The organism is Glutamicibacter sp. BW77, from assembly GCF_002332285.1.
Lineage (GTDB): Bacteria > Actinomycetota > Actinomycetes > Actinomycetales > Micrococcaceae > Glutamicibacter > Glutamicibacter bergerei.
Map to the genome: position 1 here is coordinate 1 of NZ_NRGT01000043.1, position 53,619 is coordinate 53,619.

Sequence of the window (53,619 nt, forward strand, 5' to 3'; positions counted from 1 at the left end):
AAATAGAGTCTTTTCTACTTTACGTAATCATAATTATCGGCTCAAAACTTACGGGAATAGAAGTAGCTGCAAGAACTCCCGTCCATCAGCGAATCCACCGTATCTGTATGTCAGGCGGACTTTGCATGCTTCGCCGCTCTTAGGATCGGCGACTGCTCTTGCCTCTGGAGCTCTTGCGGGCGTAGGGTTCCTGCATCTAATGCATGTTTCCATGGTTTAGGGGCCGTCGTGAGTGATGTCGTTCCTGGTTTCGTCCCGCGGATGCTGGTGGATCCGAACATTGGGCTGTTCCGGGCAGACGAACAGGTGTTCACTGCCATGCTGGATGGGTGGCAGGCACAGTTGCTGGCCCGCGGGCTCACCACGCAGACTATCAAGCAGCGTAACCACCATCGAACGCCACGCTGTGGACTCAGCCGTAGCCTACGCCCAATACATCGCAGCACGCCGAACCTGACGAACAACATTCCCAAACGGCCCGGAAAACCGCCTATTCCCGCTTCGCGAATAACCGCTCATGCCAGTTAACTCTGGGATAGAAAGTAGATGTGAGTACTCCCATGTCGGGATACTTCACAGACCAATAAAAATCAGTAATGGTATCTGGCCTGCAAAATTGTCACAGCGCGGTCATCAGCGACATAGACCAAGCGATTCGCTTCATCGATGCGGCGCGACCACGCGCCAGCCAAAACGTGCTTCAGGGGTTCAGGCTTGCCGATACCCTCAAAAGGATCATCGCGCAACACATCTTCAATGAGCGCATTAATGCGCTTGAGAGTCTTGCGGTCTTGAGTTTGCCAGTAGAGATAGTCTTCCCAGCCACCGGTAGTCCAGGTCAGTAGTCTTCCGCTCACGGATCAATGAGTCCATGTTCTGCAACTTGACCTTCTCTGGCAGCTTCAAGCGCGGAAAGTAGACGTACTGCGTTCTTCGGTGAGCGCAGAAGGTAGCTGGTTTCCACGAGTGAATCGTATTCGTCTTTTGACATAAGCACCGCGGATCCACGCTTGGACATGATTTCCACTTCGGTGTGATCGAGGTTCACGCGTTCAATGAGACCAAATAGGTCCCGCCGTGCTTCGCTGGTGGTGATTGCCATTTTACCTCCTAGTGGTACTAGATATGGTACCACTAAGAACCTTGCTACTCCAGCGCGTATTTACTTGACAGTTGGCTTCATCAGTTCCAGCTCTCCAACCTCCCACAGTCAATTGACGGAATAAGTTCAACTTATGGAAGCTTTATGATGACGAGCTCCTCGTTTTGCGGCAACGGAATTTTTCAAGGAGGCATTGTCAGAAAACCGCAATCCAGTTTGACGGTCGACTGCCTAGTTATTACGATGTGTTTTTCGTTGAGTATCTCTGATGAGGAGGAAAAATGTCATGGCCACAGATTATGATGAAGCACGACCGGACGTAGCCGAAGCGTCAGAAAAAACCCTCAAAGACGTCCAGAAGATGGATGCGCCCACCGCGAAGAGCGTCAACGCTGAACTCGATGAGGCTGATGTCTCTGACGGGCTGGAGCTTCCCGGCGCGATTGTTGACGAGGAGCTCTCCGTCGACGTGGTCCCTCAGGGCGAGGATGAATTTGTCTGCGTTGAATGCTTCACTATCCGGCATCGGAGCCAGGCCGAGGAAAAAACCAAGACCGGTGTGATCTGTCGGGATTGCGTACTGGAATACGCCTAACATTCCACGTAGCTACAGAATTCACGCAAGCTTCAGTCATAAGGATGTCTTTTACCTGAGGTATTCGGTGCGAATAGCGCCCGCTTATAAGAGGGCATGTCTTGGAACCGACGGAAAGCTAGGTCAGGCAAGTGGCAGTACGAGTTGCGGAGGCATACGCGTCCTTATCGGCTGCTTGCGTCACTTTGGCCGCGTGTTCGCATGACGTACCAAATGCCTGCCACCGCAGTGGCAGTCAATCCCACGGCCCACCAAGGGAAACCTACAGAATCTACATTTTTCCCTGCACTGGGCGGGGTTGGATTCACGCGTTCAGCTGTCACGATAATCCGGTGAGAGTTAACGCCTAAAGGAGTGCACGTCACCAACGAGATGAGATCCACCCCTGTTTGTGGTCTGAGCAGTGCAGTTTCGGTCGGAAGAACCACGGAACTATCCGTCACCCGATATACCAGTGTTTGCCCATAAACGTCGATCTCAATCATGTCTCCGGGCTCGACTTTGTCAAGGTCTGTGAACATTGCAGCTTGAGGCAATTCTCGGTGCCCGGTCATGACAGCATGTGTTCCCACGCCGCCTACTGGAAGCGCGGTTCCTTCTAGGTGCCCGGCGCCTTCTAAGAGAACGTCTTCTGCTGTTCCGTGATACACCGGGACTTTCACATCGATGGAGGGAATCCTGAGTCGGTCCATGAGTCCATCGTCGTTGGGGTCTAGCAAGTCCCAATAGGGGTTGTCAGTTTAAACTTCCAGCGTCCGGATGGAAACCATCGCCAACAAGCTGAATGCTCCCCGCAGCACTCCGGCGGCCTTGCCTTAGACAGCATCGAGGGCAGCCGAGGAGATGGATGCACAGAGCGCAGTCGCCTCATATGTTCATCTTGGGCCTCGGCAGGTGGTGGTTCCTTCGGCGAACGTCAGTTGACGTAAAGAATCGTCTGATACTGCGGCATGTAACCGATGTACTGCTCGCCCTTGCAATGGCGCTGGACACTGACTGTGTAGCCCTTATTCTGGAGGTGTTTCACCCGGGCCTTGGTCTCAGATTTGCACTCCTGCAGATTGTTGTACCACCGTGTCTGGGTGTCCGCTTGGGCGGCAGGAGCCAAGGCCACCATCCCGGCGGTCAGGCAGAGCGCTGTCGCGCCAGCAGCCAACGTCTTCTTGATCTTCAGCACAGTTCGATCTCCCTTGCTCGCATCATTTTCGCTTTTATTACACACTAACTCCCTGTTGAGTTCCGTCAACTATAAGTCGGTCATTAAAAGCGCCAAGAATAGGGCCACGTGGACTCGGTTTCCTGCCATGTTGGCATTTAGTCAAGTTCATCAGGACGTTTTTGACCCGATAGGGGCCACCACAGAACTGCAACAGCCGCCCGTGGTGGGGCGACGTGTGAAAAGTAAAATATCTGACGGTAGCGTGATTCTCCGCCATTAAATAGGAGTTCTCCCGACCTGTGCCCTTTCATTCACAGCAAACATCCGACGTACGCGGGCGCGGGGTATTGCATTGGTTCGTACGTGGCAACTGACAGGGAATCTCAGCTGGAGACTTCGGGGTTTGCGGAAGCTTCGCCACTGTTTTATGAACGGAATTTACAGGACATCGAGATCCATGGCGTCGCATGTTCGACGAATTCAATAACCTCCCCTAACAGGACCATGGCGGCGAAGCTTCGCCAGAAATTTGTGGCCAAATCGTGTCTTGACCCTTTGCTATATTTGGGCGAAGCGTATGCCGGTTCACGATAAGTTAGGACGAATGGGGAATCATAATCTGAGTTTTCCGCTCTTGCCTCGCACAGAGGCCTCGGCTCTAGCGAGTCGCGCGTGAAGCTCGGACGGTCTGAAGTTCAATCGTGGCTGGATGCGGTAGCGCCAGGCACTGGTTTGGTGCGCCTTGCCCAAATATCTGGCCTTCCACGTTTTGGCCTCTACCTGGCGATGGTGACGCTCGCAACGGGCTTGCCGGTACTGCTGGGATTTTTTGCCCCGTTATGGTTTTCCCAGTTCGGAAACCCGAAACCGGGAATTCTAATCTGGTCGCCTCTGTTGACCATTGTCTTCGTCCTGATAATTCTTGTTTTGGGTGAAATCAGCGATCGGATCGTTCTCAAGATCTTCAACAGCGCAAGCAAGATGGCGGTGCAAACTCTGCAGACGCTTTTGACCTTCGTCGTCATGCTTGGCTGCTACCGTCTCGTGATGACGTCCTATCAATCAGCTTTGATCGCAGCGGTCACCGCAACCCTAGGATATGTGGTTCTAACTCCGCTCATTAACCGACTGGAGAGGAACGCACCCCGCAGTCAGGGATAGAGCCGCTGGAAGATCGTCCGGTTGATTCACTATTTATCTGAAGACCGCTGACCACAGGCGTGGGGCCAGCGGTCTTTTCATATGGCTGAAATATGGACGTTGATCTTCGATACGCCATTATCCGGATATCTAGGCCCTGCTGTCCAATCGTTGAGGTGATCGCTCTTTCCTCAGTCCGAAGAGTGCCCCCGGATGCTGACCTGAGACAGGGCCTATGAGAATTTGTTTCATGTCAGATCGTCGTAGTTTCAGTGAAGAGTTCAAAGCCGACGCCGTTGAAATGGTTATTTCTTCGGGTAGTTCTCTGACAGATGTTTCCGCAGTGTTGGGCGTCAACGTCCAAATCGCATACAACTGGCTCTACTCCCAGAACACGAAGCCAAGGAAACCGCAGACCAAACGCAGCGAACAACAGCAGGTCCTGGAATCGCACCGAGAAAAGTTCCTGGCTGCAATAACCTATATATGGGAACATCGTCGACGCTGACAAAGCCGCCCTTTCAGATCGCCGGTAACGGATACCCCTTAGTGAATGCCCGAAGCGAAAGAAAATGGACTTCCACCGTAGTCCCTTCTGTGCATATCCAGTGATTGAGAACTTTTTTGGATGCTATGGTAAGCCGTTGCACCAATGCCTCATAAAACTAAATTTTTTTGAGACTGCACAGCTACAGAAGTGTCACCGTTGCGTTGAGACAAGACATACTTCAACGAGAAGGACCAGTTGCTACTGCTGAGTGCTATTCATGCTCCTGGCCAGCGCCCGGCGCATGACGTAGCCAACCAGCAGCGGAAGGCCTGCCATCAGTGTGTATTGCAACCACAGCGGGTTGATCAGCGCAGGCTCAACGAGGATGAATGCGGTGCAGACGGCCACGAAAAGCATCACGAGCGCCGTGAGCGCCATCGATTTCGCGCTCTCGTTGTCGGATTCTGGTCCGGTCTCGTGCAGACCAGCAATGAAAACCCAAACAGTAATGTGGAAACCACGAGCCCGATGGCTGCTAGAAAGGTCATGAACGCCATGGTTACCCAACTCTCCCGTTTAGGTGTGTGCTCGCCGTCATCAGATCGCTATCTTCGTTTTAGGAGATCACAACAGGGCCCCAGACCGCGGATTTGGAAAGCTGTCGACCCGAATATGGTGAAGAATACTTCGAGCTTTCTAATCTGCGCTTTTGTCAATGATGACTTTTCTTGACTTACTTCTTGAGCTTGTCAACGACCGATTTCACAGTACCGCCGAGCTTGTTATAAGACTTGATGACACTCTTCGTTGACTCGATGATCTTGCCGGTCTTGGCAAATGACTCCATGACCTTGGCGGCGCCCACCGCAAAGCTTCCAACTTCAGCAACGCACAGAGCCGAAGTTCCAATGGTCCACTAAATGCTCAGGCCGAAGAGGATCGGGGAGGCTGCCCTGTCGGTGTCTACTAGCTGGGTTATTGTTTTGTCATCGATGACGAACTCCATTGGCAGTTGCTTACCATTTGCATCGATGGCCCACGATGTTTCTGCTATTGCGAGCCCTTCATCAACTTTGCCCTTGAGCTCTAGGCTTCCATCCTTTTGGATTTTCCACTTTGAACCTGCTGGTATGTCAGTTTTTATCTGGAAACTGTGCTCGTCGGTTTCCTTTTCGACTCGATCACTTGAGCTGAACCGCTATTTGACGATTCAGGTGCCCAGTAAGCCGGTTGCCATACGGGACATCTGCGACTTTGACCCGGACAATTTAAGAAAGTCTGAGTTTTCGAACATTTCAGATTCCCATATACCCTGCCTGAAAAAAGCCCGGGGAATGGGCGGCGGGCCTTATGCGGGACACCGAAAACGATCGATTGAGAGGTGCGCGAAACGCCACTCGTCTGAGCCGTGTATGGATGTTTCTCGACGGGTGCATGGGTTCCGTTAGGATCGCTGATTTTGGGCGCGCGGGGTGCCACAGTAGTCGAAGGATCCGCTGTGGATCACCGGTCGAACCGCGGCCGGCGGCGTGTCCCAAGGAGAATCCCGTGCTCGATTTCGTTTACCTGGCCGTGTATGTCGCGGCTTTCGCGGCCTTCGCGCTGTTTGCCAAGGTGGTGGGCAAGCTATGACCTTCGTACTGATCACTACCTGCGCCCTAGGCAGCGCCTGCCTCCTCTATCTGTTGTATGTGCTGGCCCACCCGGAGGAGTTCTGATGGGCGCTTGGTCTGCCGTAGCGCAGTTCGCCGCGCTCGCCCTGGTGCTGGGGCTGCTGCACAAGCCGCTGGGCGACTACATGGCGCACGTGTACACCAGCGGGCGCCACCTGCGCGTGGAGCGTGCGGTCTACCGCGTGATCGGGGTCAACCCCGACTCGGTCCAGACCTGGCGCTCCTACCTGCGTGCGGTGCTTGGCTTCTCGCTGGTCGGGCTGCTGGTGCTCTACGCGCTGCTGCGGCTGCAGCAGTTCCTACCCGCCTCGCTGGGCATGGACCCGATGGACCCGGCGCTGTCTTTCAACACCGCCGCCTCCTTCGTCACCAACACCAACTGGCAGGCGTACTCCGGGGAAAGCACCCTGGGCTACTCGGCACAGATGGCAGGCCTGGCCGTGCAGAACTTCGTCTCCGCCGCGGTGGGCCTGTGCATCGTCGTCGCTCTGATCCGCGGGTTCACAGCCAAGGCGAGCGGCACCCTGGGCAACTTCTGGGTCGATCTGACCCGCAGCATCATCCGCCTGCTCCTTCCGCTGGCGGTGCTGGCCGCGCTGGCGCTGCTGGCGGGCGGTGTCATCCAGAATTTCAACGACCCGCTGGCGGTGCACACCCTGACCGGGCAGCTGCAGTCGATCCCGGGCGGGCCGGTAGCCTCCCAAGAAGCCATCAAGCTGCTGGGCACCAACGGCGGCGGGTTCTTCAACGCGAACTCCGCGCACCCCTTTGAGAACCCGAGCCCGATCACGAACCTCGCCGAAATCGTGCTGATGCTGCTGATCCCGTTCAGCCTGCTGCGCACGCTGGGCACGATGCTGGGCAGCGCCAAGCAGGGCTACGCGGTGCTGGCGGCCATGGGCGCGCTGTTCACCGTGAGCTTCGTGCTGCTGGCCCTGGCCGAGCACTCCACCGCCGGCAGCGCCACCGCCGCGGCCGGCGCGGCCATGGAGGGCAAGGAGGTGCGCTTCGGCATCCCGGGCACCGCCCTGTTCGCCACCACCTCCACGGGAACCTCCACCGGCGCGGTCAACGCCGCGCATGACTCGTTCACCGCGCTGGGCGGCATGCTGCCGATGCTGAACATGATGCTCGGCGAGATCGCCCCGGGCGGAGTGGGCTCCGGGCTCTACGGCATGCTGATCATCGCGATCCTCGCGGTGTTCATCGGCAGCCTACTGATCGGGCGCACCGCGCAGCTGTTCGGCAAGAAGATCGGGCCGACGCAGATCAAGCTGGTCGCCCTGTACATCCTGGTGACCCCGGCGCTGATCCTCGGCGGTCTGGCCGTCTCACTGGCCATTCCCGGCGCGCGCGAATCCGTGCTGGACTCGCGGGCGAACAGCGGGCCACACGGCCTCTCGGAGCTGATCTACGCGTTCACCTCCGCCGCGAACAACAACGGCTCGGCCTTCGCCGGACTGTCGGCCGACACCCCGTGGCTGAACACCGCGCTGGGCCTGGTCATGCTGATCGGCCGCTTCGCGCCGATCGTGCTGGTGCTGGCGCTGGCCGGATCGCTGGCCGCCAGCGCGCCGGTCACCGAGCACCGAGCACCGAGCATACTGCCCACGCACCGCCCGCAATTCGTCGGGCTGCTACTCGGCGCGGGCCTACTGACCACCGTCCTCACCTATTTCCCGGTCCTCGCACTGGGACCACTCGCCGAAGGGCTGGGCTAGAAAATGAGCATCCACCACTCAACTATCGACCGCGCGCCTCACATGCCCGAGCAGCCGCCACGCGAACCGACCCCGTCCGGCGCCTCGAGCTTCACCGCGCGCGCCACTGTGGCTGCGCTGAAGCTCGCGGTGCACAAGCTGGACCCGAGGCTGATGTGGCGCAACCCGGTGATGTTCATCGTGCTGCTCGGCGCGGTGCTGCTCACCGCCATCGCCGCCGCGAGCCCGTGGCTGGGCGCCGAGCAGGCGCTGTTGGAGCCGCTGACCTGGGCGCTGGCAGCCTGGCTGTGGGCCACGGTGATCTTCGCGAACTTCGCCGACGCGATGGCCGAGGGCCGCGGCAAGGCGCAGGCCGAATCCCTGAAGGCCACCCGTCGCGACACCCTGGCCGAGGTGGTGCAGGAATACGACGAAGCCGGAGACCCGGGCGCGGTGCATACGCGCGTGGAACGCTTGGGCAGCCAGCAGCTGGCCATCGGGCAGGTGGTGCGCGTGCGCGCCGGGGAACTGGTCCCGGGCGACGGCGAGATCATCCACGGCATCGCCACGGTGGACGAATCGGCCATCACCGGCGAATCCGCCCCGGTGCTGCGCGAGGCGGGCACCGACCACAGCGCTGTCACCGGGGGCACCCGGGTGCTCTCCGATGAGATCCTGGTGCGTATCACCACCCGGCCCGGGGCCAGCTTCGTCGACCGCATGATCGCGCTGGTCGAGGGCGCCAACCGGCAGAAGACCCCCAACGAGACCGCGCTGAACCTGCTGCTTACCGGCTTGAGCATCGTGTTCCTGCTGGTGGTGCTGACGCTGAACCCGATCGCCTCGGCCAACGGGCACACGGTGTCCATCCCGGTGCTCGTCGCGCTGCTGGTCTGCCTGATCCCGACCACCATCGGGGCGCTGCTCTCTGCGATCGGCATCGCGGGCATGGACCGGCTGGTGCAGCGCAACGTGCTGGCCACCTCCGGGCGCGCCGTGGAGGCCGCCGGGGACGTGAGCACGCTGCTGCTGGACAAGACCGGCACCATTACCTATGGAAACCGAATGGCCACGCGGGTCATCGCGCTGCCCGGCATCGCGGAGCAGGACGCGTTGCTGGCCGCGGTGCGCGCCTCGCAGGGCGACCCGACCCCGGAGGGCAAATCGGTGATCGATCTGGCCGCGCGCTCGGGCGTCTCAGCGCAGCCCGACGAGGGCGCGCTGGTGGTCCCGTTCACCGCGCAAACCCGTATGTCCGGCCTGGATTTGGCCGGCGGCGCGCAGATCCGCAAGGGCGCAGCCAGCGCCATCGAAGCCTGGGCGGTGGGCGAAGGCTGGGACCCGCAGGATCCGGACGCGCCATTCTGGCGCGACGCGGTGTCCTCCATCGCCTCGGCCGGGGCTACCCCGCTGTTGCTGGCCGATTCTCGTTCCGGGGAGCCTGCCCGAATGCTCGGGGTGATCGCGCTGGAGGACGTCATCAAGGACGGGCTGATTGAGCGCTTCGAGCAGCTGCGCGCCATGGGCATCCGCACCGTGATGGTCACCGGCGACAACCCGCTGACCGCGGCGGCGATCGCCCGCAAGGCCGGCGTCGACGACTTCCTGGCCGAGGCCACCCCGGAGGACAAGCTGACGCTGATCCGCCGCGAGCAGGACGGCGGCCACCTAGTCGCGATGACGGGCGACGGCACGAACGACGCGCCCGCGCTGGCGCAGGCCGACGTGGGGCTGGCGATGAACTCCGGCACCGCCGCAGCCAAGGAGGCCGGCAACATGGTGGATCTGGATTCGGATCCCACCAAGCTGATCGACGTGGTGCGCATCGGCAAGCAGCTGCTGATCACCCGCGGGGCGCTGACCACGTTCTCCATCGCCAACGATCTGGCCAAGTACTTCGCGATCATCCCGGCGATGTTCACGGTGTTCTACCCGGGGCTGGGGGCGCTGAACATCATGGGCCTGCACTCGGCTTCCTCGGCCATCCTCTCCGCGGTGATCTTCAACGCGCTGGTGATCATCGGGCTGATCCCGCTGGCCCTGCGCGGGGTGCGCTACCGGCCGATGAGCCCGTCGCGCATGCTATCGCGCAACCTGTGGATCTATGGCCTGGGCGGAGTGATCGCACCGTTCGTCGGGATCAAGCTGATCGACCTGCTGATCTCCTGGCTGCCAGGCCTCTAACACTAGAACGAAGGACAAAAAATGAAGCTATCAACCTCGATTCTGCGCCAGCTGTGGACCGCAGCCCGCGCCACGGCGCTGCTGGTGGCGGTGCTGGGCATCGCCTACCCGCTGCTGGTGACCGCCACCGGCCAGGTGCTGTTCCCGGCGCAGGCCAACGGCTCGCTGCTGAAGCACGACGGGCAAACGGTGGGCTCGGCCCTGATCGGCCAGGCATACCTGAAGTCCGACGGTTCCCCCGATCCACGCCACTTCCAGCCGCGCCCCTCGGCCGGGAACTTCGACGCGCTGGCCTCCGGCGGCAGCAACGCCGGGCCGAACGACCCGGAGCTGACCAAGCATATCGCCGAGCGCCGAGCGCAGGTCGCCGCCTTCAACCACGTGCTAGAAGCCCACGTCCCGCCCGACGCGGTGACCGCCTCCTTCTCCGGGCTGGATCCGGACATCAGCCCGGACTACGCGCAGCTGCAGTTGAACAGGGTGGCCGCGGCGCGCGCGCTGGACCCGGCGCAGGTGCAAGAATTGGTGCACCGCCTGTCCAAGGGCCCGGAGGCCGGGTTCCTCGGCGCGGGCCGGGTGAATGTGCTGGAGCTGAATCTCCAGCTGGACGCGATCAAGGAGTAGCCAAGTGGGCGCTGCCGGCCGATTGAAGGTGTTCCTGGGGGCAGCCCCCGGGGTGGGCAAGAGCTACGCCATGTTCCGTGAGGGGCACCGGTTGGCCGCGGAAGGTCGCGACGTGGTGGTGGCCCTGGCTGAAACCCACGCCCGCGCCGAGACCGAGCGTCTGCTGGACGGGCTGGCGATCATCGAGCGCACTGCCATCGAGCACCGCGGGGTGACGCTCTCAGAGATGGATACCGATGCGGTGCTGGCCCGCCGTCCCGACGTGGCGTTGGTGGACGAGCTGGCCCACTCGAACCCAGCTGGCTCACCCAACGCCAAACGCTACCAGGATGTGCAGCGCCTGCTGGAGGCCGGGATCGACGTGTTGAGCACGGTGAACATCCAGCATGTGGCTTCGCTGAACGATGTGATCGAGAAGATCACCGGGGTAAGCCAGCGCGAGACCCTGCCCGATGCGGTGCTGCGTGCGGCCGACGAGATCGAGGTGATGGATCTGGCGCCGCAGGCGCTGCGCAGCCGGCTGGCCGAGGGCTCGGTCTACCCGGCCGAACGCATCGACGCGGCCATGTCCAACTACTTCCGGGTGGGCAACCTGACCGCCCTGCGTGAGCTGACCCTACTGTGGATGGCCGATGAGGTAGACCACTCGCTGCTGGACTACCGGCGGCAGCACGGCATCGACAGCTCATGGCAGGCGCGCGAGAACGTGCTGGTCTCGCTCTCCGGCGGGCTCGAGGGCCAGGCGCTGATCCGTCGCGGGGCGCGCATCGCCGCCCGTTCCGCCGGCGGCACGCTGATTGTGGTGCATGTGAGCACCCAGGACGGGCTGCGCCGCAGCGACCCGCAGGAGCTCGGCGCCCAGCGCCTGCTGGCCGAGTCGCTGGGCGGCAGCTACCATCAGGTCGTGGGGGAGGACATCCCCGCGGCGCTGCTGGAGTTCGCCCGGGAGGTCAATGCCAGCCAGGTGGTCATCGGCCAGTCGCGACGCAGCCGATTGCAGGCGCTGCTCACCGGCGAGGGCATGGGCGCGGGTATCATCCGCGCGGCCGGGGACATTGACGTGCACATCGTCAGCCACGCCGCGGCCCATGGACATCGGGTGCTGCCACGACCCGGCCCGCCGCTGTCGCCACGCCGCCGGCTGCTGGGATTCGCGGTTGCTCTGGCCGGAGGGCCGTTGCTGACCATGCTGCTGACTGCGTTCTTCACCACAGACACACTCAGCGCGGCCGCCCTGGGCTACCAGCTGCTGGTCACCCTGGCCGCGGTCGCCGGCGGCAAGTGGCCGGCGCTGTGCACCGCGATCGGTTCCGGGGTCAGCCTGAACTTCTTTTTCATCGAGCCGTTGTACACCGTGACGATCTACGAACCGGTGCATGTGCTGACCTTGGGGCTGTATGTGCTCACGGGACTGATCACCTCCTACGTGGTGGATCTGGCCGCCCGGCAGACCCGCAACGCGCGCCGGTCGGCCAGCGAATCGCAGATGCTGCAGGCCGTGGCCGGGAACGTGCTGCGCGGCCAGGACGCCCAGCACGCCCTGCTCGAGCGCACCCGCGAGGCCTTCGGCCTCAAGGCCACCCGGCTAGTGGACGTGGGCCGCGAAATCGACCTCGTGGGCACCGCTGACGGCTCCCCGGATGCGGTGCTCCCGGTGGACGACGAGGCGGTCCTGGAACTCTACGGGGCGGTGCCGAACACCGGGCGCCGGCTGCTGCAGGTGGTCACCGCTCAACTGGCGGCGCTGCGCGAACTTCACGCACTGGAAGACACCGCCAGCCTGCTGGAACCGCTGGCCGAAACCGACCGGGTGCGGTCGGCCCTGCTTTCGGCCGTCAGCCATGACCTGCGTCGCCCGCTCGCGGCTGCCATGGCGGCCGTGGGCAGCCTGAAGGCCACCGACATCCAGTTATCGGAAGAGGACCGCAGTGAATTGGTCAGCACCGCCGACCAGTCACTGCACGCGCTGGCCGAGCTGGTAACCGACCTGCTCGATGTCTCCCGACTCCAGGCCGGGGCGCTGGCCGTGCATCCAGAGCAGATCTACGTGGACGAGGTCATCCTTGCCTCGCTCGACGAGCTGGGCGCCGGCCCGGCGCAGATTCAGCTTGACCTGGACGCGGACCTGCCGGCGGTCAGCGCCGACCCGGTGTTGCTGCAGCGCGCGTTGGTCAACGTGCTGGCCAACGCCTTGCGCTTCAACGCTGGCAAGCCGGTGCTGGTGGGCAGCAGCACGCTGGGGGACACGGTGCAGATCCGCATCGCTGACAGCGGGGCCGGGGTGGACGAGGGGCGCAAGAAAACCATGTTCCTGCCCTTCCAGCGCCTGGGCGACACGGATAACCAGACCGGCCTGGGGCTCGGACTGGCGGTGGCCAAGGGTTTCACCGAGGGAATGGGCGGGGCGCTGTACGCTGAAGACACCCCCGGCGGCGGGCTGACCATGGTGGTTGACCTGTTGGTTTCCGCTGTAGTGAAGGACGGCTGATGAAGATTTTGATTGCAGACGACGATCCGCAGATCCTGCGGGCGCTGCATGTGATCCTGCGCGCTCGTGGCTACCAGGCGCTCGGCGCGGCCAACGGCGCCGAAGCGCTGAACCTAGCCATCGAGCACCGGCCGGATTTGTACGTGGTCGATCTGGGCATGCCCGGGCTGACCGGACTGGAGATGATCGCCGGCATCCGCGGCTGGAGTCAGGCGCCGATCCTGGTGGTTTCCGGGCGCACCGATGCGGTGGACAAGGTGCAGGCGCTGGATGCCGGGGCGGACGACTACTTGACCAAACCCTTCGACATCGACGAGCTGCTCGCCCGGCTGCGCGCCTTGGGCCGGAGGCCGGGTGCGGCGCAAGCCCCGGCTGTGCTGCGCTTGGGACAGGTCGTAGTGGATTTGAGCAGCAAGCGGGTGCTGGACGAGCACGGGGCAGAAATCCGTATGACCCCCACCGAATGGAAGGTGCTGGAGATTCTGGCGCGCAATGAAGGCAAGCTGGTCACCCGGCAGATGTTGCTCACCGAGATCTGGGGTTCGGAGCATGTCGCTGATACCGGGTACCTGCGGCTGTATATCTCCCAGCTACGCCGAAAGATTGAGGCCGACCCGGCGAACCCGGTACACCTGCTGACATCACCGGGCATGGGGTACCGCCTAAAGACCATTTAGGGCTTAGACCAGGCCAGATGCCATCGTTTTTGTAGCGCAATGACTTCCGCGCAAATGCGGAGGTCATTGCCTAAGCATCGCTGTACCTTGTCTACTATTCAGTGGCTACCTACCGAGCTGTGACCCGTTTTACCGAACCAGAGTTCATGCCGGTGAGCAGGAGCGGCGCAAAACTGATACCTATCAATGGTAGAGAAAGCCCCACCTCGTGGGCCGCATGCAGGATCAGCATAATGCTCCATCATGAGGCGCAGATCAGAAGTCGCATACGGCAGTTTCAGCCATGCGCTGAGCGGAAGTTTGTGGGTGCAATCCGGCTCGTCCTTTTTCCCAGCATCTCCTTGATCTCTGGAACCAATGCCGTCTAGTTATCTAATTCAAGGAACTACGTTCGTCACAATTTGAAAGTTCGTAGGTGCAAACATTATTGTTCTGGTTATGCACATTCATAATTCACCAATACGCCGTGATGAGCCTTGGTTAGAGGCAATCGCGTTGTTTCGAGCAGCGCACGAGTCTAATCATCAGATGGCACACACGATATTAAGTACCTCAGTCGAGGCTGAAACCGTGATGCACCACCTTCTGAGGTTGCTCAGCGTCTATCTGCGTGGCGAGAGTCCTTCCAAGATCGAACATTTCATCTCGGCGTCCCACCGTGCCGGTCCGCCCCCACAAACCCCACCTCCATTCATGCCTTGATTTAGCCACGGATCCAGTTCTAAAAATCTGAAAGAAAAACTAGATGCCAAGCTCTCACTTCAAACTGACCACCCGATCGATCACCCTCCTCAGCACGATAGCCACGGCTCTCCTCCTAACCGGCTGTGCATCGTCCGGGGCAAAAGACAACCTCTCTCAGGAGGAGAAACCGGTAGTACTCACCACATTCACAGTCCTGGCCGATATCGCCGAAAACGTCGCAGGCGATCACCTCCGCATAGAATCCATCACGAAAGTTGGAGCGGAGATCCATGGGTATGAGCCCACCCCTGGTGACATCAAAAAGGCTGCATCCGCGGACCTCATCCTCGATAACGGAATGAACCTCGAAGCTTGGTTTGGTCAGTTCGTTGGAGGACTCAACGTACCCCACGCGGTCATCAGCGATAAGGTGGTTCCTATCGACATCAGCGAAGATGCGTACACAGGAAAGCCAAACCCTCACGCCTGGATGAGCCCCTTGAACGTCCAAATTTACGTCGACAATATCGTCGAGGCCTTCAGCGATCTAGACCCTGCAAATTCGGTTGCTTACTCCCAGAACGCCGAGGCGTACAAAGATCAGTTGCAAAATGTGCACGACGAATTAGTCACTGAGCTTTCGCACCTGCCTCCAAACCAGCGGGCGCTCGTCACCTGCGAAGGAGCATTCTCCTACCTCGCCCGAGATGCCACTCTGACGGAAAAATACATTTGGGCCGTCAACGCCGAGCAACAAGCGACCCCCCAACAGATCACCTCGGCAATCGAATTCGTAAAAAAGAATCAAGTACCGGCGGTCTTCTGCGAGTCCACCGTCTCTGATGCTCCAATGCAGCAAGTTGTCGAAGCAACGGACGCTAAATATGGCGGAACACTCTATGTGGATTCTTTGTCTGAATCCAACGGTCCAGTCCCAACATATCTTGAGCTGATCCGCCATGACACGCAAACAATCATCCAAGCGCTAACTGGGAAGAATTGATGGCTACTGCGATCTCACTTCACGATGTCACCGTCCGGTATGGAGAAGTCCAGGCCTTAGACCACGCCACCGTCGATATTGCTTCGGGTCGAGTATGCGGTTTGGTGGGCATGAATGGATCCGGGAAATCCACGCTCTTCAAATCGATTATGGGGCTGGTTCGCCCAGATTTCGGCAGCGTACTGGTGAACTCGAAGAATCCGGCTATTGCACGTAAATCGGGCGGCATTGGCTATGTGCCACAAAGCGAAGATGTCGACTGGTCATTTCCACTATCCGTGCGTGATGTCGTTATGACCGGTCGATACGGAAACATGGGCTTCACGCGTCGGGCACGTACGGCAGATGAAACAGCTGTACACGAAGCACTTGAAAGAGTCGAACTAACCCAGTACGCGGATCGGCAAATAGGCCAGCTCTCGGGCGGGCAAAAGAAACGAACATTCGTGGCTCGAGGCATCGCCCAAGGCGCGAAAGTACTTTTACTTGATGAGCCTTTCTCCGGAGTCGACAAACGCTCCGAAGCGACAATTACCCGGTTAGTGCGTGAACTGGCATCTGACGGTGCCACCGTATTGGTCTCCACCCACGACCTTCATGCACTTCCTGATCTCGCAGACGAGGCGATTCTTCTCATGCGCCGAGTGCTGCTTCACGCGTCTCCCCAAGAAATACTGCGCCCCGAAAACCTTGCCCTAGCCTTCGGCCTTAACGTGTTAGCGAGACAATAGCCTTGACTCCCCTCGATTTTTTCATCGAACCCCTGAACTACGGCTTCATGCTGCGGGCACTGATCACCACCCTCATAGCCTCCGTGGTCTGCGCCGTACTCTCGTGTTGGCTAGTACTGATCGGCTGGTCCCTCATGGGCGACGCCGTCTCCCACGCAGTACTCCCCGGAGTAGTCCTGGCCTACATCATCGGAGCTCCCTTCGCCGTGGGCGCCGTGGTCTTCGGCTTCCTGGCGGTACTACTCATCGGTATTGTCCGTGACACCAGCAGAGTGAAAGAAGACGCCGCTATTGGTATCGTTTTCACAACATTGTTCGCCCTAGGTCTGGTTCTAATATCCGTCACACCCTCGAACACCGACCTGAACCACATCATCTTCGGTAACCTTCTTGGCGTTTCATGGGCAGATCTCACACAGATCATCGTTCTCGGCGCGTTGACGTTGGTGATACTCATAGTGAAACGACGCGATTTCACGCTCTATGCCTTCGACCCAACCCATGCCCATGCCATTGGTTTGAGCCCGCGTTTACTCGGAGCAATGCTCTTAGCGCTTTTAGCGCTTACTGCAGTGGTGGCGCTCCAGGCCGTGGGTGTGATCCTAGTGGTTGCGATGCTCATCATCCCAGGGGCAACCGCATACCTACTTAGCAATCGATTCAATCGAATGCTCCTCATCGCGCCCACAATCTCGGCAGGTTGCGCCGTCATCGGTCTATACGCGAGTTACTACTTCGATACCGCCTCTGGTGGGATGGTCGTGCTTACCCAGGGTTCGGCGTTCCTCATGGTCTACCTTTTTAGCCCCCAGCATGGACTAGTCAGCACCCGTCTTAGCAAAAGACGTCGGGAAAAAGATCACCTAGCAAGTACATAGCGAAGCCCGAAACGCCCTCGAAGAGACGAGCAAGAGCCGGCAAACTCTTCCAACGAGATGCCTTGGACCTTGCCCGGCCCTTGCCTTCCCTGAAACAGAAAACTTCCTCCGTATATACCGATTTTTTACACTTCACACACAGGCTTCGAACCCCGCGAGACATATAACGCGTTCGCGGCGGTGTCCCCGAGCGACACGGATTTCTGAGCATCGCCGACGAGGACTTCCAGCGCCCCGGAAAATGGAGCCCCTTGACCGACAGAAAGCCTGGCACCGATACGAAAACCCTGCTTCTCGAAAAACTTCAGCAACTGCGGATCATCATCTGAAATCCGTTCGATGACCACTTCATGCCCCGGACCTAATTCACTGAGGCATATAGCATCGGGCAGCTCAATATCACCCGAGGCCGACGGGATTGGATCACCATGTGGATCACGCGTCGGGAAATTCAAAAACTTATCGATTCGTTCCACCATAAAGTCGGAAACTGCGTGCTCGAGGTTTTCTGCTTCATCGTGGATCTGGTCCCAGGAATAACCTAAAACCTGGACAAGGAACGTTTCCAGTAGTCGATGCCTTCGGACCATTTCGACAGCGTATTGACGACCGGCTGGTGTCAGCTCCACCGATCCATAAGGAGCATGTTCCAACAAGCCCTGTGCGGACAGCTTGCGTACCCCGTCCGAAACTGAAGATAACTTCAGTCCGATCCGTTGGGCAATTAGCGAGGGAGTCACCGGGGTCGAAGACCATTCCGATAATCCCCAGACCACTTTCAGATAGTTCTGTGCGCTTGTGGTGAGCTCAGTGACGGACATGAAAAAATTCTATCGCTTGATCATCTCCTTTCCACGCCGAACTCTATGCCAGTGACAAGTCGTGAGAACCATAAACGATTGTTTACGGTGTCCCGTAAGGGGAACCCTGGCTGGGACGCTTGGGGGGAGCTATCGAGACTGCACGGAATAGGTGACCCTCAGCATCCCGTCCCTTTGAGCTACCAGAATTGGACCTCCTACTTAAGTAGTATTTACAGTAAAAATAGGCGCTGTTAGTGTCGAGATAAGACATTACTCCATACGATAGTTAGGAAAATATCTTGTCATCTAGAAATATGCTCAGGCCATCTATAGCTATCCTTGCCGCTGCTGCGTTGGCTGCAACTTTTGCGGCACCAGCTAGCGCAGCGCCGGCTCTAAAAGGAACCTCAGTATCCGTTGATGCTCAAAGCATCACAGAGGATCAGAAGCAAGCCGAAGAGCTGCTTCGAATCATTGATGAGATTCCAGAATCGGTACTCCTTCAGGGAGACGAAGCAACGCGTCAGTGGATTTCGGAACATTTGGTTCAGGGAACCGGCATTGAAGGAGTCGCGTCGGCAGCGGGTTTCCTTGAATGCTCCGGAGCTATCCTGCTGGCCATCGGTACTACCGCGATCCCAGTTGCCAAGATTCTGAAGATCAAAAAGCTTATGAACTCTCTTGGTGGTGTAAATGAGGCAATCAGAATTATGTGGGGAGCTAGCTTCTCCTATGAGAAACTTCAAGCTTTAGGTGGAGCTGCAGCCGCTCTAGGAGCTGAGCTGTTGGGTATTGCTGCCATTAAAACTGGGTGTACTTAAGGAGTGAGTTCCATGAAGAATTATATTAGGCCTGTTCTGACCCTGCTGTGCGTTGCACTTGCTGCGGTGGCGTATTTTGCCTTCAGCAACATCTTTGTTGCTTTGATTTTCGCGGCGTGTGGCGTGATGCTCTGGGCCTTTTTCGGAGAGAAGTATGATGCCTCCGTGGAGATCACGAAGAAGGTTGATCCTCGGGAACTGAAGGAATATCGCCGTCAGCATCCTGGTGCGTCCATTACTGACGCGATTCGAGCAACTCAGCCTTAGATTCTCAAAAGCTATATCCAGAGGGTGCCCCATTCACTGGGGGTACCCTCTACTCATATTTAGAGATGGAGACATCGGCTAGGCGGGTTTTTCCTTGGTGCACGGTTGGCCCGTGAAAGATATGTTTGGTGGCTCGGTCAAGATCAGGGGCTAAGCCCTCCGGGTTTCAATGGATAAACAAGTCATCAGTCCAGAAGTGCAGCATCCTGCGTTTGAACGTGCGGCTCTTCTGAAGGGGTACGAGTTAGCCCTGGTTGAAGAGCTTGTGGTATGCGCACGTGATGTGGCAAGCATTCCGTTTTGTCCAGCCTTCGCGGGCGGCGCCCTTCGCTATGACGCACTGCGTCCTGCCACATAACGCTCGTGGATTGCGGTTGGCGTAGCGGTAGCCCGGGGACTGTAGAGTGCTCGCTGTTGGACCCGATACTGACGCAAACCACGCTCTCCTGCAAGGTAAAACACGCCAACCTGGATCACGCGAAGCGCGAACGAGCCGCCAGGCGACCATAGTATGCACGCAGCGTGAATAAACTGTGCGCAATTGCGTCAGCACGAAATACAACTTGCGCACAGGCAATATTGCCGTGAATACCTGCGCTGGGACAAACCCTTCTGACAGGTACGCCCCTACCGTTTCGAGAGCCTTGCGCGCAAAAGGCGGTTCTCCTCTTCCAAGATCAGCACCCTCTCTATTCCAGCCAAATTCAACCCCTCACCAAGCAGCTCAACTATCCTTCCAATGCGCGCCAAATCCACCCGCGAGTATTTTCGAGTACCTCCGTTGGTGCGCCGAGGAACCACCAACCCCCGTGACTCATAGAGCCTCAACGACTGCACGCTCAACCCGACCGTACCCGCCGCATAGGATATCGAATAGTTATCTTCACCTGGTAGGGCATGAGCTTTAGAAATTTCCAAAAAATTAATCTTTCTTCTTGCGCCATCTGATATTCATGTGATATAAAATCTACATCATTGGAGATAGATTTTGGATCTGGCTCCAAGTGCACCATCAGCAACATTGCCGAGGAAAGGAAGAACAATGATGATGCAAAATGATGTCCTGCGCGATTTCGACCGACTGGTCCAGCGGACTTTCAACACCCAGCTCAGCCCCGAACGCGTCAATGCCATGCCCATGGATGCGTGGCGCGACGAACAAGGATTCCACGCGGAAATCGACCTCCCAGGAATTGACCCGGAATCCATCGACGTGGCCATTGAACGCAACGTCATGACCATCAGAGCTCAACGTCCTAAGCCTGAAGGACGTCGCAACGTCTTGGGCAATGAACGAGTGTGGGGTCATTTCAGCCGGGAATTCATCCTTGGAGAGCACCTGGACACGGAGAACATCAGCGCGAACTACGCCGACGGGGTACTGAGTTTGGACATTGGTCTGGCCGAGTCAGCCAAGCCGCGGAAGATCAAGATTCTGCGCGGAAAGTCCACGAAGTCCATTACCAGGTAGAGCTGATGGAACAGTGCCATGGAAACGTTGCTCGTTTACCTGGAAGAACTGCTCGCTGAGGACGATAGGGACTTCTTAGCACAGCTCAGTGATCGGCTCGACCAGTTCATAGTACGGCGAAGCCTAGCTTATCCACCCTGCAGGAAGCGTTGCGGACTAGGTTCGGCTTCAGACCGGTCGAGTAGCAGGAACATGATACCTAGCTGGTACCACCGGCAGTTCGGCTATCGCACTCAGGTGCTGACCTTCAGATTCCCAGAAAAGAACAGATCCCCACCCATAGGGCCACCATACTCGGTAGCGGCAGTGGGTCGAACGGGCCGGTGCCCAGCTTTAGGGCTGAGCACCGGCCCGAGAGCTCAGGAGCGTGAAAAAAGTGAACGGATCACTACTCAGTATTCACCTGTCTGACGAACAGGCCACGGAACTGCAAAACGCTTTGTGCAGTCGCCGAGACCATTACGTGGAGTTGCTCAACGGCCCAGGAACAGAAACCAGTGCTGCACGTCCAGAGGTCGAAAGGTACTGGAAGGGAAAGGTGCAGGACATCCAAACGCTGATCGACTCGATCAGCGTTTCCCTTTATGGGGCGCAAGAGAATGCGTCGATCTCTGCTCGCACCTCTAAGAGTGCAGAAGCGCTGCCAAACATTTATGAAGCGCCCGATTGAGGATTACGAGCTATCAAGCATTTGAAGCCTTGGAAGATGCCAGTAGCAGCATGAGCAGTCGACCATATTACGCTGCTGGCCCGTGTAGATGGCCTGAGCGATTGGAAATATAAGGCCGCCTGACCTTGAGGCAAGCCGCTAGTTTTCCGCTGACTAGTGAATTCATCACAATTGGTTCCATCGCAACGGGGCCTTGCCGCCAATCAGCTCATGATGGGGACCCGCCTTGCCTCATGTCAATATGCTTACGAAAATTAACCCCGTGCCTCAACTAAATTGCTCGCCAAACTCACTACTAGTTCCATTGCTACGGAACTTAGAGCGGGCAATCAGCTGCCCCTGAATCTCCGCGATCCGCCTGGTGAGCGCCGGATTTAAAGAATACTCGCGCGCTGCGAGCTCTGCCGTATGCCTTTCATCCATAGCCTTCAGCTCGATAATCCGTTGATAAGCGGTACGCGGAGCATTATGCGTCCGCTTTCTGCGCCCTGACCTCGCGGTGCCATACCCGCTGGCGTTCACCATGGGCAACAAATGGTTCTTCCGCTGGTCAACCAACACCCAAGGCTCATTGAGTAACGCCATTTCTTCCCGCGTTTCATACCGGAACCTGAAAGCGTGCTTGCGCACCCAACCACTATTTCATTGCTCCACATGCACATTATCGTTGTGCTTATACGGTCTGGCCCGCGTCAGCGCGAGGTGGTTCGTTTCGGCTCATTCAATGAATGGCACATTGATAAATCCGCCGCTGTTATCGAAGTCGAGCCCTGTCACCGGACACGGCAAACCAGCTACAAGGCTCTGGATGCCGGCCATCACATTGCAGTAGGCGCGGTTCTTCACCGCAATAATCACCGTCCAGCCAGCGAATACGTCGGTGAGCGTGACGGAGTACAGATATTCGCCTTAGAGGTTATGCTCGCAATGCGACAGTATCGACTTCAAAGAATCCGGGTTCTTGCTCCATTGGAGTACCTGAGCAGCGGACTTTAATTTCCGAGCGGAGCATTGAGCCGGCCTTAGTCGCGGAAAGAGACAATGGCTATCTAGCATCGAGAAACTGCTTCGGATGGCGATTCATCGTGGCAGCTGACATGCACTGCAGTTCCGCTTTCACCTCGTCGGTGAGTAGCACGGAGAGTTTTCCGAATTCATCGAAGCGTTCACGGCATTTGATGTCCTCGGAGATTGTTGCGGCGAGGTATTTGCCGCAAGGATCCCCGCAGAGCGGCCAGATGCGTTCCAGGATCCTGAAGGACGCCAGTTGATACTCGCTGGCCCTGCGCCGCGGGACGGTGTAGGTACCTAGCCGGTGATCCGTTGGTGTTCTGCGCTCAGACGGTGTCTGGTGTTGGCTCTGGATCAGCCGGTGGGCGCGCGGAGATAGTCCAGAAGGATTCCCTTTTCGCGTTTCGTGGCTTTGGCGAAGCATTTGATGATTTGATGTCGAGTGTTCATTCAGAGTACTTGTTTCATCACTTCAGCAGAACCCTGTGCTCGTTGGAACGCCAGAGTCTTCGCGAGCAGAAGTAAATGAGGCATGGGCTTCGTGTGGCGCTTTGATGAGGGGTCAACGCGCCCCCTTACGCGAAAGCACCAGCAGGATCCACACCAAGAACGGCGCGCCGGCAATGGAGGTGACCAGACCGACCGGCAGCAGCACCGGAAACAGGTTCTGTCCGATCAAATCCGCCAGCAGCATCAGCACCACACCGGTCAGCGCCGCCCTTCCGGGCGTGGGATGGGTCGTCCCGAACATTCGCTGGGCCAGCTGTGGGGCGACGAAGGCGATGAAACCCACTGGACCAGCGACCGACACCGTGGCGCCGGCAAGTAGCACCGACAGGGCCAGCATCAGCAGGCTCGCGGCACGCACCGGCAAACCCAGGGCCGCGGCCACGTCGTCGCCCAGTGCCAGAACATCCAGCCACCGAGCGCACAGCCCGATTAGCGCGGCGCCTGCCACGAGGACCACCAGCGCCACCGGGGAGAGCAGGCCCCAGGTGGCCAGCGACAGGCTTCCGGTAAGCCAGACCATGGCGCTATTTAGGTCCGGCAGCTCCGCACGCAGTAGTAGCCAGCTGACCCCGGCACCCAGTCCAGCGTTCACTCCCAGCCCCACCAGCACCAACCGGAAGGAGCTGATGCCACCGCGGTAGGAAACGGCCAGGACGACCGCCCCGGCCAGCAGGGCGCCCAGTGTCGCCGACAGCGGCAGCCGCCATGGGCCCAGCAGGAGGATGGCGGGCACGGCGTTGGAGCCGACGATGGAGGCGACGGCTCCAAGGCTGGCGCCCGAGGTCACCCCAATAATATCGGGACTGGCCAGCACATTGCGCAGTACCGCCTGGGTGACCGCACCGGAGATACCGAAGCCAACGCCCACCACGATCGCGGCTAGGGCACGCGGACCCCGCAGGTCGCGCACCAAGAACATGGTTCCCGAATCGGCTTGGCCACTGATCACGAGCCACCACAGGCGCAGGTCTAACCCCAGCCCCAGTGCGTTGACCAGCAGCAGCAGCCCGGCGGCGGATAACACGCCCCAGCACAGCAAGGAGCGCCAATGCAGACCGGTGGCGCGCACCGCCGGAGCCGCCGGACGGATGAACTCAGAGACTGTCAACGGCTCTCCTCATGCGCGGGCTGCGCGCGATCAGAATAAACAGGGGTGCGCCGAGAATAGCCAGCATGATGCCCACGCTCAGCTCGCCGGTGGGCAGCACCAGCCGGCCTGCGGTATCGGCCAGCAGCATGATAGCTCCGCCCAGGGCTCCGGAGAGCCACACCGCGCCAGGTAGCCCGCCAGGTGCAATCCGCTTGGCCAGGTGCGGGGCCGCGAGACCGAGAAAGGCAATGGCTCCCATCGAGGCGGTCGCCGCTGAGGCAAGCACTACCACGGCGAGCAGGCCTACGAGCCGGTCCCGGATGACGTTGCGCCCCAAGCTGGAAGCCACATCGTCGCCCAGCGCCAGCGCGTCAAGCGAGGAAGTATTCAGGACGGTGAGCAGCAGCCCAAGGGCCAGCCACGGGCCCACGTCCCAGAGCACGGAGGCGTCGCGTCCGGACAACGAACCGACGGTCCAGTAGCGGAAGCGGTCCATGGTGACCTTATCCAACAGCACGACGGCGCTGGAGACGGCATTCAACACTCCGGTGATGATGCTGCCGGCCAGAATCAGGCTGGTGGCGGCGTTGGCGAGCCGAATGCGCGCGGCCAGGCCGAGCACCATCGAGCCGGCAACTAGCCCCCCGAGCAGGCCGAAGACGGTGTATTGCGCGGGCGAAACAAGGTGGAACACGCTGATGGCCAGAACCACCCCTGCGGCCGCTCCTGAGCTTACGCCGAGCAGGCCCGGATCGGCCAGCGGGTTACGCGTGTGCGCCTGGCACAAGGCTCCGGCCACGCCCAGTGAGATGCCGCAGACCAGGCCGAGCACGGTGCGCGGCACTCGCAGAGCCATAACCGAGGCGTTGGCTTCAACGAGGTTTCCCTGCTGACCGCGCAGGTAGGCCAGGACATCGACTGCCGGTACCGGCTGGGAACCGTAGAGCAGGCTAGCGGCGACGGCAAGCAGCAAAGCCACGGCGCAGGCGACGAAGACCGGCAAGCCTTTGCGGGCCGGCCGGTCCACCGCCAGGTCGCGCAGACCGGCGCTCATGCTAGTCCTCGTCGTGATGGTGGTCGTGGTCTGTCTGGCCCCGGCGCCAGTAGCCGTCGACATCCCAGTTCTCGCGGTCCAGCCCCAGATCGTTCTTCAGGTAGCGACGCAACGGCTTAATGGACATCGACTCGCCGGCCACCCAAATGAAGCCCTCCCCCTGGGGCAGTTGCTGGGCTTTCACGGCCTGCACCAGCAAATCGGTGCTTCCTGCCGGGGACGAGCCGCGATGCAACCAGCTGACCTGCAATTGTGCTCGGCTGTCCAGTACGATCTCATCGGCCGCGTCGTTGACCTCGATGAAGGCGAAAACCTTCGCCTCGGCGCGCAGGCCTGAAACCCATCGGGCCAACGCCGGCAGGGCGGTTTCGTCCGCGGCCAGCACATACCAGTCGAAGACGTCCTTCACCCGGAAGGAGCCACGCGGGCCGAGCAGGGCCAGTTGCTCGCCGGGTTGCGCGGTGCCCGCCCAGCGTCCGGCGACTCCGTGCTCATGCAGTACGAAATCCAGGTCCATCCATCCAGCCGCCGGGTCGGCATCCCGTATGGTGTAGTCTCGGCTGGTCATTGAGCGTCCATCAATCCACCGGTCGCCCACCACCGTGGGCAGCACGGCACGGCCTTGCTCATCGCGGTCAAAGAATACCTTGACGTGGTCTTCGGCTGCGACACTGCGAAGCGACTTCAGGTCCTCGCCGACTACGCGGATGCGCACCATGCGTGCTCCCAGCGGCTCCACCGATTCGACGGTCACTAGCCGGGGCACGAGCGGATGCGTATACGTGGCGTTCTTGGGATTTTCTTCGTCCGGTGCGATGAGTTCGCCGGAAGCCGGATCATGGGTCGTGATAATCATGGATAGGTCCTTTGGACTTGGGGACTAGAGGCTCTTGAGTGATTCTTCGATCTGCTCGGCCACACGCAGGGCGGCGCCATAGTTGTCTGGGAAGAAATGGGTCAGACCGAAGGCGTGCTTGTCCTTGAGCGCTGGCAGCGAGGTCCAGGTAGCTTGTCCTTCGAGGGTGTCAAGCGCGTCGGAAGCACCGTCGGTGTACTGCGGGTAGTAGATCACCGTGGCGTCGTCGATCTTGGAGAGTTGCTCAAAGGAAAGAAACACGCCGTTTTCGGCTTCTTCGTTCTTGACCGCCTCGACGGCCGGCGCCCCCAGATCATCCAGGACCTTGCCAATCCAGGAAATCTTGGAGTAAACAGTGACCTCCTCGTAGGCGTCCACGGCCGCGAAAGCATTCTCCGACAGCTGCTTGGCGTAATCGGACTTCATCTGGGCGATCTTGTCCTCGTAAGCCTTCTTTTGCACTTGGGCCTGCTCGCCGTTGCCCAGAATTTCGGCCATAGCCACCGAGGCGTCGCGGGTACCGGCAGAACCGTTGGTGCGGATCAGCACGGTGGGTGCGATGGCGTTGAGCTTTTCGAATTCGGCTTTCTTCTCGGAGCTCAGTTCCTCCGAAGTATCGTCACCGCCGCGGATGAAGCCGATCATCATGTCGGGCTTCAACTCAACGAGATGCTCGTAGTCCCATCCATCCGGGGTAAGAATAGACGGAAGCTTTTCCACGGCGTCGAAGTCTGCCGCGTTGCCGAAGGAATCGTCGAAAGTGTCGCCGGCGGTGGCCAGCGGCGTCAGGCCGGCCTCAACGGCAGGCACGGAACCGCCTTCCAACGCCACCACTTGTTGCGGGTCTGACGGGATACTGACCTTTCCGAACGCGGTATCAACGATGACAGTGCCGTCAACATTCTGCGCTGCCGCGGTGGCGGAAGTACCGCTCTCGCCGTTGGCATTTGTACTGGCGGCACAGCCAGTGGCGAGCAAGGACAGAGACAAGGCCATAGCGGCCCAGCGGGCGCGTGGAGTGAATTTCATGTGCGAGTACCTTCGGAGTCGTCGAGTCTAGCGAAAACTTCGGTGACTGAGCAGATCACCTCGGCCAACGTTATCATAGGCTCACCTTACTCAAAAACGTTCTACTGTGTGTTCGTAATTATTCATCTTTATTGACCCGGTCCTGTCGACCGAAGCCCCACGGCCCAAGCGGTCGCGATTTGGCGCGTTGGATTTGGCGCGTTGGATTTGGCGCGCTGGAAGTGGCATGGAAAGAGAATCAGTCGCGTGAGCCGTACCCGATGCGGCAGAATCCGCCGTAGGCTGGAGGTGTGGAACCCGCAGAACATCTCCGCCCCGCCCCGCAGCCCGCTGCACATCTGAGCTATCTCACCGCCACGGTCGACGAGGTCCGGGTCAAGGTCGCCGAGCTGGGGGGCTATGCGCAATTGCTAGGCCCCGAAGCGACCAAGGCCGGCACCTTCAAAGACCCTACCGATGCCGCGGCGCTGCTCGCGTCCAGGGCGTTGCTGCGTCTGCTGCTGGCCCGGAAACTGCACGTCGATCCCCGCGCTTCACGTTTACTGCAACTTACCCGCCACTGCCCGAAGTGCGGCGTCGCAGACCACGGCCAACCGCGCCACCCGCAGCGCGCCGTATCGCTGTCCCGTACCAGGGAGCTGGCTATGGCGGCCGTGGCGCCTGCCGATGTCCTGCTGGGCGTCGATGTGGAACGTGGGCCGGGGCTGCACCCTCCGGGAGTATTCCCCGGGTTCGATGATGCGGTACTTTCTCCCGGCGAGCGCACCGCAGCGGGTGCCGCGGTGCGCCCCGACGCTCTGCGCTTGACCTTGTTCTCAGCTAAGGAGGCCCTGCTCAAGGCGGCGGGGGTGGGGCTGGCTGTTGACCCGGCCAGTTTCCAGGTTTCCACCGGCCCGCTGGGCCCGCCCGCTCGGTGGTCCCAGGTACACACGCCCGGCGTGGAATCCGGCCCGGTGTACCTGCAGCCAGTGGACGTCGGCCACGGGCATGTGGCTTCACTGGCCTGCACCGTGCCCCTGCCGGTCGAGCGCTTAGAAACCTGGCAACTGCTCGGTTCATGAACGTCAGGGACGACGCCGGAGCAGGCCTATGGGCCGTCAGCGCCCCGGAAGCTGGGATCAGCTTCCGGGACAATGATCTCTTCCGGCGTTTCGGACTCGATCCGGAGTGCGCGCAATTCGCGAGCACTCAATACCACCACGGCGCTCAGGCCGGCGGCTAGCGCGCCGCCTGCAGCGATCGCTCCGCCTGGTCCTAACACCTTGGCCAGCAACGAGAGTAAGGGCCCGCCCAAGGTATCACCCACGGTACCTTGGGCGCTCCATACGGCGCTGACCCGGCCGAGCAACCGGTCCGGGGTGCGCCCGGCGATAATCGCATAACGGAATATCTCGGCCAGCACATCCCCCACGCCAGTCAAGGCCATGGCTGCCAGGGCCAATGGCAGCGAACTGGTCAGGCCCAGGGCCAGCACGCCTAGGCTGGAAGCGCACAGTACCACCAGCAGCACTCGGCCTGCGGGCCGCACCCGTCCGGTCCAGCCGCTGCTCAGCGAGGCGAGCAGGGCTCCGGCTGCCGGTGCTGAATACAGCAAGCCGGCGGCTTCAGGTCCCAGCCCCAGCTGGCGCTCGGCGAACTCCGGAATCAGCACGTACGGCGAGGCGCACAGCAGCTGGATGAACCCCAGCAGCATGATCGGGCCAACCACCCGGTCGCGCGCTACATAGGCCATGCCCTCACGGGTATCGGCCCATGCCTGCGCGCAGGTGCGACGAATGGCACCGAGTGTTCCGGCCTGCCGGATCTGCGGATCAGCCGCTGCCTGTTCGTCGATGCCCGGCTGCAGTTCAGGCAGTCCCCAGAGCAGGGCCATGCTGGCCAGACTCGCGGCGATGACCCAGAGATACAGCCAGCCCGGGCCGATCACTGCGTATAGCAGGCCGCCCAGGGCGGGGGTGAGCACCATGCCCAAATCCATGCTGATCGCCATGAGCGCACTCGCGGCCGGGAGCTGGGTCGGTTCCACCGTGCGTGGCACCGTGGCGGACAGCGCGGTGGCGCTGATGCCTCCAGCCAGCCCATCCACGGCCGCGGCCACGTGGAATGCGGCCAGCATCGGCTCAGCGGCAAAGGCATTAACTGCCAGGAGCGCGAAGCCGGCTATGGCTGAACCGCGGGCCGCCAGGATGATCTTGCGACGGTCCAACCGGTCCGCCATCAGGCCGCCGGACAGTGCCCCCGCGAAGCCGGCCAGGCCCATGACGGTTGCGACCAGGGCGACGTGGACGGACGAACCGGTCAGGGCATAAACCTGTAACGGAATCGCAGTGCTCAGCACGCCGATCCCCGCGATGGATACCAGACGCCCCCAAAAAATCAGGGTGAACGCTCTGCTGCTGCGCAGCGGACCCAGGTCGATTGAATGGCGGCGCAGCCACCGGATCACTGGGCGGATTCCCGCGGTGTGATATCAGTCCAGTGTTCCTGGACGTAGTTATTGGCCGCGTCCAGCTCGGACGGGCCGAATACCTGTGTCCAGCCGGCCGGGACCTGCGCGAAGTCGGGCCAGAGGCTGTGCTGATTCAACTGGTTGACCAGGACGAGGAAACTGCCGTCGGTTCGGTCGAAGGGATTCATGGTTTTGCTCCTTGTGCTATATGGAAAGTCAGGTAGGTCTGTTGACGGGTCAGCTGCCGGTGTGCCCGGCTTCGGTGCGGGCCAGGTCTTCGCGTAGCTGCGGCCCGACGATGCTCAGTGCTGCCGGGCTGGTCATCTCATGGTGCCCAGCCTCGATCAGCTGCTGGGCGAAGGGCCCGGCACTGTACTCGGACCAGCCGGCTGCGGTACGTGCCGGATCGCTGGCGACCACCCCATGGCGGCTCATCGTCGCGGTATACAGTCGGGTGTCCGCTCGGACCCGGTCGTAACGGGCACCGGGCAGCACTCCGACGCTATAGCCATAGGAGTCCATGATTGCCTCCAGCTTGTCGCTGGCGAAGTGGCTCCAGACTCCCTCGGCCTCTGCCAGAAACTCCAGCACATCCGCGCGCTGGTACGGGCTCCTGAGCCACTGGGGCAGCTCGCGCAGCGCCCCGGCCAGCAGAAAGTTCAGTGCTTCCTGCTCCAGCTCGGCGGCGTCCTCCGGGGCCGGTCCTTGGACGGGGTTCACGGTGACCGGGTCCGCATCAAGCAGCGAGAGCGTGAGCACCTGTTCCCCGTCCTTCTCCAGCGCACCGGCCACCATATGCGCCAGGTGTGCTCCGAAAGACCAGCCCAGCAGGTGGTACGGGCCGTGCGGATGGCGATTGCGGATCGCCTGCACCATGGAATCGCGCAACGCAGCCATGTCCTGCGGGGCCGGCCCAGTGAACCTCGGAGACTGCAACGCAATGATTTCGCGTCCACGGCCCAGATGCCCGGCCAACCCGGCGTAGCTCCAGCCCAGGCCACCGGCCGGGTGGAAGCAGTACAGCGGGGCGCCGGCCCCGCTGCCGCCAGCAAGCGGCAGTACCAGGTCGAAGGAGGAATCGGTGCCGGCGGACAGTTTGGAGGCCAGCAGTTCCACGGTGGGCGCCGCTGCCAGAGTGCCCACCGTCAGCGTCGTCTCGAAGCGCGAGCGCAGTAGCGAAACGGCACGCATGGCCTTGAGCGAATCCCCGCCCAGCAAGTAGAAGTCATCCTCCGCGTGCACCGAGTCCACGCCGAGTACGGCGCAGAACACCTCGGCTACCGCGGTCTGCGCGCCGCCAGACGGCGCCCTGCCCGCGATCGGGGCAGGAAGCGGCAGCGCGGCCACATCCAGCTTCGTGTTCGGGGTTAGCGGCAGCTTGCCGAGCAGCACCAGGTGGCTCGGGACCATGTAGTCCGGCAGCTCGCGGCGGGCCCTGGCCCGCACTGCGTCCACCAGCCCGGCGCGGTCCTCCTCGGTGTCCGCACCGGCGGCGGGTACCAGATATCCGATCAACGCCATGTGGCCCTGCGTCATCTGTCGAGCCAGCACTGCGCAGGAGCCGACGCGCGGATCCGCGGCGATCACCGCCTGCACTTCCCCCGGCTCGATGCGGTAGCCGCGGATCTTGATCTGGGCATCGGAGCGGCCGTGGAAGTGCAGCGCCCTGGAAGAATCGCGCGAGACAACATCCCCGGTGCGGTACATCAGCGTGCCCGGGGTGCCATAGGGGTTGGCTACGAAGCGGGAGGCGGTCAGTGCAGCGCGTCCCACGTAGCCATATGCCAGCCCGTCTCCAGCCAAGTACAGTTCGCCGGGCGCGCCCTCAGCGACCGGACACAGCGCGCTGTCCAGCACGTAAGCTTCGGTGTTTTCGATGGGCCCGCCGACCACCGGCACAGCACTGCTATCGGTGCCGGCGCCCAGGGCGTTGATGGTGTATTCGGTGGGGCCATAGAGATTGTAGCCCTCGGAGACGGGGTCCGCGCGCAGTGCATCCCAGACCTCGGCTCCCACCGCTTCTCCGCCCAATAACACCAATGCCGGATGGTGCTTCCCGGCTTGGAGCAGCCCCTCGGCCAGCAGCGCCGAGGCAACTGAAGGAGTCACATTAATGACGTCCACGCAATGCTCACGTAGGTAGCTAACCATCTGCGCTGCATCGCGGCGCAGCGCCTCATTCAGCACGTGCACGGTGTGCCCTTCGATGAGCCAGAACAGCTCTTCCCAAGACATGTCGAAGGCGAAGGACACGGTATGCGCGACAACCAGCGGGCGGTCCGGCACCCGAGCGATAGCCGGGTCGAAGATCTCGCGTCGGTGGTTGGCCAGCATGTTGACCAAGCCCCGGTGCGGTACGGACACACCCTTGGGCTCGCCGGTGGAGCCTGAGGTGAACATCAGGTAGGCGCTGTCCGCGTGCGAGTAGTCCGGATAAAGCTGAGCAGCTCCTGCATGGCCGGCGACCACGGCATCATCTAGAACCATGACCCGGGTTCCGGAGGCGGCGAGCTTCTCCGTGTCCCTCCATGAGCCCGGCTCCAGCAGTACCGCATCGGCACGTGCGGTGGCGAACATCTTCGCGGCACGGGCATCCGGGTAGGCCTCATCCAGGGGAATGTAGGCCGCTCCGACAGCCATCACTGCGAAGATGGCGGCCACGAACCGGTTCCCGCGCGGCAGGCCTAATCCCACCGTGGAGCCCGGGCCCAGGCCCTGGGCACGCAGCCAGCCGGCGATCGAGCAGACCTCGGCCCACAGCTCGGCGTACGTGAGGGTGTGCGCCCCATCGATCAGCGCAGGACGCTGCGGGTGGGCAGCAGCGGTGCGTTCCAGCAATGCGACCAGTGAATCCTCGCCCAGCTGCCGTGCGGTACCGGCCAGCCCAGAGGACTGCGGCTCGCCCTCGACCGCGGCCAGCACGGTACCCAACGGGGACTGCGCATGGTCAGCCAGCGCGGCCAGGGTGGCGATGACCGATTCCATCAGGCAGCCCGCGGCCGCGGCCGAGAACTGCTCTCCCTGATAAGCCAGAATCAACCGATAGATGTCGGCAGGATGCACGATGAAGGTCAGCGGGTAGTGAGTGGCGTCCCCGCCCTCGATCTCCACCAGCCCGGTGTCTGTGCTGAGCCTGTCCAGCGCCGCGTCGTCCTCCGGGGTATTGCGCATGACGTAGAGGGTATCGAATAGGGTGCCGATGCCGGCATCCTGCTGGATCGTGGACAGTCCGACGAATTGGGCCTGCAGGCTCTCACCCTGGCGGGTCTGCACCTGGCGCAGCAGCGCATCCACCCGGGTGTGCGGATCCAGCTCAGTGACCACCGGGACGGTATTCAGGAACAAACCAATCATCTCATCCACCCCTGCCAGCTCCGGAGGCCGGCCGGAGACCGTGGAGCCGAAGACTACGGTGTCCTGGCCGGTGAGCCGGCGCAGCGCCAGCGACCAGCCCAGGGAATAAACGGTGTTGATCGACACCTTAGCGGTGCGGGCCAGCGCGATCAGCGCCTCGGTCAGCCCGTCGGGCAGGTCCATCTCAACGACCTCGGGCAGCACTGCGGAACGTGCTGACGCTTCCGGAGCGACCAGGGTGCCGTCGTTAAGACCAGCCAGCAGGTTGCGCCACACGCCCCGGGCGGCCTCGGCATCCTGTTCGGCCAGCCACTGGAGGTAGCTGCGGAACGGGGTCGGCTCGCCCAGGGTATCGTCCCGGCCTCCGGCACGGTAGTGCCGCAGCAGCTCGGTGACCAGCAGTGCGTCGGACCAGCCGTCGATCAAGATGTGATGGTTGGTGACCACCAAGGCGCCCCCCTCGACTCCCAGATCGGCATAGGCGAAGCGGATCAGCGGTGGACGGCTCATCTCAAACTTCGTTTGGCGCTCATCGACCTGCAGTCGTTCGAGCCCGCGAACGGCTTGCGGGTCTGCCGATAGGTCCAACTGGCGCCAGGGCAGTGGAAGGAAAGCGGGGATGAACTGCACGGGAGTGTCGAACTGTTCATGAGCGAAGCCGGCGCGCAGAATCGGATGACGCTCGAGCAAGGTGGCGCAGGCTTGGCGCAGTGCGGGCACGTCCACCGGCCCGGCGAAGCGGTAGGTGGACTGCATGGTGTATACGTCCAGCGCCTCCGGGTCGGCCAGCGCGTGGAAGAGCAGCCCGTTCTGCAACGGGGCCAGCGGCAGCACATCGATGATCTCCGGTTCGGCCTGTTCGGCGTCCTGGATATTGGTGTTCTGGGCCTCGGTAGTTGGCGTGGTCACTAGTTTCCCTTCAACAAATTGGTCAGCGAGGCCATCGAGGCCCCGTCAAGCATGATCATGGGTTTGACGGCGTCCGCCGCCGGCGCAGAAGCCGCGGGAGCTTTCCCTGGATCCCCGGCAGTATTAGCGACGGCCGTGGCGGCAGGTGCGATACGTTGCACCACGGCGGCCAGATTGGCGGCGACCGGGTTGGCGAAGACCTGGGAGATCGTTGCCTTGTAGCCAGCCTTGCGCAGGGCGGTCAGCAGGGACATGGCGGCCATGGAGTCGCCTCCGGCGGCAAAGAAGTCGCTGTCAGTGCCGCCGCCTACGGGCAGGCGCAGCACCTGCCCGTAGGCGGCGGTCACCGCGTTCATGGCTGCTGTGTCCGCGCCGTGCGCTGCGGCATGCCGGGCACCCGCCGAGGTCAGGGCCTCGCGCGCCGCAGCCAGCCGAGTGGACAGCAGGCGGCGCAGCACCGGCAACGCGGTGCCCAGGGCCAGGCACTCCAAGGCCACGACCAAGGCGGAGAGCACCTGACGGGCGACGGATTCGGGTATTTCAGTGCCGAATTCCATTTCGACTTCCATGAGGTCGCCCACCGAGACACTGACCGATAGCGGGTATTCGGTGGCGTCCTCAGAGTGGATCTCGCCCAGGCGCGGGGCACCGTCCGGGGTGTTGCCCTCGGCTTGCGGATAGTTCTCCACGACCAGCAAGGTGTCGAACAGGGTACCGAGGCCCAGGGCGCCGGTGATCTTCGACAGCGGCACTCCGGCCGATTCAACGATCCGCTGGCCAGCTGCGTGGGCGGCTCTCAACAACGCCTTGGAATCCTTTTGTTCCAAGTTCATGGCCACCGGCAGGGTGTCGATGAACATGCCCGGCAGCTCGGACATGCCCGGCACGTCGATGGCGCGGCCGGAGCTGACCGTGCCATAAACCGGAACGTCCGTGTCCAACAGTGCGCCGAGCACCAGCGCCCAAGCGGCATTCGCCGCGTCAGCCACCGTGGCCGAGGCCTTGCGGGCGCGATTGGCCAGAGCCTTGTGCACGTGGGCGCCGAGCTCAGCACCGATCATCGTAGGCAGCGCGGTATTCTCCGGATCGCGGTGGCGTAATACGTGGCCCGGACGGTCCCCCGTCAACACCCGGCCCCATTGCGCGACCCGGGCCTGGTCGTCGCGCGAGACCAGTGAACGGGCGAAAGCGTCATAGCCACTACCGGCAGGGGCTACCGGCTTCGGGGCCGGGGCGCCCCCAGCGGCTCGCGCGTAGTTTTCGAACAACTCATCCACCAGCGGCGGGATGGACCAGCCATCGAGCAGCAAATGGTGGTTGGCCAGGATCAGCTGGCTGTGCGGCTCACCGGTTTCCGGGTGCTCTCCAAAATCGACCAGTTCCAGCCGCAGCAGCGGACCGGTTTCCACGTCGAAGCCGCGGACCAGGTGCTCGGCGCGGACCGCCTGTGCGACCTGTTGCCGGGACTTCAGGTCCAGCCCGTGGCTGCGGCGCACGGCCACCTGCGGGGTGAGCCCGGCCAGCGGGACGAACACCGGTGCGCCGTCTTCCGGCCAGTACACGGTGGATCGCAACTGCGGGTGTACCGCGGCCAGCGCGGCCGCTGCGCTCCGCAGCGTCGTCGGGTCCACCGGACCGAACAGCTCCAGAGCGGTCAGCGACAGGTAGGTGTCGTTCGGGGCGGAGGCTGCGTGCACGGCCATGGCCTGCTGCACCCCGGTCAGCGGCCAGACGCCCTGGGCTGCGGGGCGTTCAACTAGCAGCCGCGAGGTTTCCGCAGCTGCCATCCCCACGATGTCGTGCAGGGCGCCGGTGGTGCCAATGGCCAGCGGGTCTATCCCGGACAAGGCGACCAGCGCGGATCGTGCGGCATCCGGAAGACCGCGACCGGCGGCGTTGGCTGCGGCCAGCTGCCAGCGCAGCACCAGGTGCGGGCCGTCCACGGCCTCGGTGACGTAGCCGTTCAGTTCCACCGGGTGGGTGGCGGGCAGCGCCCGATGCAGTCCCAGCTCGCTTTCCAGTGCGGCGGCGTCCGCCGCCGGCTGCCACGGGCCTTCGGACACGGCCTCACGCCCCAGGTAATTGACCAGAAGCTGGGCGCTGGCAGCGTCCGCCGCGGCGGCCAGCTGGTCGCCGGCAGGACCGGCAAGGTGGCGCAGCATCCCGTAGCTGGCGGTATCTGTTGGCAGTGTGGCAGATGCGGCGCGTGCCGCACGCACCCAGGCTTCGGGTGCCAACCTCTGGGTGCCGCCGGTTGCCGCGGCGGACAGGCGCAGCGGCCAGGTGGCGGTGAACCACCCCACGGTGCTGCCGACTTCCACCGTGTCGCGGGCGTCGCTGAATTGGATGCCCGCCGGGCGTCCATGGCCTTCGGCCTCCAACAGCACGCTGGTACCGGCTTCCAGCGTGCCTACTACCGCGGCGTGTAGCACGGTGTCCATGCCGCAGCCCTCGCCCAGCGCAAGCAGTCTGCGCGTGGTCTCTGCATCCAAGGTGTGCACAACCTCCTGCGTGTCGGCCACTGTTCCCAGCTGCAGGGAATCCGAGTACCGCATCTGTGCCAGTTCCCCTGCATCCAGAACGGAAAGCCAGCGCTTGGTCAGCGTTTGGTCAGCGGCCAGGGTCTGTGCTGCCTCATGCGAGGCGGCAGCCCAGGCGCGGAGGTTGGCGGAGGCGGCCGGTAGGTTCCGGGAGCCCTGGACCAGTCGGCGCAGATCCTCGGTCAGCAGGCGCCAGGAGTAGATGTCCACGGCAACGTGATGCACGGCCAGCGCAAGCACGCCGTAGCCGGACTCAGCCGGGCGATACACGGCTGCCGCCACGCGGCCCGACCGCTCATCCAGTTCCCGGCAGGCGGTGCGCAAAACCTCGGAGAACTGCCGCTCACCGGAGTCGGCGGCCAGCGTGGTCAGTGGCAGTGCCGCGTCGGGCAGCACCGCGGCTCCGGAACCGTCTACCCGCAGGCGCAGGGCCGGGTGGCGTTCGGCCAAGATGGTCAGCGCCCGTTGCAGACTGGTCGCCGGGACGCCAGCGGGCACGTTGAGCACACGCAGCTGCTGGAAGCCACTGCCGTCCGCCCCGGTGCCTGCCAGCAGTTCGCGGTACCACGCCAAGGCCGGGGTGTCCTCCAATGCCCCGTCGGCGGCCAGTTCGGCCACCCGGGTCGGAGAAGCCTCGGCGGCGGCCGCGGCCAGCGCGGCAGCAGTCGGATTGCGATAGATCTCTCCCAGCGAAAGGACCAGTCCGCGGGCGCGCAGCGCGCCGACCAGCGCGATGACGGCCATGGAGTCCGCCCCCAGCGCGAAGATGTCCCGAGACGGGTCCACCGAGTCCAGCCGGAGTACCTCTGCAACGGCCTGGGCAGCCAGCGCGATGCGCGTAGTCTGCGCAACGGTGGACACGACAACCGAAGAATTTTCGGCGTCAACCGAGGCAGGCCCGGCAAAATCGGATTCGGTTCTTGCAGCTTCAACCAGCCGCGCGGAGAGCATCTCCAGACCCAGCTGCTCGGGTTGTAGCTGGATGCCGTCGGACAGTGCGGCCAGCGCGGTGCGCACGGCCTGGGCCAGCGCTGCCGCGGCTAGCAGATCTCCGCCGGCCAGCTCGACTTCCAGAGCTACCTCTTCCCCCGGGGTCAGCGTCAGGCACACCGGGTAGTTGGTGCCGTCCTCGCCTCCGAGCGCAGTGACCTCAAGACCGGAAACGCCCGTTTCCCCGCGGTGCGGGTAGTTTTCCACAACCAGCAAGGTGTCGAAGGGTTCGGCTCCGAGCACCGACTGGATCCGGCCCATACCCAGGTGGGCTGCACGAGCCAACGCGGTGTTTTGTCGGCGGGCCTCATCCAGCAGCTCCGTGCAGGGGGCTCCTGGACGTGGCTGCAGACGCACCGGGGCGGTGGTGATGAACATGCCGATCATCTCATCGATGCCCGGAACTTCCGCATCGCGGCCGGAACGGGTGGCTCCCAGCGCTACGTCAGCGGTGCCGATTACCGTGGCCAAAACGGTGGCCCAGGCGGCCTGGGCGGCGTCGGCCAGGGTATGCCCCGAAGCACGAAGCGCGGCAGAAAGCTCCGCGGTGGGCTGCGCCTGAAGGTAGGCGGTGGCGCTCACTGTGCCTTCGCCAGCGCGGGTCAGCGCGGCCAGCGCAGTGGGTGCGCCGAAGCCGGCGAACTCGCTACGCCAGGCATCCTCCAGCTCCCGGGAGCTGGTTTCCAACTGGGCCAGCCACTGAAGGTACCCGGTCATCGGGCGCGGTTCGGACAACCCGCCGCCAGCCAGCAGGGTGTTCAGTTCGCCGGTGAGCAGCGCGGTGGACCATCCATCCACCAGCAGATGGTGCAGGCAGAGGACAAGTTCCCAGGCGCTGTCCGCGGTGCGCAGCATCTTTCCGCTGGCCAGTGGTCCGGTAGCCAGGTCCATCGGCTCTGCGCGCAGGGCTGCCTCGACCCGGCCCACCGCGGCGGACACATCGGGCTCGGACCGCAAATCTGCGGCCTGCAGCTTCCAGCGCATCCGGTCCAGGATGGCCAGGCGCGGGGCGGGCAGGTCGTGCTGGAAGATCACGCCGCGCAGCTGGGGGTGACGTGCGGCCAGCGCATCCAGTGCGTGGGCGATCTGCGCGGCACCGGGCAACGAGGCTTCGTCCGCGGCGGCTATGCGCCAGCGCGTGGTGGTCTGATACGTTCCGTCGGTTTCGCGCTCGTGGTGCAATACCATGCCCAGCTGGGTGGGGGTCAGTTCCCACACGTCTACCACGTTGGCGCCCAAGCTGGCCGCCCGGGCGGCCAGCACTGCGGCGCGTTCGGCACCCAGGGCGGCCAGCCGGCCGGTGGCGTCGGTGCTAGCGGGCGCGGCCTCAGGCTGCCGCGCTTCAAGTTCGCGGGCGATGTCCGCCAGCGTCCCGGCGGCCAGCAACTTCGCCACGGAGTAGCCGTAGCCCTCACGGTGCAGCCCGGCAATGACTTGGATCGCGGCGATCGAGTCCCCTCCCAGTGCCATGAATCGCTCCCCCGGATCCGGTGCGCAGGACAGGCCCAGCACGCGAGTGACCACCGCGGTCACCGCGGCCAGTTCGGCGCCCGGCGCCTCCGCGGCTACGCCGGATTCCGCCGGCGCAGCCGCGGAGGCACCGCCGAAGTCCGGGGCAGGCAGGGCACGGGTATCCAGTTTGCCGCTACCGGTCACCGGCAGCGACTTCAGCAGCACCACCGCGGCGGGCACCATCACACGCGGCAGCTTGAGGGCGCAGGCGGTGCGCAAGTCGGCGGCCAGCCGCGGATCGCCCACGGCGGCCGGGTCAGCCGGGACCACCCAGGCCGCGAGACGTTCTCCCAGCCGCGGGTCCTCGACCTTCAGCACCACGGCACGGCGTACGGAGTGCTGGCCGGTCAGGAAGGACTCGATTTCTCCGGGCTCGATGCGCACGCCGTGCAAGGAGATCTGCGCGTCGGTGCGGCCGAGCAGCGCCAGCTGCCCGTCCGGACGCCGGACCGCGGCATCGCCGGTGCGGTACAGGCGCTCCCCCGGGGCGAAAGGGTGGGCGGTGAAACGGGCGGCGGTCAGCGCACTGCGCGAAAGGTAGCCGTCGGCCAGCTGCGGACCGGCCAGATAGAGTTCGCCCACGGTGCCCGGGGCGACCCGGCGCAGCAGGGAATCCAGGACCAGCGCCCCGGTGGCGCCTACAGGTCGGCCGACCACCGGTTGCTGCGCGTCAGCCACGGCGGCGGCAAGTGCATCCACGGTGGCTTCGGTGGGGCCGTACAGGTTGTAGACGGCGGAACCGGACGCGCGGGCCAGCTGTCCCATGCGCCGCCACAGCGCGGCGGGGAAGCTCTCGCCGCCGGCCACGCAGATTTCCGGCAGTCTGGTCATCGCTGCGCTGGAGATTACCGCATTCCACAGGGTCGGGGTGAAGTCCAGGTAGGCGATGCGGTGCGCGTCGACGTAGTCGGCCAACGCGAACGGGTCCAGGTACTCGTCCTCGGTCAGCAGATGCAGGGTATGCCCGGTGAACAACGCCAGGAAGGCATCCCAGTGTGCGTCAAAGTGGAAGGCGGAGGTGTGCGCCACCTGCAGGGTGCGATCCGTCGGGTAGAGCTCGCGCTGCTGGCGGGCGGCTAGGTGGGCCAATGCGCGGTGAGGCACGGCCACGCCCTTGGGCTCGCCGGTGGATCCGGAGGTGAACACGATGGCGGCGGTAGCCGCTGCCTGCGCGGCGAACGGCGCCGGGGCCGAGCACGATCCCATCCCGGTGGCGCGCAGACCCTCGCCATCCCAGATCAACGCCGGGATGGCGAGGTCTAGCGCGCGCTCGACGCCGGCGGCGGGCCATCCGTTGTCCAGCACCATCAGGGTCACGGCGCTGCGCAGCGCCGCCAGGTGAGCCACCACGATATCGATCCCGCGCGGCAACCGCACGGCCAAGGTCCGGTGGCCGGTGGCGACTGCCAGCAGTCCGGCCAGACGATCCGCGGTGTCCCTTGCCAACGCGTCGAGCTCCGCGTAGGTGTAGCTCATGCCGCCGACGACCAAGGCGGTGCCTTGCGGTGCGGCGGCGACCTGGCGGGCAAAGAGCTCGGGCAACAGTGGCTGAGGCCCGGCGTAGTCGCGGGCGGAGGTCTCAAAGCCGGTGACCTCGGCCGGGTCCATGAGCTCGACGTCGGCGATGCGGGACTCGGCGTCCAAGGCCAGTGCGGTGAGCCCGCGGACCAGGGCCTCTGCCAAAGTGGCTGCCACGTGCGCGGGGACTCGCCCATCGTATTCCAGTTCGAGGTGCCAGCTGTCCCCTGCACGCACGTGCACGTTGACCGGATAGTGGCTGGAATCGCCGGTGGCCTTCAGCGTGGCCTCCAGCTCATTCAGCGCGAAGTGACCCCGAGCGCCAATGGCTTCGAAACTGAGCAGCGACCACGCCAACTCGCCGGTTCCGGACAGGGCGCGCTCAATGCCCGGCACGCCAAGGTGCTGGTGCTCCAGGCTGCGGTTCCACCACTGCTGCTGGCGCACCGCGGCGCCCAGCAGGGTCTGCCCAGGCTGGTAGTCGCCGGCGGCGAGCACGGTCTCGGTGAGCATGCCGCAGACGGTGTCTGCGTCCGGGCGGGAGGGATCGCGCAGGGCCACGGGCAGGGCGAAGATGTTGCCGGTGGTACCGGCCGCGAAGTCCGCGGCCAGGGCCCAGGCGGTCCGCAGCGCGGTAGCGGGCGTGAATCCATGGGTCCGGGCGGCGGCGTTCAGTGCGGCGACGGTGGAGCTGGGAAGCTCACGGGTTTCGCTCGCCTGGCTGGTGCCGGCCAGCGCTTGCGCGCCCAGGAAATGCGGGCGCTGCCCGGTTTCGGCATGGGCCAGGCTCTCGGCAAAAAATGTGGCAGCGGCCTCTCGATCCGCGGAGGCGATCCAGCCCAGGTGGTCGGCGTAACTGCCAGTGGCGGCGGGCAGGTCGGCCGGGGCCGAGGCGCCGCGTACGGCGGCCAGCTCTCGCAGCCACTGGCCCAGCAGCAGCGGCATGGACCAGCCGTCAAGGACAAGATGATGCGCAGTGATGACCAACTCATGGGACTTGGATGATTCCGAGACCAGGGCGAAACGCAGCAGCGGAGGCTCCTGCAGGTCGAACCCGGCCGTGATCTGCGCGCTGGCCAGGGCCTCGACCTCCAGCCCGGTGGTGAATGCCCGGGCGGCCAGCTCCTCGTCCCACGGCTCTACGAAGGAGACCGGGTCCCCAATCTCGTCCAGCAGGAAGCCTGCACGCAGGTTTTCCACCCGGCGTAGCAGACTCATCGTGGCGGCGCGGGCCTCGTCCGGGTCCAACGGTCCTGTCAGCTGGACCCGGCTCTGACCGACGTAGGGGTCGGTTGCCTGCGGATGGTCTTGGAGCATCAGCGTGTGGGCCACCAGGCCGCGCTGCAATGCGGTGGTAGGCCACCAAACCAGCTGGGCATCTCGTGGGGCGGGCGCCGGCCCGGTGTCGGGCAGGCCGTGGGAATTTTCGACGTCTTGTCGGGTCAGTTCGATCATGGGGTCCTTTGGGCTGCGGTTTATACGGCAACGAGGTCAGAAGATGTGTAGGGAAGCTTGCGCGCCTAGCGGCGCGGGCGGCGCTGGCTCAGCATGGCCGAAAGCCGGCTGCGGGCCGCGGCATCGAGCTGCACCAGATCCGCCGTGCCGGCCGGCTCGGTCACGGCGACCGGCTCCGGGGCCAGCCCAGAGATTTTGGCCGCAATCCCGCCGACGGTGCGCTCAGTGAAGACTGCCCCCACCGAGGAGGAGTAGCCGGCCTGGCGCAACGCGGAGACCACCGCGATCGCGGTGATCGAGTCCCCGCCTTCGGCGAAAAAATCCGATTCGACGCCCAGCGCATGAACCTGGATGCCCAGCGCCGCGGCCACGCAGGCGGCCACGGCCCGTTGTTCCGGACCGGTCGCCGGGGCACTGACTGGGGCGTTGGCCGGTCGGGGATCTGGCAACTGACTCTCGTCGAGCTTGCCCGTGCTGCCCAGCGGCAGCCGATCGATGGGGGTCAGTGCATGCGGAATCATCTGCGGCGGCAAGACCAGACAGAGCGCGGCACGCCACCTTTCGGTGTCACCAGCCAGCATGGTTGCCTCGGAATTCGAGGGAACCACCCACGCCAGCAGCTGCGCTCCCCGTGCCCGGACCACGGCGTGGGCGATTCCGGGCAGCGCGGCCAGCGCCGTTTCCACCTCGCCCACATCTATCCGGTAGCCGCGGATCTTGACCTGGCCGTCATCGCGGCCCAGAAAACGCAGCAACCCGTCGTGGCCGAGAACCGCACGGTCCCCGGTGCGGTACATGCGAGTGCCGTCACCGGCAGGATCTGCCACGAAACGGGAAGCGGTCAGTGCCCCCTGCCCTAGGTATCCGTGGGCTTCCTGTGGCCCCGACAAATACAGTTCCCCGGGCAGGCCGGCCGGTAGCGGCCGCAGCGCGGAGTCCAGCACCGCTGCCTTCAGCCCTGCCAGAGGGCGGCCGACCACCACATCGGGGCTCTGCGCCACGTTGGCGACCAGCGCGTCCACGGTGAATTCGGTGGGGCCATACAGATTTTCCACGATGAGATCATTCAGGTTCCGCAGCTTCTCCCAGAGCACCTGGCCGCATCCTTCGCCGCCGATGGAGAGCCGGCGTACCGGGGTTCCGGGGTCGAACAGTCCCGTGTCAAGCAGCGGTGCGGCCAATGACGGGGTCATGTCCATCCAGGTCATGGCGTGCTCGCGCACCTGAACGGCGAGCGCTTCGGGGTCGCGGGCCACTTCGTGGCTGATCAGGTGTACATGATGGCCCAGCGCCACCCCGAGCAGGGTGCACCAGGCCCCGTCGAAGTGCAGTGGCAGCGACTGGGCGATCTTCTCCCCGGCCGCGTCCACGAAACCGGCATGCCGGTGGTATCCGGCCCAGTGCGAGAAGGCTTCGCGGGAAATCACCACGGCTTTGGGCTCCCCGGTGGAGCCTGAAGTATGCAGCAGGTAGCTGGGCGTAGAGCGGGGAACGGCAGCTACCGGTAGCGTTCCGGTCGCCACGGGCAAGACGGACGGATCCAGCACCGGATAGCCGGCCCACCCCTGCGCATCGGTGGCCAGCACGAGCGGGGTGCGCGGATCTTGGCCGGCCAGCCGTGCGGCGATGCGCTGGTTGCGCTGCGCTGGAGCGTGCGGATCCAGCGGGACACTGGTCGCGCCGGCCTTGGCGATACCGAGAATCGCGGCCACGTAGTCCAGTCCGCGCTCCAGGCCGATCAGCACGTAGCGCCCGGTTGCGCCGCCGTTCACGTGCGCCAGCACGGCGGCGGCGATCGCGTCGGCCCGGGCGGCCAGTGCCCGGTAGCTGAGCGTGACACCCTCGCAGGTGATCGCGGCGGCTTCCGGAGCGGCGGCTGCACTCGCCGCGAACAGTTCCTCGAGCACCGCCGGGGCGGTTTCGGCCGCGGCCGGTCCGGCAAGCGTGGCCAACGCGGCGTCCGGCGCCAGGGCCAACGTGGCGTGCCGGGTTGCCGGGTCCGCCGCGGCGAGCTGCTCCAGCAGCAGCCCGTAGGTTTCCAGCAGCACCGCAGCGTCCGCCGTGGCCAAGGTCCCTGCCGGCGCGGTCAACACCGCCACGATTTTGCCGGTTTCGCGGTCCGGCAGCAGATTCAGGCAGATGTCGTCCACCGGCCCCTCGCACAGGGCGTACAGCGACACGGAGCCGCCGGGCACGCTCAGCGGCACGTCAAAGGCCTTGATGTTGATCTCGGTGCCGGTCAGCGTGGTGCCGGAACCGACCAGGCGCAGATCGCGCATGAGCTGCTCTGAGCGGTACCGGCCGTGCCGGGACAGCTCGGCCCGGGCGGCGGCCACGGACTCTAGCAGCTCTCCCACAGTCCCAGAGGGATGCAGGTCCAGCACCAACGGCAGCACGTTGATGGTCGGAATGGCGCATAGGGCCGCGGCCCCGGTGCGGTTCATGGCCGGTAGCCCGATGATCGTGCGGCTGGCGCCGGTCAGACGGGCGGCCAACAGGGCGTGCGCGGCGATCGCGGCATCCGCCCAGGTCGCCCGGGTAGTTTCGGAGGCAGTCGGGACCGTACCGGAGAAACGGCCCAGGGAAAGCGGGCGTCCGGTCAGGCGCAGCCGTGCGGCGGCGGACGCGTCGGGGCGCTGCCCGGCGGCGCCGAGCAAGCCGGCCAGCCGCGTGGGGCGATAGTCCTGCCCGTCCCCTTCTAGTCGGGCGTGCCAGTAGCCGCGGTCACTTTCCTCCGCGGCAGATCCGTGGTAAAGGACTTCCGCGGCAAGCACCTGGCCCGGTTGCGTGAAGGGTGTTTCCGGGACTGGGCTCCCGGCGGCCAATGCCGTGTAATGTTCGGTCACGCGGCGGGCGAGCAGCGTGATGCCGTAGCCGTCGAAGAGCACGTGGTGGGCGGCCAGCACCCACACCGCTACCGGCTGCAAGTCCGTATCCAGGCTAGTCAGCAGCAGTTGTTCGTGCAGTAGCCGCGACTCCAGGGTGATGTGCGGTAGATAATCGGCGCGCAGCTGTTCGGCCAGCTGCCGGTCAGAGTCGCCGGTGAGCTCCCCGCGCAGCACACCCGGAGGCAGCAGCCGGGGCCCGGAGGGGACGGCTGGGCCGTCACCGGGCACTAGCGCCATGTGCTCCGGGGCGAAGCGGGATCCGAGCCACGGCACCTCCGCCAGGGTGCGTTGCACCGCATCGGACAGGGCGGCGGCGGAGATACGGCCACGGAAGACCAGGGCGTCGCCGACGGAAAAGTCCGCGGAGCCGGGGGCTGCGAGTTCTGCGTGAACCATACCGGCTTGGGCGTCGGTCAACGGCACGGTGCGCACGGTGTCGGGGGCGAGAGTCATAATCGGTCCTTCGAGGAGCTTCGGCTGGGAGGTGGGCGTCAACGAACCGGGGCTGCGTCCAGCACGGCCGCGACCAAGGCTTCGACGTGTTCGCTGGCGGCCAGTCGCGGGAAGTCGACATTTGCGCCGGCGGCACGCCAGAGCTCCACCAGGTTCATTAGGCGGATCGAGTCGATGCCCAGGTCTGCTAGGGCATCGCCGGGTTCGACCTCGTCCGCGGGCAGCCCCGCGCAGGCTCCAAGGTCAGCCCGGATTCGCGCTTCGGTGAGTTCGGCGGTGCTCATGCGTGGGCCTTTCGGTGTGCGGTCGGTTGAGTAGCCGCAGGGTCTGCGGCAAGGATGGACTCGAGGATTTCCCCTGCACGCACTGCCACATTGGACAGCAGCGTCGCAGAGATTCCGTGCTGGTGCTCGGTCTGCCCCACCAGGAAGAGCTTTGAGTCATCAGGCAGAACGGTATGTGCGCTGTAGTCGCGGCGGGTCGTGGGTCGCCCGAGTTCGTCCCGCACCAGCATTCCTGCATGGCTGCCCAGCAGCGTGGTCGGGTCCAAGGCACGGTATCCGGTGGCGAAGATCGCCACATCAGCCTCGAGCGTTCCGCTGCCGTCGCCCAGCCCCTCGGCCAAGCCCAGCTGCACTGCCGGGGTTCCGTAATCTTCGCGTACCGAGTTCACTCTTGCTGCTCGGTGCCAATTCAGCCGTTCGGCACCCAGCCACTTGTCGCGGTACTCCAAGTCGTAGAGTGCGGCAATAGTGTTGGGGTTGACCACGGAATTGTTGGTGTTCCGGTGCGCTTCGGTGAGCTCCTGGCGGACCTGGGGATCCGCGGCGTACAGCTCGTCCACGGCCATCGGGTCGAAAATCCGGTTGGCGTAGGCCGACGCATCGGAGGGGATCAGCCCGAAGCGGGAGATCACCGAATGGATCTGTGCTTGCGGACAGCGGTGGTACATCTGCTCGATGACCTCGGCTGCACTCTGCCCGCCGCCGATCACCGCTACGCAACGAACGGCCGCGGTGTCCAGCACGGCGACGCGTTCCAGGAATTCGGCACTGTGCCAGACGCGCGCCCCGGAGCGCACGCCAGCGGGAAAGACTGGCTGCAGTCCTCCGGCGAGCACTACGTGCCGGGCGGCCACCGTGCGCACCCCTGACTCGTCGGCGACATCCACTTCATAGCCGGTGATACGCCCTCCGCTGGTGCGCGGCACCACTCGGACCACTTCGGATGAGTAGCGCACATATTCCGACAACCGTTCGGCAGCCCATCGCAGATACGCCACGAACTCGATGCGCAGCGGCGCCATGGAACCGCGGTTGAAAAAATCTTCCATCCGGCCCTGGGTGTGCAGGAAATTCATGAAGGTCAACTCGCTGGTGGGATTGCGGAAGCTGGACAAGTCCTTGGCGAATGCCACCTGCATGCTGGCATCCTCGAACAGCAGGTTCTTGTGCCAGCCGGGCTCGCTGGCGCGGTCGAGGAACAGGGCCTTTAAACGCAGCCCGCGCCCGGCAACGCGATTGTGCTCGTGGATGGCGGTGGCCAGGGCCATGTTGCTCGGCCCGAATCCCAGGCCTACAACGTCGTATGTCTGGTCGGTGGTTATTTCGGGGCGGCTCATGCTTCTCCTTGCGGTGAGGTGGCGCCGGGGCGCAGGGTATTGCGGCTGATCTTGCCAATGTGGGTCTTGGGTAGTTCGCCGACTATGGTGATGACGTCTGGTATGTGGTGTTCTGCGAGATGTTCAGTGCGCATCCATGCCCGCAATATCTTGGCACGAGTGGGGGTCGTACGGTCACGCGGTACCACGTACGCATGCGTTCGTTCGCCCAGTGCCTCGTCCGGCACTCCGACGACTGACACATCGTGAACTGCGGGGTTCCGCAGCAGCACGGCCTCGATCTGCTCTGGGCTGATCTTCTCGCCTCCGCGGTTGATAACGTCCTTAGTCCGTCCCACCACAGTCAAATATCCACGGGCATCTCTCACGACGATGTCCCCGGAGCCGTAGAAGCCATCCGGGGTGAAGCACTCCGCGTTGGCCTGCGGGTTGTTGTAATAGCCGCGGAAGGTGTACGGACCGCGGACCCAGAGGTTGCCGGGGGTGCCGTCCGGTACCGGTGTTCCCGCTGAGTCAAGCACCAGCACTTCGTCGGCCACGCACATCGGCTTGCCCTGGGTGGAAACGACGGTCTCCGGATCGTCGTCCAACCGGGTATAGCAGACCAGACCCTCCGCCATCCCGAAGACCTGCTGCAGTGCGCAGCCTAGTTCCGGGGTTATTCGTTCGGCCACACCGCGGGACAGCTTGGCGCCGCCCACCTGCAGCAGCTGCCAGCTAGACAGGTCATAGCGATGCTTCTGGGAGGAGTTGAGCCAGGCCAAGGCCAGCGGTGGCACTGCGGCCACTACGGTGACCCGATGCTCGGCGATAAGGCTGAAAATCCTCTCGGCGCTGCCGTCCAAGGCGCAGACCACTGTCCCACCGGTGGCGAAAACCCCCATGTACCCTGGCGAACTAGCCGCGAAATTATGCGCCAGCGGAATCCCGGACAGATAGACAGTGCCATCATCCAGGTTGCAGATCTGCGCTGATCGCTCGAAGGAATAGGCGTAATCACGGTGTGTTTTCGGAATCAGTTTCGGTCGGCCCGTGGTGCCACCTGACAGTTGCAGAAAAGCCGCGGCATGAGCGGGGCGGGGACAACCGGCGCGTGAGACTTCCCGGCCCGCTGCCAGCAGATCCAGGCCTTGCTCGTACAAGTCCTCGGCATATACGACAGACAGCAAGGGCAGTCGGTTGGCAAGCTCTGCGCAGAATTCCTGCGGATCCACGCCAGGGATTCGACTGCTGGTGATCAGCATCTCCGCTTCCGAAGATCGGGCCAGATGCTCCAACTCGCTCGCGCGGTGCGAATGCACGGCGAAGACCGGGATGGCCCCCAGCGAGATGACCGCATACACGGCGTCAAAGAATTCAAGCACGTTAGGCACGTGAATGATGACTCGATCGCCAGCGTTGATTCCGCGGGCAGAGAGCGTGGCTTGCGAAACATCAATGCGGCTGATCAGTTCGGCGTAGCTGATCACTCGTTCCTCGTCGATCACCGCAGGGTGGGCTCCCCGGCGCATGGCAGTTTCGCGCAGGACTCGATCCAGCGTCCGCCTGCCCCAGAAACCATCGGCAAGATACCGCTCGGCGAACTCGGCAGGGTAGGGAATGACACCGTGCAGCATCGGATCATCGGCGACCAATGGTTGTTTCATAAGCTGCTTCCTGCCCGGTCAACGCCCAAGGCGCAAAGCATGGTTCGAAATTTCGCGGCTGTCTCGCTGTGTTCATCGAATGGGTCCGAATCTGCGACGATTCCCGCTCCCGCATGCAACGTCGCCCGATTGCCGTTGAGCACAGCGCTGCGCAGCAGCAGCGCCCATTCGCCTTCACCGTCTCGGTTCATCCATCCCACCAGTCCGCCATAGAATCCCCGGGCGTCTGGTTCCAACTCTGAAATCAGTGCCTGGGCGGCCGCGGTAGGGGATCCGCAGATGGCAGGAGTCGGGTGGATGGCCAGTGCGGCGTCCAGGGAACCGAGCCCTTTGTACAGAGAGGCCCGAATCAGGGTTCCGAGATGCCACATTTGACCGGTGGGCAGCAGATCTGGGCCGGAAGGCACGATCAAGTCCTTGGCGACGCTGCGCAACGCCGTGGAAATATGCCGAACAACAAACTCATGTTCCGCTAGATTTTTCGCAGATCCAGCAAGAACTGCCGCCGCCTTCTGGTCCTGGGTTCGGTCTGTGAGCCGCGGAGCTGATCCAGCCAGCGGATGGCTGGTCAACTGGCCGCGGAGCACGCCCGCGATGAGCTCCGGGCTGTTGCCGACGATGCTTGCCTCTTCCTGAGGCAAGCCGATCGTGAAACTGTGCCCGGCGGGATTCTGCTGGTACAGCCGTTGCCAGACCGATTCGGGGTTCCACTCTTTGTCGGCGAAAACTTCCAACGACCGAGCAAGGACGACTTTCTCCACGGTGCCTGTTTTAATCCGGTCAATGGCAGCACCGGCTGCACAAATGAATTGCGGGTTGTACTCACCAACGACTTCGGCGACCGTCGACGTTTCCTGCCCACCATGCGTTAATCCACGCATCGGCAAGTCTTCCACCTGCTGCGGGACAAACAGAAAAGGGTCGGCGGCGCGGTCGAACGGCACAACGCCAGCCAGGATACTTCCCGGAGGTTGCTCGGCAAGCAATTGGCGCGCGGCCGGACCGAGGCCCAGACGTCTTGCCCTCTCGGCATCCAGGGTCGCCTTGATGCCATGACCAATCAAGGCTCGTCCGTAGGAGGCGAACCTAAATGTTGCTTCGTCGGTTCGGGGCGTAGGGGCTGACGGATCTTCAACCGCGGTTTCTTCATGATGGTTTTCCAGAAGCTGGGCGTTCATGCTCTTGAGTCCTTGGAGGGTAGAGAAATTGATTCGTGAAACTGCAGCGGGTCTAGGAAAGAGTTGCTCCACCATCGACTGTCAGTTCAATTCCGGTCAAGTGCTTGGCATTCCCCGATAAGAGGAAGGCCACCGTATCGGCGATATCTTCTGGAACGGCAATCCGGCCGAGCGGGATGCCGTTCCTGAATTGAGCCGGATTTCCTGCTACCGACGCCCTCTCCATTTCGGCTTCACCGTTCATTCCTATCAGCATGGCGGTCCGTGTGGAGCCTGGGCTTACAACGTTGGCGCGGATACCGTGGGCAGCAAGTTCCAACGAAAAACAACGAGTCAGCATCGTTGCGGCCGCCTTGGAGGCGCAATATCCAGCCATTGCGTAGCGCGGAGTACGTCCTGCGTTGGAGCTGACGGTCACGATACTGCGGCTGTTTCCGGGGTCCCTGTCTCGCTGGTTGATCATGAGGCGTGCTACTAGCTGTGTAATTCGGAGCACAGATGTCGTGTTTACCGACTGCATGTGCTCCCACTGCTCCAACTGAAGGTCGAAAAGTTTCCCCGAGTGAAGTACGCCGGCCACATTGACCAGGCCTTCCAGAATCTGTCCACGTTCAATCCGGTTCTCGATGGCGGCTTCGAGTTCTCTAATCCCCCCGGTTGAACTAATATCGGCTCTCAATACATCATCACCGGTGCGGTCAGTGGCAAGCACAGAGTAGCCTGAATCCCTCAGCTTTGTGGCCACCGCACTTCCTATACCGCCGGCCGCTCCAGTGACTACAATCAGCGGTCTAGCGACCAAGTCGCTCATCGAGCCGCAACCAATGTGGCTTGAATCTGCTTGAGAACTGATACTGAGTTGACCACAGAGGCGCAACGTCCGTAGCCATAGTTGATAGCCATTTGGTGTTCTTCCAAGGAAAAATCCGCTTGTGCATCAGCAACAAAAAACGGCTGAATATCACGCATGAATGCGTCTAGGGCGGTTGTCAGGCAACCGATATGCGCGTAGACACCGGTGATGAGCAATTGATCTCGCCCGGCTTGACGCATCCATTCCTGGAGGTCGGTCCTGGCGAATGCACTGTAACGCCATTTGCTGAGAACCAAATCGCCAGCTCGTGGTGCTAGCTCCTGGACAATCTCTTCGCGACCGTCGTCAGTTAGTCCTGTACCCCAAAAGTCGGTGAGGAGTGCGCGATCTGCTGGCTTTTGGTTCGGCGGCTGAGCCGTATATACCACTGGCACCCCAGCGTCATCAGCAGCATCACGAAGAGCAAGAATATTCTTCATTGCCACTCGGATTTGCGACTGTGGATCCTCATGGTCGAAAGCCTCGACAAAGTAGCGTTGCATGTCATGAATTAGCAAGACCGCACGTTGTGCGTCCGCCTTCCAAGTCACTCGTGGTTCCGGCAACTGTCCGTCCGGTAGTCGATATCCCGGAATCGAGGGAAGTCCCACTGCGTCACCTTTCGCGTAAGTATTACGTTGTGGTCTGAGCGACCACGATTCAAAACCTTATATGAGGCTAACCTAATTAAGCAATGGAGACGTAACCTAAAAACGCGTCGATCAAAAACTCTCAACCACCAGAAGGCACAGAGGATTCCATTCAGACCAACCCGATATTCAGCACTTATTAAGTGCATCCATACATGTTTATAAGAAGTTGCTGACAATCATGGATGTGGCGTTGGAAGCAATAGCTTACGGTGAACTTGAATATCACTAGATTAATATCTCCTAATTACCGCACGCAGGTCGTGACTTCTAGAATTCTCCGGCCTCTCGGCGACTCGCAGCAGATACGTCAGCCACCCGCAAATGACAGGTTCCAGCCCGAGCACAAGTCGCACATCAGGCAATGCGCGGCCTAGATTAGCAGCACTTTTCTCCCCGGAAGCCTACCGGGGGCGCCACCGTGCGATACCGGCTGCTGGCGGTGCTATCCGCGCGTGGTGTGGTGCTAATGATCCTGGCCGACGCGAGGCCCGACGACGAACTTCATATCCGTGCGCTAGGCGGGCAGGCCACGAGGTTCTCTCCTGCGACGGTGCCTTCGAATCACTTCGACTTCGGGCCACTGGTGGCCAGTCTGAATGAGATTGACGAGGAGAAGGCCCGCGATATTTAGACCGTCGAAATGATCGGTGGTCGCCGCCCTCTCAGGGAGGGCACCGTCTCGATGATGCTTGGCCGCCCCTTTACAGCCACATGAAACAACGTATCCTACCCTGGCGATCAATGAACTAGATCCACATCTGGGTGACGCTCATACCACCGGTCCACGAGCGTTTGAACTCCTGGGCCAAGAAACTGTAGAGCTATGGCGCAAAGTTTGGGGCCTAAAAGATGGATCCGGGCTGGACCGTCCAAGAGAACCATTTCCACCATTACCGACAAGGTTTTGGAGGCAACGAGCGAATGGCAAAACCGCCCTCTGGACCCTGTCTACCCGGTGGTGTTCATTGATGCGATCCACGTCAAAATCCGTAACAGCCAGGTTGCCAACCGTCCGATCTACGTCGCGCTGGCAGTGACCACCGAAGGCAACCGAGACATCTTGGGATTGTGGGCTACAGACGGCGGGGAAGGAGCCAATTACTGGCTGCAAGTGCTTGCCGAAATCAAGAATCGGGACACCGAAGACGTGCTCATGGTGGTCTGCGACGGACTGCAGGGCCTGCCTGATTCCGTGGCGGCTGTGTGGCCTGAAACGGTAGTGCAGACCTGCTTGGTGCATCTGATGCGTCATTCATTCAAGTAAGCGTCCAAGGCTGACTGGCCAGCAATCTCTGCCGGACTGAAGCTGGTCCACCACGCTGCGACGCTCCCTGAAGCGGAGGACCGCTTTGCGGACCTCAAGAAGGAGTGGGAAGAACGGTATCCGGCGGTGATCCGTATGCGGCAGAGGGTGTGGAGCGAAGAAGGGCTGTGCCCCAAGGTCGGGCACCGGGTCGCATCTGCTTGAAGGCGCTGGGACCGGTGGCTGGCAGCAAGCATTGCAGCAGTTGGTGATGGCATACCCTGAGCGTATTAAGCCTTATTTGACGTAAATATTAAGAAGCCCTAAATAACGTATGTGACTAGGGACTTACACAAACAAACTGACAGGCTCCTACGCCGAGGGACATGTAATGAAAATACTTGCCTCCGTCATATAAGATTAATTTTCGAAATTTATTCTCTTCGACTCACTATCGACATACGTTATAGGCAGGGCTCAACAGTTGGCCGATGCTGATCATGGGGATGTTCATCATATAAGTGTTCCGCTATGGGGATGGTTGAACCGCCACCTGTCCTGAAAGGCCCCCACTCGCAAACCAGTGGGGGCCTATACTTCTTTTATAAGTAACTGGTTCTCCATGTAACTGCCGTGATCCCGCGGAACATCAGTAGCCTACGAACAACGAAGCCTGCACCTGTAGCAGGCAAAGGCTGCCCAACATCGCTCATCGATTTTCCCTTGTTGTTCGCGACCGATGAATCTTGCAGCGAATATTCGGACTGGCTGCATTGGCCAGACGGATTCCTCTGTCCGAGATGTTCGGTCTTTGATGGCTGGGCCTACCTGGCAGGCATCCACCAAACTTGAGGCGAGAGAAACGGTTGCAGCTCAGAGCCCAATTCTTCTTGATCATGACAACCCTTAGTATTTATTCACTAGTTGGGCCCTCGCGTCGCCGCAGCAACACACCTGAGAGAGTTTTTTGCTTCGTCCACATTCGCAGGAAATTTCCAGAAGTCAGGGATCAGCACTGAAGACCGCTCGTCCCTCTCGGCGTCATTGTTCCTCAGTCGAAGAAGGAACAACGTGTGGCGAATCCTCCATTTCTGGTGTATTTGCGATTTCATTTTGCATCTTCTCCACCGCCTTGACGCCATCACGTTCAGCCCAGACCTTTATAGTGGCCCATCCAACCGCCGTCAGTGGGACAGCAAGCACTGCGCCAACGATTCCTCCCAAAGCTGTACCGATCGCGAGTGCCAGCAAGACGACTAAAGCATGCAATTTCAAGGTATGAGCCATAACAACTGGTTGAAGAAAATGACCTTCCAACTGGTTCACGACAACTACAGCGGCCAGCACGATAAGCGCGCTCACCGGACCATTAGTTACCAAGGCCACCAGTACAGCCAAGGCTCCGACCACCGTAGCACCCACGATAGGAATGAATGATCCGAAAAAGACAAGCACACCCAGAGGCAAGGCAAGTGGAATACGCAAAATCAGGAGCACAGCTACTATGCCGACAGTATCGACAGTGGCCACGATTGCAGTCCCACGAATGTATCCACCAAATGTGTGTGAAGCCTGTTCGCCCGAGACAATCCACTTATTTCGGTACCTCGTCGGAATCCAAGAAATAATGGGCTCTACTGACATATC

General features: G+C 62.2%; 44 protein-coding genes. 20 read left to right on the top strand and 24 right to left on the bottom strand.

What is annotated here, in order from left to right; genetic code table 11:
- The first annotated feature begins 228 nt into the window (after nt 1-228).
- The gene (locus CIK74_RS05140; RefSeq protein WP_141392868.1) at nt 229-528 is read left to right on the top strand and encodes a hypothetical protein; all 300 of its coding nucleotides are present in this window, start codon (nt 229-231) and stop codon (nt 526-528) included.
- A gap of 62 nt (nt 529-590) precedes the next feature.
- Here the strand turns inward: CIK74_RS05140 and CIK74_RS05145 are convergent, their stop codons facing one another.
- Complete coding sequence (locus CIK74_RS05145) at nt 591-857, bottom strand: Txe/YoeB family addiction module toxin (RefSeq protein WP_096254708.1); 267 nt, start codon at nt 855-857, stop codon at nt 591-593.
- Nucleotides 854-1,102 carry a type II toxin-antitoxin system prevent-host-death family antitoxin gene (locus CIK74_RS05150; protein ID WP_096254709.1) on the bottom strand — a complete coding sequence of 83 codons (249 nt, stop codon included), beginning with the start codon at nt 1,100-1,102 and terminating at the stop codon, nt 854-856. Before CIK74_RS05150 ends, CIK74_RS05145 begins: the two co-directional genes overlap by 4 nt.
- 286 nt (nt 1,103-1,388) lie before the next feature.
- Here CIK74_RS05150 and CIK74_RS05155 point away from each other — a divergent pair, with 286 nt between their 5' ends.
- Complete coding sequence (locus tag CIK74_RS05155; RefSeq protein ID WP_096254710.1) at nt 1,389-1,697, top strand: DUF4193 family protein; 309 nt, start codon at nt 1,389-1,391, stop codon at nt 1,695-1,697.
- A gap of 164 nt (nt 1,698-1,861) precedes the next feature.
- Here the strand turns inward: CIK74_RS05155 and CIK74_RS05160 are convergent, their stop codons facing one another.
- Together CIK74_RS05160 and CIK74_RS05165 are read right to left on the bottom strand one after the other, a co-directional pair.
- Nucleotides 1,862-2,416, bottom strand: a complete 555-nt coding sequence (locus CIK74_RS05160) for a class C sortase (RefSeq protein WP_256382648.1) — start codon at nt 2,414-2,416, stop codon at nt 1,862-1,864.
- Nucleotides 2,417-2,613: 197 nt separating this feature from the next.
- Nucleotides 2,614-2,874: a hypothetical protein gene (locus CIK74_RS05165; protein ID WP_096254712.1), complete on the bottom strand. Its 261-nt coding sequence runs from the start codon at nt 2,872-2,874 to the stop codon at nt 2,614-2,616.
- A 714-nt stretch (nt 2,875-3,588) separates the two neighbouring features.
- Here CIK74_RS05165 and CIK74_RS05170 point away from each other — a divergent pair.
- Both CIK74_RS05170 and CIK74_RS05175 read left to right on the top strand, forming a co-directional pair.
- On the top strand, nt 3,589-4,017 hold the full coding sequence (locus CIK74_RS05170) for a hypothetical protein (protein ID WP_141392869.1): 429 nt from the start codon (nt 3,589-3,591) through the stop codon (nt 4,015-4,017).
- Between the two features lie 229 nt (nt 4,018-4,246).
- Nucleotides 4,247-4,504 (top strand): transposase, encoded by a 258-nt coding sequence (locus CIK74_RS05175; protein WP_096254714.1) that lies wholly within the window; start codon nt 4,247-4,249, stop codon nt 4,502-4,504.
- 240 nt (nt 4,505-4,744) lie between these two features.
- Here CIK74_RS05175 and CIK74_RS18465 read toward each other — a convergent pair whose 3' ends face one another.
- Together CIK74_RS18465 and CIK74_RS19130 are read right to left on the bottom strand one after the other, a co-directional pair.
- The gene (locus CIK74_RS18465; RefSeq protein WP_141392871.1) at nt 4,745-4,924 is read right to left on the bottom strand and encodes a hypothetical protein; all 180 of its coding nucleotides are present in this window, start codon (nt 4,922-4,924) and stop codon (nt 4,745-4,747) included.
- A gap of 295 nt (nt 4,925-5,219) precedes the next feature.
- Complete coding sequence (locus CIK74_RS19130; protein ID WP_256382650.1) at nt 5,220-5,351, bottom strand: hypothetical protein; 132 nt, start codon at nt 5,349-5,351, stop codon at nt 5,220-5,222.
- Between the two features lie 852 nt (nt 5,352-6,203).
- Here CIK74_RS19130 and kdpA point away from each other — a divergent pair.
- From kdpA to CIK74_RS05225, 8 genes are all read left to right on the top strand, one after another.
- A complete protein-coding gene (kdpA, locus tag CIK74_RS05185; protein ID WP_096254716.1) occupies nt 6,204-7,880 on the top strand; it encodes a potassium-transporting ATPase subunit KdpA in 1,677 nt (558 codons plus the stop codon).
- Between the two features lie 3 nt (nt 7,881-7,883).
- Complete coding sequence (gene kdpB / locus CIK74_RS05190) at nt 7,884-10,043, top strand: potassium-transporting ATPase subunit KdpB (RefSeq protein WP_240520460.1); 2,160 nt, start codon at nt 7,884-7,886, stop codon at nt 10,041-10,043.
- 21 nt (nt 10,044-10,064) lie between these two features.
- On the top strand, nt 10,065-10,667 hold the full coding sequence (gene kdpC, locus CIK74_RS05195; protein WP_096254718.1) for a potassium-transporting ATPase subunit KdpC: 603 nt from the start codon (nt 10,065-10,067) through the stop codon (nt 10,665-10,667).
- Nucleotides 10,668-10,671: 4 nt separating this feature from the next.
- A complete protein-coding gene (locus CIK74_RS05200; protein WP_096254719.1) occupies nt 10,672-13,155 on the top strand; it encodes a DUF4118 domain-containing protein in 2,484 nt (827 codons plus the stop codon).
- Complete coding sequence (locus CIK74_RS05205; RefSeq protein WP_096254720.1) at nt 13,155-13,832, top strand: response regulator transcription factor; 678 nt, start codon at nt 13,155-13,157, stop codon at nt 13,830-13,832. Before CIK74_RS05200 ends, CIK74_RS05205 begins: the two co-directional genes overlap by 1 nt.
- Before the next feature lie 745 nt (nt 13,833-14,577).
- Nucleotides 14,578-15,519: a metal ABC transporter substrate-binding protein gene (locus tag CIK74_RS05215; RefSeq protein WP_096254722.1), complete on the top strand. Its 942-nt coding sequence runs from the start codon at nt 14,578-14,580 to the stop codon at nt 15,517-15,519.
- The gene (locus CIK74_RS05220; RefSeq protein WP_205738253.1) at nt 15,516-16,250 is read left to right on the top strand and encodes a metal ABC transporter ATP-binding protein; all 735 of its coding nucleotides are present in this window, start codon (nt 15,516-15,518) and stop codon (nt 16,248-16,250) included. The genes CIK74_RS05215 and CIK74_RS05220 overlap by 4 nt, the downstream gene beginning before the upstream one ends.
- A 2-nt stretch (nt 16,251-16,252) precedes the next feature.
- Nucleotides 16,253-17,128, top strand: coding sequence for a metal ABC transporter permease (locus CIK74_RS05225; protein WP_096254724.1), 876 nt, complete (start codon nt 16,253-16,255; stop codon nt 17,126-17,128).
- Between the two features lie 125 nt (nt 17,129-17,253).
- Here the strand turns inward: CIK74_RS05225 and CIK74_RS05230 are convergent, their stop codons facing one another.
- The gene (locus CIK74_RS05230; protein ID WP_096254725.1) at nt 17,254-17,949 is read right to left on the bottom strand and encodes a metal-dependent transcriptional regulator; all 696 of its coding nucleotides are present in this window, start codon (nt 17,947-17,949) and stop codon (nt 17,254-17,256) included.
- 281 nt (nt 17,950-18,230) lie between these two features.
- Here CIK74_RS05230 and CIK74_RS05235 point away from each other — a divergent pair, with 281 nt between their 5' ends.
- On the top strand, nt 18,231-18,752 hold the full coding sequence (locus CIK74_RS05235) for a hypothetical protein (protein WP_141392872.1): 522 nt from the start codon (nt 18,231-18,233) through the stop codon (nt 18,750-18,752).
- Nucleotides 18,753-18,764: 12 nt separating this feature from the next.
- On the top strand, nt 18,765-19,019 hold the full coding sequence (locus CIK74_RS05240) for a hypothetical protein (RefSeq protein ID WP_096254727.1): 255 nt from the start codon (nt 18,765-18,767) through the stop codon (nt 19,017-19,019).
- Between the two features lie 627 nt (nt 19,020-19,646).
- Here CIK74_RS05240 and CIK74_RS05250 read toward each other — a convergent pair.
- Nucleotides 19,647-19,937 (bottom strand): MerR family transcriptional regulator, encoded by a 291-nt coding sequence (locus CIK74_RS05250; protein ID WP_255248504.1) that lies wholly within the window; start codon nt 19,935-19,937, stop codon nt 19,647-19,649.
- 124 nt (nt 19,938-20,061) lie between these two features.
- On the opposite strand from CIK74_RS05250, the gene CIK74_RS05255 reads away from it, so the two are divergent.
- The 3 genes from CIK74_RS05255 to CIK74_RS18920 all read left to right on the top strand — a co-directional run bounded on the left by CIK74_RS05255 (nt 20,062) and on the right by CIK74_RS18920 (nt 22,156).
- A complete protein-coding gene (locus CIK74_RS05255) occupies nt 20,062-20,490 on the top strand; it encodes an Hsp20/alpha crystallin family protein (RefSeq protein ID WP_096254729.1) in 429 nt (142 codons plus the stop codon).
- Nucleotides 20,491-20,866: 376 nt separating this feature from the next.
- Nucleotides 20,867-21,160 carry a hypothetical protein gene (locus CIK74_RS05260; protein WP_096254730.1) on the top strand — a complete coding sequence of 98 codons (294 nt, stop codon included), beginning with the start codon at nt 20,867-20,869 and terminating at the stop codon, nt 21,158-21,160.
- A gap of 654 nt (nt 21,161-21,814) precedes the next feature.
- Nucleotides 21,815-22,156 (top strand): hypothetical protein, encoded by a 342-nt coding sequence (locus CIK74_RS18920; protein ID WP_205738254.1) that lies wholly within the window; start codon nt 21,815-21,817, stop codon nt 22,154-22,156.
- A 577-nt stretch (nt 22,157-22,733) separates the two neighbouring features.
- On the opposite strand, the gene CIK74_RS05270 is transcribed toward CIK74_RS18920, so the two are convergent.
- The 4 genes from CIK74_RS05270 to CIK74_RS05285 form a co-directional block, all read right to left on the bottom strand.
- Nucleotides 22,734-23,789, bottom strand: coding sequence for an iron ABC transporter permease (locus tag CIK74_RS05270; protein WP_096254731.1), 1,056 nt, complete (start codon nt 23,787-23,789; stop codon nt 22,734-22,736).
- Nucleotides 23,776-24,750 (bottom strand): iron ABC transporter permease, encoded by a 975-nt coding sequence (locus tag CIK74_RS05275; protein WP_240520461.1) that lies wholly within the window; start codon nt 24,748-24,750, stop codon nt 23,776-23,778. Before CIK74_RS05275 ends, CIK74_RS05270 begins: the two co-directional genes overlap by 14 nt.
- A 76-nt stretch (nt 24,751-24,826) precedes the next feature.
- Nucleotides 24,827-25,591, bottom strand: a complete 765-nt coding sequence (locus CIK74_RS05280; RefSeq protein ID WP_240520462.1) for a siderophore-interacting protein — start codon at nt 25,589-25,591, stop codon at nt 24,827-24,829.
- A 114-nt stretch (nt 25,592-25,705) separates the two neighbouring features.
- On the bottom strand, nt 25,706-26,710 hold the full coding sequence (locus CIK74_RS05285) for an ABC transporter substrate-binding protein (RefSeq protein WP_096254734.1): 1,005 nt from the start codon (nt 26,708-26,710) through the stop codon (nt 25,706-25,708).
- Nucleotides 26,711-27,354: 644 nt separating this feature from the next.
- Between CIK74_RS05285 and CIK74_RS18470 the strand changes: the two genes are divergently transcribed.
- Nucleotides 27,355-27,771, top strand: coding sequence for a 4'-phosphopantetheinyl transferase superfamily protein (locus CIK74_RS18470; protein ID WP_141392873.1), 417 nt, complete (start codon nt 27,355-27,357; stop codon nt 27,769-27,771).
- Nucleotides 27,772-27,797: 26 nt separating this feature from the next.
- On the opposite strand, the gene entS is transcribed toward CIK74_RS18470, so the two are convergent.
- The 11 genes from entS to CIK74_RS05345 all read right to left on the bottom strand — a co-directional run bounded on the left by entS (nt 27,798) and on the right by CIK74_RS05345 (nt 50,687).
- Complete coding sequence (gene entS, locus CIK74_RS05295; protein WP_170947748.1) at nt 27,798-29,156, bottom strand: enterobactin transporter EntS; 1,359 nt, start codon at nt 29,154-29,156, stop codon at nt 27,798-27,800.
- Nucleotides 29,153-29,347 carry an MbtH family protein gene (locus CIK74_RS05300; RefSeq protein ID WP_096254737.1) on the bottom strand — a complete coding sequence of 65 codons (195 nt, stop codon included), beginning with the start codon at nt 29,345-29,347 and terminating at the stop codon, nt 29,153-29,155. The genes entS and CIK74_RS05300 overlap by 4 nt, the downstream gene beginning before the upstream one ends.
- A gap of 49 nt (nt 29,348-29,396) precedes the next feature.
- Nucleotides 29,397-33,422 carry a non-ribosomal peptide synthetase gene (locus CIK74_RS05305; protein WP_096254738.1) on the bottom strand — a complete coding sequence of 1,342 codons (4,026 nt, stop codon included), beginning with the start codon at nt 33,420-33,422 and terminating at the stop codon, nt 29,397-29,399.
- On the bottom strand, nt 33,422-41,437 hold the full coding sequence (locus CIK74_RS05310; protein WP_096254739.1) for a condensation domain-containing protein: 8,016 nt from the start codon (nt 41,435-41,437) through the stop codon (nt 33,422-33,424). Before CIK74_RS05310 ends, CIK74_RS05305 begins: the two co-directional genes overlap by 1 nt.
- Before the next feature lie 65 nt (nt 41,438-41,502).
- Nucleotides 41,503-44,778 carry an AMP-binding protein gene (locus CIK74_RS05315; RefSeq protein WP_096254740.1) on the bottom strand — a complete coding sequence of 1,092 codons (3,276 nt, stop codon included), beginning with the start codon at nt 44,776-44,778 and terminating at the stop codon, nt 41,503-41,505.
- Between the two features lie 38 nt (nt 44,779-44,816).
- Complete coding sequence (locus CIK74_RS05320) at nt 44,817-45,062, bottom strand: phosphopantetheine-binding protein (protein WP_096254741.1); 246 nt, start codon at nt 45,060-45,062, stop codon at nt 44,817-44,819.
- Entirely contained in the window at nt 45,059-46,399 is a 1,341-nt protein-coding gene (locus CIK74_RS05325; RefSeq protein WP_096254742.1) for a SidA/IucD/PvdA family monooxygenase, read from the bottom strand. Before CIK74_RS05325 ends, CIK74_RS05320 begins: the two co-directional genes overlap by 4 nt.
- Nucleotides 46,396-48,045 (bottom strand): AMP-binding protein, encoded by a 1,650-nt coding sequence (locus CIK74_RS05330; protein ID WP_096254743.1) that lies wholly within the window; start codon nt 48,043-48,045, stop codon nt 46,396-46,398. The genes CIK74_RS05325 and CIK74_RS05330 overlap by 4 nt, the downstream gene beginning before the upstream one ends.
- Nucleotides 48,042-49,223, bottom strand: coding sequence for an isochorismate synthase (locus CIK74_RS05335; RefSeq protein ID WP_170947749.1), 1,182 nt, complete (start codon nt 49,221-49,223; stop codon nt 48,042-48,044). Before CIK74_RS05335 ends, CIK74_RS05330 begins: the two co-directional genes overlap by 4 nt.
- Nucleotides 49,224-49,275: 52 nt before the next feature.
- Nucleotides 49,276-50,034, bottom strand: a complete 759-nt coding sequence (locus tag CIK74_RS05340; protein ID WP_096254745.1) for an SDR family oxidoreductase — start codon at nt 50,032-50,034, stop codon at nt 49,276-49,278.
- A complete protein-coding gene (locus tag CIK74_RS05345) occupies nt 50,031-50,687 on the bottom strand; it encodes an isochorismatase family protein (RefSeq protein WP_096254746.1) in 657 nt (218 codons plus the stop codon). Before CIK74_RS05345 ends, CIK74_RS05340 begins: the two co-directional genes overlap by 4 nt.
- 460 nt (nt 50,688-51,147) lie before the next feature.
- On the opposite strand from CIK74_RS05345, the gene CIK74_RS18475 reads away from it, so the two are divergent.
- Together CIK74_RS18475 and CIK74_RS05350 are read left to right on the top strand one after the other, a co-directional pair.
- Complete coding sequence (locus CIK74_RS18475; protein WP_141392874.1) at nt 51,148-51,360, top strand: hypothetical protein; 213 nt, start codon at nt 51,148-51,150, stop codon at nt 51,358-51,360.
- A 192-nt stretch (nt 51,361-51,552) separates the two neighbouring features.
- Nucleotides 51,553-51,993 carry a transposase gene (locus CIK74_RS05350; protein WP_205738255.1) on the top strand — a complete coding sequence of 147 codons (441 nt, stop codon included), beginning with the start codon at nt 51,553-51,555 and terminating at the stop codon, nt 51,991-51,993.
- A 1,020-nt stretch (nt 51,994-53,013) separates the two neighbouring features.
- Here CIK74_RS05350 and CIK74_RS05355 read toward each other — a convergent pair.
- The coding region (locus tag CIK74_RS05355; protein WP_141392875.1) for an AI-2E family transporter at nt 53,014-53,619 on the bottom strand (606 nt) is incomplete at its 5' end.

Bases quoted from the DNA above. Each gene is read 5' to 3' on its own strand.
- CIK74_RS05330 (WP_096254743.1), bottom strand. From the start codon at position 48,045: ATGAAACAACCATTGGTCGCCGATGATCCGATGCTGCACGGTGTCATT.
- CIK74_RS05315 (WP_096254740.1), bottom strand. From the start codon at position 44,778: ATGACTCTCGCCCCCGACACCGTGCGCACCGTGCCGTTGACCGACGCC.
- CIK74_RS05335 (WP_170947749.1), bottom strand. From the start codon at position 49,223: ATGAACGCCCAGCTTCTGGAAAACCATCATGAAGAAACCGCGGTTGAA.
- kdpB (WP_240520460.1), top strand. From the start codon at position 7,884: ATGAGCATCCACCACTCAACTATCGACCGCGCGCCTCACATGCCCGAG.
- CIK74_RS05310 (WP_096254739.1), bottom strand. From the start codon at position 41,437: ATGATCGAACTGACCCGACAAGACGTCGAAAATTCCCACGGCCTGCCC.
- kdpC (WP_096254718.1), top strand. From the start codon at position 10,065: ATGAAGCTATCAACCTCGATTCTGCGCCAGCTGTGGACCGCAGCCCGC.
- CIK74_RS18920 (WP_205738254.1), top strand. From the start codon at position 21,815: ATGCACATTATCGTTGTGCTTATACGGTCTGGCCCGCGTCAGCGCGAG.
- CIK74_RS05320 (WP_096254741.1), bottom strand. From the start codon at position 45,062: ATGAGCACCGCCGAACTCACCGAAGCGCGAATCCGGGCTGACCTTGGA.
- CIK74_RS05300 (WP_096254737.1), bottom strand. From the start codon at position 29,347: ATGAATCCCTTCGACCGAACCGACGGCAGTTTCCTCGTCCTGGTCAAC.
- CIK74_RS05175 (WP_096254714.1), top strand. From the start codon at position 4,247: ATGTCAGATCGTCGTAGTTTCAGTGAAGAGTTCAAAGCCGACGCCGTT.
- CIK74_RS05255 (WP_096254729.1), top strand. From the start codon at position 20,062: ATGATGATGCAAAATGATGTCCTGCGCGATTTCGACCGACTGGTCCAG.
- CIK74_RS05350 (WP_205738255.1), top strand. From the start codon at position 51,553: ATGGCGCAAAGTTTGGGGCCTAAAAGATGGATCCGGGCTGGACCGTCC.
- CIK74_RS18465 (WP_141392871.1), bottom strand. From the start codon at position 4,924: ATGGCGCTCACGGCGCTCGTGATGCTTTTCGTGGCCGTCTGCACCGCA.
- CIK74_RS05230 (WP_096254725.1), bottom strand. From the start codon at position 17,949: ATGTCCGTCACTGAGCTCACCACAAGCGCACAGAACTATCTGAAAGTG.
- CIK74_RS18470 (WP_141392873.1), top strand. From the start codon at position 27,355: ATGGCGGCCGTGGCGCCTGCCGATGTCCTGCTGGGCGTCGATGTGGAA.
- CIK74_RS05285 (WP_096254734.1), bottom strand. From the start codon at position 26,710: ATGAAATTCACTCCACGCGCCCGCTGGGCCGCTATGGCCTTGTCTCTG.
- CIK74_RS05150 (WP_096254709.1), bottom strand. From the start codon at position 1,102: ATGGCAATCACCACCAGCGAAGCACGGCGGGACCTATTTGGTCTCATT.
- CIK74_RS05215 (WP_096254722.1), top strand. From the start codon at position 14,578: ATGCCAAGCTCTCACTTCAAACTGACCACCCGATCGATCACCCTCCTC.
- CIK74_RS05325 (WP_096254742.1), bottom strand. From the start codon at position 46,399: ATGAGCCGCCCCGAAATAACCACCGACCAGACATACGACGTTGTAGGC.
- kdpA (WP_096254716.1), top strand. From the start codon at position 6,204: ATGGGCGCTTGGTCTGCCGTAGCGCAGTTCGCCGCGCTCGCCCTGGTG.
- CIK74_RS05240 (WP_096254727.1), top strand. From the start codon at position 18,765: ATGAAGAATTATATTAGGCCTGTTCTGACCCTGCTGTGCGTTGCACTT.
- CIK74_RS05205 (WP_096254720.1), top strand. From the start codon at position 13,155: ATGAAGATTTTGATTGCAGACGACGATCCGCAGATCCTGCGGGCGCTG.
- CIK74_RS05155 (WP_096254710.1), top strand. From the start codon at position 1,389: ATGGCCACAGATTATGATGAAGCACGACCGGACGTAGCCGAAGCGTCA.
- CIK74_RS05340 (WP_096254745.1), bottom strand. From the start codon at position 50,034: ATGAGCGACTTGGTCGCTAGACCGCTGATTGTAGTCACTGGAGCGGCC.